General features: G+C 68.0%; 55 protein-coding genes and 1 riboswitch (1 of these 56 cut by a window edge). Of the genes, 22 read left to right on the top strand and 33 right to left on the bottom strand.

The window, feature by feature from the left end:
- Both kynU and A9973_RS20305 read left to right on the top strand, forming a co-directional pair.
- Positions 1-1,023, top strand: the 3' portion of a protein-coding gene (gene kynU / locus A9973_RS20310; RefSeq protein WP_183015484.1) for a kynureninase. 228 nt of this gene lie to the left of the window's left edge; the window shows 1,023 of its 1,251 coding nt (coding positions 229-1,251); its start codon lies beyond the left edge, outside the window; the stop codon is at positions 1,021-1,023.
- Positions 1,024-1,102: 79 nt separating this feature from the next.
- Complete coding sequence (locus A9973_RS20305; RefSeq protein WP_183015483.1) at positions 1,103-2,512, top strand: amino acid permease; 1,410 nt, start codon at positions 1,103-1,105, stop codon at positions 2,510-2,512.
- A gap of 25 nt (positions 2,513-2,537) precedes the next feature.
- On the opposite strand, the gene A9973_RS20300 is transcribed toward A9973_RS20305, so the two are convergent.
- A complete protein-coding gene (locus A9973_RS20300; protein ID WP_183015482.1) occupies positions 2,538-3,449 on the bottom strand; it encodes a LysR family transcriptional regulator in 912 nt (303 codons plus the stop codon).
- A 96-nt stretch (positions 3,450-3,545) separates the two neighbouring features.
- Between A9973_RS20300 and A9973_RS20295 the strand changes: the two genes are divergently transcribed.
- Positions 3,546-4,682 carry a pyridoxal-phosphate dependent enzyme gene (locus A9973_RS20295; protein WP_183015481.1) on the top strand — a complete coding sequence of 379 codons (1,137 nt, stop codon included), beginning with the start codon at positions 3,546-3,548 and terminating at the stop codon, positions 4,680-4,682.
- A 45-nt stretch (positions 4,683-4,727) separates the two neighbouring features.
- On the opposite strand, the gene A9973_RS20290 is transcribed toward A9973_RS20295, so the two are convergent.
- The 4 genes from A9973_RS20290 to A9973_RS20275 form a co-directional block, all read right to left on the bottom strand.
- The gene (locus A9973_RS20290; RefSeq protein WP_183015480.1) at positions 4,728-5,141 is read right to left on the bottom strand and encodes a VOC family protein; all 414 of its coding nucleotides are present in this window, start codon (positions 5,139-5,141) and stop codon (positions 4,728-4,730) included.
- A 69-nt stretch (positions 5,142-5,210) separates the two neighbouring features.
- Entirely contained in the window at positions 5,211-5,900 is a 690-nt protein-coding gene (locus A9973_RS20285) for a YafY family protein (RefSeq protein ID WP_183015479.1), read from the bottom strand.
- A gap of 94 nt (positions 5,901-5,994) precedes the next feature.
- The gene (locus tag A9973_RS20280; protein WP_183015478.1) at positions 5,995-6,948 is read right to left on the bottom strand and encodes a hypothetical protein; all 954 of its coding nucleotides are present in this window, start codon (positions 6,946-6,948) and stop codon (positions 5,995-5,997) included.
- Complete coding sequence (locus A9973_RS20275) at positions 6,948-7,973, bottom strand: tripartite tricarboxylate transporter substrate binding protein (RefSeq protein WP_183015477.1); 1,026 nt, start codon at positions 7,971-7,973, stop codon at positions 6,948-6,950. Before A9973_RS20275 ends, A9973_RS20280 begins: the two co-directional genes overlap by 1 nt.
- Positions 7,974-8,127: 154 nt before the next feature.
- Here A9973_RS20275 and A9973_RS20270 point away from each other — a divergent pair, with 154 nt between their 5' ends.
- On the top strand, positions 8,128-9,084 hold the full coding sequence (locus tag A9973_RS20270) for a LysR family transcriptional regulator (protein WP_183015476.1): 957 nt from the start codon (positions 8,128-8,130) through the stop codon (positions 9,082-9,084).
- Here A9973_RS20270 and A9973_RS20265 read toward each other — a convergent pair.
- Together A9973_RS20265 and A9973_RS20260 are read right to left on the bottom strand one after the other, a co-directional pair.
- Positions 9,081-9,941, bottom strand: a complete 861-nt coding sequence (locus A9973_RS20265) for a hypothetical protein (RefSeq protein WP_183015475.1) — start codon at positions 9,939-9,941, stop codon at positions 9,081-9,083. The two genes, A9973_RS20270 and A9973_RS20265, sit on opposite strands and share 4 nt — an antisense overlap.
- Positions 9,942-10,113: 172 nt before the next feature.
- Positions 10,114-10,581 carry a CopD family protein gene (locus A9973_RS20260; RefSeq protein ID WP_183015474.1) on the bottom strand — a complete coding sequence of 156 codons (468 nt, stop codon included), beginning with the start codon at positions 10,579-10,581 and terminating at the stop codon, positions 10,114-10,116.
- 156 nt (positions 10,582-10,737) lie between these two features.
- Here A9973_RS20260 and A9973_RS20255 point away from each other — a divergent pair, with 156 nt between their 5' ends.
- The 11 genes from A9973_RS20255 to A9973_RS31225 all read left to right on the top strand — a co-directional run bounded on the left by A9973_RS20255 (position 10,738) and on the right by A9973_RS31225 (position 20,608).
- Positions 10,738-11,247, top strand: coding sequence for a sigma-70 family RNA polymerase sigma factor (locus A9973_RS20255; RefSeq protein WP_183015473.1), 510 nt, complete (start codon positions 10,738-10,740; stop codon positions 11,245-11,247).
- A complete protein-coding gene (locus tag A9973_RS20250) occupies positions 11,226-12,227 on the top strand; it encodes a FecR domain-containing protein (RefSeq protein WP_183015472.1) in 1,002 nt (333 codons plus the stop codon). The genes A9973_RS20255 and A9973_RS20250 overlap by 22 nt, the downstream gene beginning before the upstream one ends.
- Positions 12,228-12,339: 112 nt before the next feature.
- Positions 12,340-14,982 carry a TonB-dependent receptor gene (locus A9973_RS20245; protein WP_183015471.1) on the top strand — a complete coding sequence of 881 codons (2,643 nt, stop codon included), beginning with the start codon at positions 12,340-12,342 and terminating at the stop codon, positions 14,980-14,982.
- A gap of 77 nt (positions 14,983-15,059) precedes the next feature.
- Positions 15,060-16,106, top strand: a complete 1,047-nt coding sequence (locus A9973_RS20240) for a hemin-degrading factor (protein ID WP_183015470.1) — start codon at positions 15,060-15,062, stop codon at positions 16,104-16,106.
- Between the two features lie 10 nt (positions 16,107-16,116).
- Entirely contained in the window at positions 16,117-16,950 is an 834-nt protein-coding gene (locus tag A9973_RS20235; RefSeq protein ID WP_183015469.1) for a hemin ABC transporter substrate-binding protein, read from the top strand.
- Between the two features lie 37 nt (positions 16,951-16,987).
- Positions 16,988-17,932, top strand: a complete 945-nt coding sequence (locus tag A9973_RS20230) for a FecCD family ABC transporter permease (protein ID WP_370539519.1) — start codon at positions 16,988-16,990, stop codon at positions 17,930-17,932.
- Entirely contained in the window at positions 17,929-18,717 is a 789-nt protein-coding gene (locus tag A9973_RS20225; RefSeq protein WP_183015467.1) for a heme ABC transporter ATP-binding protein, read from the top strand. The genes A9973_RS20230 and A9973_RS20225 overlap by 4 nt, the downstream gene beginning before the upstream one ends.
- Positions 18,718-18,800: 83 nt before the next feature.
- Positions 18,801-19,283 (top strand): YajQ family cyclic di-GMP-binding protein, encoded by a 483-nt coding sequence (locus tag A9973_RS20220; RefSeq protein ID WP_183015466.1) that lies wholly within the window; start codon positions 18,801-18,803, stop codon positions 19,281-19,283.
- 12 nt (positions 19,284-19,295) lie between these two features.
- Entirely contained in the window at positions 19,296-20,201 is a 906-nt protein-coding gene (locus A9973_RS20215) for a LysR family transcriptional regulator (protein ID WP_183015465.1), read from the top strand.
- A 115-nt stretch (positions 20,202-20,316) separates the two neighbouring features.
- Positions 20,317-20,472, top strand: coding sequence for a hypothetical protein (locus A9973_RS31230; RefSeq protein WP_255469244.1), 156 nt, complete (start codon positions 20,317-20,319; stop codon positions 20,470-20,472).
- Positions 20,462-20,608 carry a hypothetical protein gene (locus tag A9973_RS31225; RefSeq protein WP_255469243.1) on the top strand — a complete coding sequence of 49 codons (147 nt, stop codon included), beginning with the start codon at positions 20,462-20,464 and terminating at the stop codon, positions 20,606-20,608. Before A9973_RS31230 ends, A9973_RS31225 begins: the two co-directional genes overlap by 11 nt.
- Positions 20,609-20,623: 15 nt before the next feature.
- Here the strand turns inward: A9973_RS31225 and mntP are convergent, their stop codons facing one another.
- Entirely contained in the window at positions 20,624-21,199 is a 576-nt protein-coding gene (gene mntP / locus A9973_RS20205; protein ID WP_183015464.1) for a manganese efflux pump MntP, read from the bottom strand.
- 7 nt (positions 21,200-21,206) lie between these two features.
- Positions 21,207-21,382, bottom strand: a riboswitch (yybP-ykoY riboswitch).
- Positions 21,383-21,508: 126 nt separating this feature from the next.
- On the opposite strand from mntP, the gene A9973_RS20200 reads away from it, so the two are divergent.
- On the top strand, positions 21,509-21,922 hold the full coding sequence (locus A9973_RS20200) for a DsrE family protein (protein ID WP_183015463.1): 414 nt from the start codon (positions 21,509-21,511) through the stop codon (positions 21,920-21,922).
- Here the strand turns inward: A9973_RS20200 and soxB are convergent.
- The 11 genes from soxB to A9973_RS20145 all read right to left on the bottom strand — a co-directional run bounded on the left by soxB (position 21,907) and on the right by A9973_RS20145 (position 32,474).
- Positions 21,907-23,616 carry a thiosulfohydrolase SoxB gene (gene soxB, locus A9973_RS20195; RefSeq protein WP_183015587.1) on the bottom strand — a complete coding sequence of 570 codons (1,710 nt, stop codon included), beginning with the start codon at positions 23,614-23,616 and terminating at the stop codon, positions 21,907-21,909. The two genes, A9973_RS20200 and soxB, sit on opposite strands and share 16 nt — an antisense overlap.
- A 34-nt stretch (positions 23,617-23,650) precedes the next feature.
- Positions 23,651-24,157: a TlpA disulfide reductase family protein gene (locus A9973_RS20190; protein WP_183015462.1), complete on the bottom strand. Its 507-nt coding sequence runs from the start codon at positions 24,155-24,157 to the stop codon at positions 23,651-23,653.
- 22 nt (positions 24,158-24,179) lie between these two features.
- Positions 24,180-24,851 carry a sulfur oxidation c-type cytochrome SoxX gene (soxX, locus tag A9973_RS20185; protein WP_183015461.1) on the bottom strand — a complete coding sequence of 224 codons (672 nt, stop codon included), beginning with the start codon at positions 24,849-24,851 and terminating at the stop codon, positions 24,180-24,182.
- Between the two features lie 10 nt (positions 24,852-24,861).
- Positions 24,862-25,686, bottom strand: coding sequence for a sulfur oxidation c-type cytochrome SoxA (soxA, locus tag A9973_RS20180; protein ID WP_220805585.1), 825 nt, complete (start codon positions 25,684-25,686; stop codon positions 24,862-24,864).
- A gap of 87 nt (positions 25,687-25,773) precedes the next feature.
- Positions 25,774-26,088: a thiosulfate oxidation carrier complex protein SoxZ gene (gene soxZ / locus A9973_RS20175; protein WP_169272038.1), complete on the bottom strand. Its 315-nt coding sequence runs from the start codon at positions 26,086-26,088 to the stop codon at positions 25,774-25,776.
- 37 nt (positions 26,089-26,125) lie between these two features.
- Complete coding sequence (soxY, locus tag A9973_RS20170; RefSeq protein WP_183015585.1) at positions 26,126-26,593, bottom strand: thiosulfate oxidation carrier protein SoxY; 468 nt, start codon at positions 26,591-26,593, stop codon at positions 26,126-26,128.
- A 39-nt stretch (positions 26,594-26,632) separates the two neighbouring features.
- Positions 26,633-27,811 (bottom strand): c-type cytochrome, encoded by a 1,179-nt coding sequence (locus A9973_RS20165; RefSeq protein ID WP_370539513.1) that lies wholly within the window; start codon positions 27,809-27,811, stop codon positions 26,633-26,635.
- Entirely contained in the window at positions 27,795-29,129 is a 1,335-nt protein-coding gene (gene soxC / locus A9973_RS20160) for a sulfite dehydrogenase (protein WP_183015583.1), read from the bottom strand. The genes A9973_RS20165 and soxC overlap by 17 nt, the downstream gene beginning before the upstream one ends.
- A gap of 150 nt (positions 29,130-29,279) precedes the next feature.
- Positions 29,280-30,539 (bottom strand): NAD(P)/FAD-dependent oxidoreductase, encoded by a 1,260-nt coding sequence (locus A9973_RS20155; RefSeq protein ID WP_183015460.1) that lies wholly within the window; start codon positions 30,537-30,539, stop codon positions 29,280-29,282.
- Entirely contained in the window at positions 30,536-30,889 is a 354-nt protein-coding gene (locus A9973_RS20150; RefSeq protein WP_183015459.1) for a cytochrome C, read from the bottom strand. Before A9973_RS20150 ends, A9973_RS20155 begins: the two co-directional genes overlap by 4 nt.
- Before the next feature lie 139 nt (positions 30,890-31,028).
- Entirely contained in the window at positions 31,029-32,474 is a 1,446-nt protein-coding gene (locus tag A9973_RS20145; RefSeq protein WP_183015458.1) for an AlkA N-terminal domain-containing protein, read from the bottom strand.
- 145 nt (positions 32,475-32,619) lie between these two features.
- Between A9973_RS20145 and A9973_RS20140 the strand changes: the two genes are divergently transcribed.
- From A9973_RS20140 to A9973_RS20130, 3 genes are all read left to right on the top strand, one after another.
- Positions 32,620-33,144 carry a methylated-DNA--[protein]-cysteine S-methyltransferase gene (locus A9973_RS20140; RefSeq protein ID WP_183015457.1) on the top strand — a complete coding sequence of 175 codons (525 nt, stop codon included), beginning with the start codon at positions 32,620-32,622 and terminating at the stop codon, positions 33,142-33,144.
- Between the two features lie 111 nt (positions 33,145-33,255).
- Positions 33,256-34,341 carry a tartrate dehydrogenase gene (locus A9973_RS20135; protein ID WP_183015456.1) on the top strand — a complete coding sequence of 362 codons (1,086 nt, stop codon included), beginning with the start codon at positions 33,256-33,258 and terminating at the stop codon, positions 34,339-34,341.
- 132 nt (positions 34,342-34,473) lie between these two features.
- Positions 34,474-35,457 (top strand): tripartite tricarboxylate transporter substrate binding protein, encoded by a 984-nt coding sequence (locus tag A9973_RS20130; protein WP_183015455.1) that lies wholly within the window; start codon positions 34,474-34,476, stop codon positions 35,455-35,457.
- Between the two features lie 15 nt (positions 35,458-35,472).
- Here the strand turns inward: A9973_RS20130 and A9973_RS20125 are convergent, their stop codons facing one another.
- The 10 genes from A9973_RS20125 to urtA all read right to left on the bottom strand — a co-directional run bounded on the left by A9973_RS20125 (position 35,473) and on the right by urtA (position 46,686).
- Positions 35,473-36,078 (bottom strand): phosphatase PAP2 family protein, encoded by a 606-nt coding sequence (locus A9973_RS20125; protein WP_183015454.1) that lies wholly within the window; start codon positions 36,076-36,078, stop codon positions 35,473-35,475.
- 90 nt (positions 36,079-36,168) lie between these two features.
- Positions 36,169-36,597 carry an arsenate reductase (glutaredoxin) gene (gene arsC, locus A9973_RS20120; RefSeq protein WP_183015453.1) on the bottom strand — a complete coding sequence of 143 codons (429 nt, stop codon included), beginning with the start codon at positions 36,595-36,597 and terminating at the stop codon, positions 36,169-36,171.
- Positions 36,598-36,661: 64 nt separating this feature from the next.
- Positions 36,662-38,209: a PepSY-associated TM helix domain-containing protein gene (locus A9973_RS20115; protein ID WP_183015452.1), complete on the bottom strand. Its 1,548-nt coding sequence runs from the start codon at positions 38,207-38,209 to the stop codon at positions 36,662-36,664.
- A 20-nt stretch (positions 38,210-38,229) separates the two neighbouring features.
- On the bottom strand, positions 38,230-40,431 hold the full coding sequence (locus tag A9973_RS20110; RefSeq protein ID WP_183015451.1) for a TonB-dependent siderophore receptor: 2,202 nt from the start codon (positions 40,429-40,431) through the stop codon (positions 38,230-38,232).
- Between the two features lie 199 nt (positions 40,432-40,630).
- The gene (locus A9973_RS20105) at positions 40,631-41,041 is read right to left on the bottom strand and encodes a DUF2946 domain-containing protein (RefSeq protein WP_183015450.1); all 411 of its coding nucleotides are present in this window, start codon (positions 41,039-41,041) and stop codon (positions 40,631-40,633) included.
- Between the two features lie 76 nt (positions 41,042-41,117).
- Positions 41,118-41,816, bottom strand: a complete 699-nt coding sequence (gene urtE / locus A9973_RS20100; protein WP_183015449.1) for an urea ABC transporter ATP-binding subunit UrtE — start codon at positions 41,814-41,816, stop codon at positions 41,118-41,120.
- Position 41,817: 1 nt separating this feature from the next.
- Positions 41,818-42,657 (bottom strand): urea ABC transporter ATP-binding protein UrtD, encoded by an 840-nt coding sequence (gene urtD, locus A9973_RS20095; protein WP_183015448.1) that lies wholly within the window; start codon positions 42,655-42,657, stop codon positions 41,818-41,820.
- Entirely contained in the window at positions 42,654-43,781 is a 1,128-nt protein-coding gene (gene urtC / locus A9973_RS20090) for an urea ABC transporter permease subunit UrtC (protein ID WP_183015447.1), read from the bottom strand. The genes urtD and urtC overlap by 4 nt, the downstream gene beginning before the upstream one ends.
- Positions 43,778-45,418 (bottom strand): urea ABC transporter permease subunit UrtB, encoded by a 1,641-nt coding sequence (gene urtB, locus A9973_RS20085; protein ID WP_183015446.1) that lies wholly within the window; start codon positions 45,416-45,418, stop codon positions 43,778-43,780. The genes urtC and urtB overlap by 4 nt, the downstream gene beginning before the upstream one ends.
- 14 nt (positions 45,419-45,432) lie before the next feature.
- On the bottom strand, positions 45,433-46,686 hold the full coding sequence (gene urtA / locus A9973_RS20080) for an urea ABC transporter substrate-binding protein (protein WP_183015445.1): 1,254 nt from the start codon (positions 46,684-46,686) through the stop codon (positions 45,433-45,435).
- A gap of 371 nt (positions 46,687-47,057) precedes the next feature.
- Between urtA and atzF the strand changes: the two genes are divergently transcribed.
- From atzF to A9973_RS20065, 3 genes are read left to right on the top strand one after another with little or no spacing between them, the layout of a single operon-like run.
- Complete coding sequence (gene atzF, locus A9973_RS20075; protein ID WP_183015444.1) at positions 47,058-48,893, top strand: allophanate hydrolase; 1,836 nt, start codon at positions 47,058-47,060, stop codon at positions 48,891-48,893.
- Between the two features lie 26 nt (positions 48,894-48,919).
- On the top strand, positions 48,920-52,552 hold the full coding sequence (gene uca, locus A9973_RS20070) for an urea carboxylase (protein ID WP_183015443.1): 3,633 nt from the start codon (positions 48,920-48,922) through the stop codon (positions 52,550-52,552).
- Complete coding sequence (locus A9973_RS20065; RefSeq protein WP_183015442.1) at positions 52,549-53,280, top strand: GntR family transcriptional regulator; 732 nt, start codon at positions 52,549-52,551, stop codon at positions 53,278-53,280. Before uca ends, A9973_RS20065 begins: the two co-directional genes overlap by 4 nt.
- A gap of 22 nt (positions 53,281-53,302) precedes the next feature.
- Here A9973_RS20065 and A9973_RS20060 read toward each other — a convergent pair whose 3' ends face one another.
- From A9973_RS20060 to A9973_RS20045, 4 genes are all read right to left on the bottom strand, one after another.
- Positions 53,303-54,118, bottom strand: a complete 816-nt coding sequence (locus A9973_RS20060) for an anti-sigma factor (RefSeq protein WP_183015441.1) — start codon at positions 54,116-54,118, stop codon at positions 53,303-53,305.
- A 1-nt stretch (position 54,119) separates the two neighbouring features.
- Complete coding sequence (locus tag A9973_RS20055) at positions 54,120-54,632, bottom strand: RNA polymerase sigma factor (RefSeq protein WP_183015440.1); 513 nt, start codon at positions 54,630-54,632, stop codon at positions 54,120-54,122.
- Positions 54,633-54,665: 33 nt separating this feature from the next.
- Positions 54,666-55,034 (bottom strand): hypothetical protein, encoded by a 369-nt coding sequence (locus tag A9973_RS20050; RefSeq protein ID WP_183015439.1) that lies wholly within the window; start codon positions 55,032-55,034, stop codon positions 54,666-54,668.
- A gap of 93 nt (positions 55,035-55,127) precedes the next feature.
- Complete coding sequence (locus A9973_RS20045; RefSeq protein ID WP_255469242.1) at positions 55,128-55,574, bottom strand: GNAT family N-acetyltransferase; 447 nt, start codon at positions 55,572-55,574, stop codon at positions 55,128-55,130.
- Positions 55,575-55,576 lie beyond the last annotated feature (2 nt).

Here is a 55,576-nt window from a genome sequence, read left to right as displayed (position 1 = left end):
GGCGACAAGCTGGGCTCCCTGCTGGGCGCCCGCGAGGGCGAACTGGTCGTGACCGACACCACGTCGCTGAACATCTTCAAGGCGTTGGCCGCCGCGCTGCGCATCCAGCAGGACAAGCAGCCGGCGCGCCGCGTCATCCTGTCCGAACGCGACAACTTCCCCACCGATCTCTACATGATCCAGGGCATGATCGACCTGCTGCAGCAGGGCTACGAGATGCGCCTGATCGATGACGAGCTGCCGCTGGACAAGGCGCTGGACGAGTCCGTCGCCGTGATGCTGCTGTCGCACGTGAACTACCGCAGCGGCCAGATGCACGACATGGCCGCCGTGACCGCGCTGGCGCACGAGCGCGGCGCGCTGACCATCTGGGACCTGGCCCATGCCGCCGGGGCGGTGCCGGTGGACCTGAACGGCGCCCGCGCCGACTTTGCTGTCGGCTGCACCTATAAATACCTGAACGGCGGCCCGGGATCGCCCGCTTTCATCTGGGTGGCGCCGCGCCACACCAAGGACTTCTGGCAGCCCTTGTCCGGCTGGTGGGGCCACACGCGCCCGTTCGACATGGCCGTGGCCTACGAGCCGGCCGGCGGCATCCGCCGCTACCTGTGCGGCACGCAGCCCATCGTGTCGCTGTCGCTGGTGGAGTGCGGCCTGGACGTGGCCCATGCCGCCGACATGGCGGAAGTGCGCAACAAGTCGCTGGCCTTGGGCGACCTGTTCATCGCGCTGGTCCAAGAGCGCTGCGCGGGCCATCCGCTGACGCTCGTCACGCCGCGCAAGCACGCCGACCGCGGCAGCCACGTCAGCTTCTGCCATCCCAACGGCTACGAGGTGATGCAGGCCTTGATCGCGCGCGGCCTGATCGGCGACTACCGCGAACCCGAGGTGCTGCGATTCGGCTTGACGCCACTGTACTTCGGCTATGCCGACGTCTGGGACGCGGTGGATATCCTGAAGGACGTGCTGGATAGCCGCGCCTGGGACAAGCCCGAATTCAAGCAGCGGTCCGCCGTGACCTGAACGCCCTGACGCGTTGCCTTATCGCGCGGGCCGGACCGGCCCTACATCCAGGAAGAGAGCGCAGTACAAGGAGGAGACAATGCAAAAACAACAACAGGGCTTCGGCCGGATCGCCGAGCGCGAACAGGGCTTGAAGCGGCGCCTGACGTCGGGCCAGATGAGCATGATCGCCATCGGGGGCGCCATCGGCACCGGCCTGTTCCTGGGCAGCAAGTTCGCCATCGGGTTCGCCGGTCCCAGCGTGATCATCAGCTACGCCATCGGCGGGCTGATCACGCTGCTGCTGATGGGCTGCCTGGCCGAAATGACGGTGGCCCATTCCACCTCCGGTTCGTTCGGCGCCTATGCCGAGCACTACGTGGGCCCGCTGGCGGGCTTCCTGGTGCGCTATGCGTACTGGTCGTGCGTGGTGCTGGCGGTGGGCACCGAAGTGACCGCGGTGGCCGAATACATGAAGTACTGGTTCCCCGGCGTGCCCGGCTGGCAATGGGTGTGCGTGTTTTCGGCGGCACTGATCTTCATCAACGCAATGAGCGTCAAGGCCTTCGGCACCATCGAATACTGGTTCTCGACCATCAAGATCACCGCGATCGTGGCCTTCATCATCCTGGGCGCCTATGTGGTCTGGGGCAATCCGCAGTACGGCACGGCGCTGTACACCTCGCACGGCGGCTTCTTCCCGAACGGCGTGTGGGGCACGTGGATCGCGGTGGTGATCTCGATCTTCAGCTACCTGAGCGTGGAGATGATCGCCGTGGCCGCGGGCGAAGCCGAAGACCCGGAACGCGCCGTCAAGAAGGCGTTTCGCGCCACCATCGTCCGGCTGGTCGTCTTCTATCTGCTGACGCTCGCGCTGATCCTGGCCATCGTGCCGTGGGACGAAGCGGGCAAGGGCGGCAGCCCGTTCGTGAAGGTGATGCAGGCACTGGAGATTCCGGGTGCGGCGGGGGTCATCAACTTCATCGTGCTGGTGGCGGCGTTGTCGGCCATGAACAGCCAGCTCTACATCACCACGCGCATGATGTTCAGCCTGTCGCGCGCGGGCCATGCGCCGTCCGCGTTCGGCCGGTTGACCGGCAGCGGCACGCCGCTGAACGCGCTGCTGCTGTCCACCAGCGGCATCGCCATCGCGGCCGTGCTGAATGCGCTGTACCCCGAGACCTCGTTCACGCTGATGATGGCGATTTCGATGTTCGGCGCGTTGTTCACGTGGATGATGATCTTCGTCACGCACTACTGCTTCCGCCGCCGTTGGGCGCGCGAAGGGGGCGCCGCGCTGTCGTTCCGGATGCCGGGCTTTCCGGCGCTGACGCTGCTGGGCGCCGTCGCGATGCTGGCGATTCTGGTCACAACGGCTTTCACCGGCGTGTTCAAGATGACGCTGGCCTTCGGCGTGCCGTTCCTGCTGGTCCTGGCCGCGCTGTACTTCCTGCTGTTCAAGAAGCGCGGCGAAGCCGTCGTCCTGCAGACACGCGATCAGCGCGTCTGACCCGGCCGGGGCATCAGCGCCCCGATCAACGCCCCGGACCCGCCGCGCATTGCCGGACCGCCGCCAGCAGCGCGCGGGCGCGGGCCGGCAGCGAGCGCGACGCGTACACCGCGTGCAGCTGCGGCGCGGCGCCTTGCGCCGACGTCACGGTAAAGGCCGGGCATACGCGCACCAGGGCGCCCCGTTCGATTTCCGGTTGGGCCGCCCAATCCGCCAGGCGCGCGATCCCCATGCCTTGCAGCACCATCGCCATCAGGCCGCTGCCGCTGCTGACGCGCACGGCGGGTTCGGCGTGCAAGCGCACGATGCGCTTGCCGTCCCGCAGGTGCCAGTCCTTCAGCACGCGGGGCCCGGTGTGCATCACCAGCCGATGCGCCTTCAGGTCTTCGGGTTCGCGGGGCAGGCCCATGCGGCGCACATAGTCCGGGCTGGCGCAGAGCAGCCGGTCGTAAGGCCAGAGACGCGCGCCCAGCAGGTCGCTGGACGCGGGAAAGCCGCCCCGGATCGCGAAGTCCAGGCCTTCGGCGATCGGGTCCACCCATTTGTCGGTATACAGGATGTCCATGCTGACGCCGGGATGCGCGTCGGCGTACTGGCGCAGCACGGCGGGCAGCAGCGCCACGCCCAGCAGGTCAGGCGCCGAAAAGCGCACGCGTCCCTGCACGCCGCCCTGCGCGTCTTGCAAATCGTCGCGCGCCTGGGCCTCCAGCCGCAACAGCTCGCGCGCGGACTGGAAATAGCTTTCGCCCTGCGGCGTCAGCACCACACTGCTTTTGCTGCGCAACAGCAGCTGCGCGCCGACCTGGCGTTCCAGTGCTTGCACGGCCCGGGTGACGGCGCTGGGCGAGGCGCCCAGCGAGCGGGCGGCCAGCACGAAGCTCTGGCGTTCGGCCACGGCGCAGAACACCTGGTATTCCCATAGCGCGCCTCGTTCCATGCGGATTCTCCATTGCGTTTATCGCAACATGATATTGCAACAGATTGCCGGGCGTCGGGCCTAGACTGGCGGCTTTCCGCCTTCATCTTCTCCATCATGCCGCAGCCCTTCTATATGGACCCGCTTTCCGGCGGACGCTATCCCATCACCGATGCCCGCTGGTGCTCCGACGAACACACGCCGTTGATGATCTCGCCGCTGCCGGGCATGTCGCGCGACGACATTGATTCCCGCGACCGGTCCATCTGGCGGTATCGCGCCGCCTTGCCGCAGGACATCGCCGCGCCGGTATCGATGGGCGAGGGCGGCACGCCAATGGTCGAGCGCGCATGGGGCGGCTTGCGGCCGCATTTCAAGCTGGAATGGTTCAACCCCACATGCAGCTTCAAGGATCGCGGCGCGGCGGTCATGCTGTCATGGCTGCGCCAGATCGGCATTGCGGCGGTCGCCGAGGACAGCTCGGGCAACGGCGGCGCGGCCATCGCGGCCTTTGGGGCGGCAGCGGGCATGGGTGTCACCATTTTCGCGCCCGCCTACACATCGATTGCCAAAGTGGCGCAGATCCGCGCGTTCGGCGCCGACGTGCGACTGGTGGAAGGCCCGCGCGAGAATTCGCAGACCGAAGCCATCCGCGCGTCTCAAGACATCTTCTACGCCAGCCACAACTGGCAGCCGTTCTTTCTGCAAGGCACCAAGTCCATCGCCTACGAGATGTGGGAAGACTTCGGTTTCCAGGCGCCCGACAACGTCGTGATCCCGGCTGGCGCGGGCAGCAACGTGCTGGGCTGCGCCATCGGGTTCGCCGAGCTGCTGGCGGCCGGCCAGATCCGCCGGTTGCCGCGGCTGTTCGTGGCGCAACCGTTGAATTGTTCGCCGGTGGACGCCAGCTTCCAGGCGGGCGCGGACGGGCCGGTGCCGCGCGACGTGCAGCCCACGGTAGCGGAAGGCACGGCCATCAAGCTCCCGGTGCGGCTGCGCGAGGTGTTGCAGGCCATACGCGCCAGCGGCGGCCAGACGGTGGCGGTGCCGGAAGCGGACATCGTGGCGGCAGTCAAGCGCCTGGCCCTGTCGGGCCTGTACGCCGAACCGACCAGCGCCACGGCTGCGGCGGCGCTGGAGGTGCTGCAGGCGCGTGGCGCGATCCAGGCGAACGAGCGCACGGTCGTGCTGCTGACCGGCACCGGCATCAAGTCCACGCAGTTCATGACGGACCTGTATTCGACGGCCGCATGAACGGCCCGCGGCCCCGTTGCGGGTGTGGACGGGGCCGCGCCGCGATCAAGTGGCCTGGGCGGCTGCGGTGCGTTCGTTCGGCGCGGCCAGCTCGGGGGCAAGCGAGAACACGCGCAGGCGATGGCCGTCGGGATCCAGCGCGACGAAGGTGCGTCCGAAATCCGCATCGGTGGGGGCTTGCAGGATGGGCAGGCCGCGCAGGCTCCATTCACGATGGCGCTGGTCGACGACGTCGGGGTCCGCCACGGCGAAGGCCAGTTCGGATGCGCCGCCGCGGCCGGCCGCGGCCGGTTCCACCGTGTGGCGCGACCACAGCCCCAGCTTCAGGCCGGAGTCCAGCACGAAGAGGGCGAACGTCGGCGAATTTTCGACGGGCTCGCGTTGCAGCAGCGCACTGTAGAACGCCGCGCTGGCCTGGGGCTTTTCGACGTAGAAGAGGACATAGTTGGTGTCGGACATGAGGCGCTCCTGGTGGTTGATGCGCTCATGATAGGCAGGGGTACTGTCAGTTTTTGGCAGTAGTGTGCGTCAGGTTTTCCTGGATTCCTGATGGATCGCGCGCCACTCTTTCAGCAGGGCGTGACGGCGCCGGGGATAGCGGTCGCCGGCGGTCAACGCGGCGATGCGGTCGGTGCGGAAATGCCGGAAGTCCTGGCGCAGTTCGCACCACGCCATGACCAGCCGCACGCTGTCGAAAAAGCCCAGCGCGAAGGGCCAGATCACGCGGGCGGATTCTTGCCCCTTATCGTCGCGGTACTGGATTTCCAGTTTCCACTCGTTGCGGATCGCCTGGCGGATCAGGGCCACGTCGACCCGGTCGATGACCGCGCTGGCGCTGGGGGCGACCAGCAACGGAATAGCGTCCAGTTCGTCGCGCAGTTCCTGCGGCAGCACGGCGCCGATCTTGGCCAGCGCATTGCGGGCGGCAAGCCCCAGGCGCTCGTCGGAGCGGCCGGCCACCCAGCGCGTGCCCAGCACCAGGGCTTCGATCTCTTCCGTGCTGAACATCAGCGGCGGCAGCATGAAGCCGGGGCGCAGCACATAGCCCACGCCGGGCTCGCCCTCGATCTCGGCGCCCTGGCATTGCAGCGTGGCGATGTCGCGGTATAGCGTGCGCAGGCTGATGCCCATTTCGGCGGCCAGCCGGTGGCCGCTGACGGGCAGGCGGTGGCGGCGCAGGGTCTGGAGCAGCTCCAGCAGGCGTTCGGTGCGGGACATGGCGAAGGGAGGGAAGCAGATGGCCTAATGCTGCCATGAAATGGCAGTAATCGGTGAATCCGCTAACCCGTGAACCTGCCGACCGATAGACCCGTCAGCCGGCCGGCAACCGCATCAGCCAGTCGTGCACCCGCGCGGCCAGGTCCTGGCTGTTGCGGTCCATCATCAGCATGTGCGAATTGCCCGCGATGCCCAGATCGGGAAGGGACAGCACGGTGACGCAAGGGTAGCGCCGCGCGAAGTCCTGCACGCGCGCCCGCATCCGCGGCCAGCGCGGGTCGGTGTCCATGTTGTCGCCCATCACGATCAGCGTCGGGGTGCGGTAGTCGGCGTCGGGCGCAAGCTGGGGAATGCTGGCGGGCTCCAGCGCGACCACCGCGCGTACCTGGCCGGGGCGCGCGTGCGCCGCGCGGATGCCGAAGACGCCCGCTTGGGAATGGCAAACGACGATCATCCGCCCGACCCGGTCCAGCAGCGCCAGATAGCCTTGCAGGATGGCCGCGTCGGTATGGACCCAGCGCGGCACCATCTGGGCGGCCAGGCGGTCGAAAGCCGCTACCGGGAACTGGGTGTTCGGATAGGCGCTGTCGGGTCCCGGGCGCGTGCCCGGCTGGCCGATGCGGAACCGGGTGTAGCAGTCTTCCCGCGTTTGCACGATGGGCGCTTCGGGCCAGATCTCGGGCACCAGCGCATAGCCCGCGCGGCCCCGTTCCACCGCGTCGCACAGGTAGGCGTCCCAGCCGCGCCGCAGAAAGGCGTTCAGCCAGCCCTCACGGCCGTCCGGCGTGGTTTCCCAGGCCGCGCCCGTCATGCCGCCGCCATGCCAGAACGCCAGTGGCGGGCGGCCGCTGGCGGGTTCGGACAGGAAATATTGCGCGTACATCTGTTCGACGCGATACGTGCCGTTCGGATCCAGCGAGACGGGCTGGCCGCCTTCGGCCATGACGACCTGGCGGCACGGCAGGCCGGACAGCCGCGCGTCGTGGCCGCCGACGTGGAAAGACCCCATGTCGCGCAGACGGATCGGGGCCGCCTGGTCCGCCGCCATCACTCGGCCTTGATGTGGTTCGCCTGGATCACATCCTTCCAGCGTGCGGTTTCGGCGGCGACGAATTCGCCCAGCGCCTGGCGCGGCCCGGCGGCCGTCTCTACGCCCAGCTCGCGCATCTTTGCGGCGACTTCGGGTGCGGCCAGCGCATCGGTGAACGCGTCATGCAGCGTGGCCAGCGTGGCGTCCGGCGTGCGGGCCGGCGCCATGACGCCGAACCAGGGCGTGATCAGGAAGTCGGGCACGCCGCTTTCCGCAAAGGTCGGCACGTCCGGGATGGCGGGCGCCCGTTGGCGGCTGGCCACGGCCAGCGCGCGCAGCTTGCCCGCGCGGATGTTGGCCAGCGAGGCCGGCAGATTGTCGAAGTACATGTCGACCTGTCCACCCAGCAGGTCGGCGGCGACCTGGCCCGCGCCCTTGTAGGGGATATGCGCCAGATCGATGCCGGCGCGCTGCTTGAGCAGCTCGGTGGCCAGATGGGCCGAGCCCCCCACGCCGGACGAGGCCGAATTCAGCTTGCCGGGGTTGGCGCGCGCATAGGCCAGCAGCTCGGGCAGCGTCTTGGCCGGCACGTTGGGATTGACGACCAGCACGCTGGGCACGGTGCCCACCATGGCGACCGGCGCGAAATCCTTGACGATGTCGTACGGGGCGGGTTGATAGAGCGACGGTGCGACGGTGCAGCCGAACGCGCACATCAGCAGCGTGTAGCCGTCTGGCGCGGCGCGCGCCACCGCCTGCGCGCCGATATTGCCGCCCGCGCCCGCGCGGTTTTCCACGATCAGCGGCTGGCCCAGGCGGCGGGCCAGGTTTTCGCTCAGGATGCGTGCCAGGATGTCGGGCGTGCCGCCGGCGGGGAAGGGCACGACGAGCGTGATCGGGCGGGTGGGGAAGTCGGCAGCAATGGCGGGCTGGACGGCGCTAAGCGCCAGCACCGCGCCGGTCAATGCGGCGCCGGCGGCAATCCGCCAGCGGCGGGGGGCGGCCGCGCACCAGGGCGCGGCGATCAGGCGTAGGGGGCCCATTGAGGAAGTCTCCAGGTGTCGGGTGCGAAACGCCCGATCTGCCGGCGACTGTAGCCAAGCCGGGCCGCGCTGCCCAATGCCGGGCGCGCAAGCAGGCTATACCAAAATAGGCATAGGGCTTTCCATTCATATCCATGGCGCATAGCATGCGGGGATGAGCGACACCCAACCCTTGCCCTATCTGCGCCGGCTGGACATGAACCTGCTGCTGACGTTCGACGTGCTGATGCGCACGCGCAGCGCCACCGCCAGCTCGGCCCTGCTGCACAAGACGCAGCCCGCCATCAGCCGCGACCTGGCGCGGTTGCGCCACCGGCTGGAAGACCCGTTGCTGGTGGTGGTGAAAGGGCGCTTCATCCCGACCGAGCGGGCGCTGGAACTGCATGCGGCGGTGCACGACGCGCTGGCGCAGATCGAATCCGCGCTGCGCCCGCCCGAAGCGTTCGACCCTGCGCGCGCCAGCGGCGTGGTCAACATCGGCACCGGCGCGCACAGCGAAATCCTGCTGGCCGCACCCTTGCTGGAAAGGCTGCATCGCCTGGCGCCCGGCATCACGCTGCGCTTCCAGTCCGTGCATGGGGATTTCGTGCCCGACGACCTGGACGCCGAGCGGCTGGACATCGCCATCGGCCTGTTCGGCAAGGTGTCGGCGCGCTTTCACCGCGATACGCTGCTGCGCGACCGGCGCGTCTGCGTGGTGTCCGCGCGGCATCCGTGGGCCGGCCGCAAGGCGCTGACGCTGGCCGACCTGCCCGCCATCAAATGGTTCGCCTTTGCGCAGATGTACGGCCGGGAAACGAACTTCGACCGTGCGCTGAAGCCGGACGCCGCGCGGCTGGAATTTTCAGCCTATCTGTCGGGATTCGGCATTACGCCATATGTGTTGCTGGACACGGACTACGCCACCACCATGCCCGCCAGCGTGGCGCAGGCGCACAGCCGGCACTTTCCGCTGGCGACGCTGGAACTGCCCGCCCGTCTGCGCAAGATTGAGTTCGTGATGGTGTGGGCGCGCCGCCAGCACACGTCGCCGCAGCAGGCGTGGCTGCGCGACCAGATCCGGGAGGTGCTGCAGGAGCGCGCGGGCGCTCCTGCAGCGGGGCAGGCTTAGGAACCGGCCTTCTTGCCCGTTGCCACGTCGATCGCCGAGCCGTCTTCCAGGCTGACGCGGTAGATCTCGCGCACGACGTTGCCGGCGAAGCCGATTTCGACGATGGAGACGTCCTTGAACGTGGTGTTGATGCCGTCGGGCAGCACGGCATTGAACTTGTCGGACTCCTGCTTCATGGCGTCCTGCAGGCGGGTGTCGTAGATCGCCATGCTGTAGACCAGCGTGGTGTGGGGGTTGTGGGCGCGCACTTCTTTGCCGTCCTGCATGGTGTTGACGCCGCTGACGCCCAACGTCTTCACCAGGTCGCGGCCGGCGTCGCTCATCTTGGCGTAAACCGGGCCCGTCACGCGGGGCAGCGGGCCGTCGCGCAAGGGGGCCATCGCGGCGGTCGCCACGGTGTTGTAGCGCATCATGTCTTCGAAGCCCTGGCCGCTTTTGACGACGCCCAGGTCCAGCCACCACGGATGGCCGGCGCCTTTGGCGGCTTCGGTCGGGTAGAAGGTCTTCAGCGTGACCTGCAAGGGGGCGGGCGGCTTGGGCAGCGCGCGCAGCATGCGGGCGGGCGTTTCGGGGTCGGCGCTGTGGATGTGGACCACGGTGACGTGCGGCATGTTGGGCGTGTCGGCCTCGGCTTTCAGGCCCAGCGCCAGCAGGTCCTGCTTGAGCGTGCCGCTGATCTTGGCGTCCAGGACGGCGTTGACCTCCTGCGGCAGGCGGTACACCACGCCGTAGGTGGCCTTGTGGGCGCGGAACTCCGGTTTGTCCAGGGCGCTGTTGTCGATGGGGGCGGCGGCCTGGGCGGCGAACGAGGAGGCGAACAGGCCGAGGGCGGCCAGGTGGATTGCACGTTTGATCATGGGGTATCCCTTGTCGTTGTTGACGTGACCCGCGAGAGTCATCCGCAGTGTGGCCACTGCGGATGTACGGGGTATTGCACCAGTCGAAAGAATCCCGATACCAGTCCCCACTTGGCCGATAGGTGGCGGCGGCGGCCGGTATCCGCCCGGGCCCCGCGTGCCGTCCTGGCGGCTAGACCAGGAAGACGATGGCCACGATGGCGATGCCCAACACCAGGTTCACGCCCACCCAGCGGCGGATGCCCGCCATGGCCTGGCCGCCCTTCGGCCAGTCGGACGCCGCGACGGCGGCGGACAGGCGCTTGTAGAGCGCAAAGCGGATATGGCCGAAGATCGCCATCATCACGATGCCGCCAGCGGCCATCAGCGTCCAGCTCAGCGGCATGAAGAAGGCGCCGCCCGTGCGCACGGCCTGGCTGGCCTCCTGGCCGATCATCGACATGCCCGTCAGCAGGATCAGCACGATCGCCGCCAGCACGGCGTTCAGAAAGGGCCCCAGCACTGACGCCATCAGCTTCAGGCGCACCGGCGGTTCCAACTGCGCGGCCGCCGGCCGCAGGAAACAGTGGGCGAACAGCATGCCGCCGACCCACAGGATCACGGCGATCACATGGATGAACTTCAAGACGCTATAGAACATGGGGGCAGCCTGCAAAGGAAGGGCCGCGGAGTGCGGCCCGGTCTGTCCCCATCATATCGCCGCAAGATAATCTTGCGCGGGCTTGACCAGAATCATAGTTTTGCATTTAGAATGAGATTGATTTCTATTTGTACATAGAGTTTCTGGGAGCCCCCCGTGCCGAACCCTGTGCTCGCTTCTGGCGACGCCGTCCAACTTTTGTACCGCACTCATCATGGATGGCTGCACAACTGGTTGCGCGCGAAATTGGGCAATACCTTCGATGCCGCCGATCTGGCCCAGGACACGTTCGTGCGGGTGCTGCGCCACCGCCACGAATTGGACGCCCTGCGCGAACCGCGCGCGTACTTGACCACGATCGCCAAGCGCCTGCTGCTGAATCACCATCGGCGCCGCTCGGTTGAAGACGCGTACCTGGAAGCGCTGGCGCTGATGCCGGAAGCGGTCGCGCCATCGGCGGAGCATCGCCTGATCATCCTGGAAACGCTGCAAGAGATCGACGAAATGCTGTCCGGCTTGACCCTGCCCGCGCGCCAGGCGTTCCTGATGGCGCAGCTGGAAGGGCTGAGCCACGGTGAAATCGCCGAACGGCTGAACGTATCGCTGCGGTCCGTGCACCGCTATATCGCCCGCGGGTTCGAACAATGCATCATGGCGGTGGCGTGAGCGCGCCGGTAGGCGAACTGCCCGCCGTCGAGCGCAATGTGGCGCGCGAGGCGGCGCGCTGGTTGCTGCGGCTGAGCTCGGGCCGCGCGACCGACGCCGACGTGCACGCCTGTGACCAATGGCGCGCCAGCAAGGCCGAACATGAACACGCCTGGCAGCGCGCGCAGCGCGTGAACCAGCGCTTTGGCCTGATCCCCGCGGCACTCGGCATGGCGACCCTGAACCGGCCCCCACTGCGGCAGCGCCGGGCGGCGCTGAAGGCGATGGTGGCGCTGATGGTGGCCGGACCCGTCGGCTGGGCGGCATGGCGCGCCGATCCCCTGGACTGGACCGCGGACTATCGAAGCGGGGCCGGCGAGCGGCGCACCGTGACGCTGGCCGACGGCTCGTCCCTGCAACTGAATACCGCCAGCGCGGTGGACGTGGCATTCAACGCGACGACGCGCCTTGTGCGCCTGCGCTCGGGCGAGATTGCCGTGCATGCGCTGGCGGACACCTCGCCCCTCCCCCGGCCGTTCGTGGTCCGCACAAGCCTGGGCGATATCGAGGCGATGCCGTCGCGTTTCTGCGTGCGCCAGGAAGGCGGGCAATGCCAGGTCAGCGTGCAGGAAGGGCAGGTCCGTGTCAGCAGTGGCGCGCATCCCGGCCGGATGCTTCGCCTTGCGGCCGGCGAGCAAGGCCAGTTGACGGAGGATGGCGTGTCCGCGCCGTCGGCCGCCGACCCGCATGCCGGCGACTGGATGCGCGGCGTGCTGTACGCCAGCGCGTTGCGCCTGGATGCGTTCGCTTCCGAGCTGGGGCGGTACCGCCCGGGCGTGCTGCGTTGCGACCCGGCCATCGCGCATCTGCGCATCTCGGGCGCCTTCCAGTTGAACGATACCGATGCGGTACTGGCCGCCCTGCCGGCCACGCTGCCGGTACAGGTCCGCTACCGCACCGCGTACTGGGTGACGATCGGGCCGAGGGACGCGGCGGCTTGATTTTTCGTTGTTACAAAGTACCGGCGCCCAAGCTGTCCGATTCGCGATTCACGAGGGTCATGGTCTGTATAGGCAAACGAATGCCGATACCCGTTGGATCGAAAGGACGACCATGGCTTATCTCCTCGCCGGCCGCGCAAGCGGCTCCCGAACTGCTCCGGACGCGCAGGTCCGGCTGACCCGCCTGACCTGCGCCGTCCACGCTGCCTTGGCGTTCGCCGCCGTCGCGGGCGCCGCCTTGCCGATGGCCGCTGCCCAGGCGCAGGCCACGGCGCAAGCCACGGCGCAAGCCTCGGGGCAAACCGCCGCGCACAACTATCGCATTCCGGCGGGCTCCCTGGCCGACGCGCTGCCGCGTTTTGCCGACAGCGCCGGCGTGACCGTGCTGTTCGACGGCGCCCTGGTAGGCCAGCGCCGCACGGGCGGGCTGGACGGCGCGTATTCCGTGCATGAAGGCTTTGCCCGTCTGCTGGCCGGCAGCGGCCTGGCCGCGCTGGAGCGCAGCGGCGGGGTGTTCGTGCTGATCGCCGCGCCGCAGCCCGGCGTGACGCTGCTGACCCCGGTCAAGGTGGAAGGCGAGGGCGCCGCCGTGACGCCCGCTTGGGAAACCAGCACCGACCGCAAGAAGCTGGACGATCTTCAGATCAAGAACTGGAGCGACCTGGGCAAGCGCGCCGAAGCGGGCGTGACCTTCAACCGCACGACCAACAGCATCAACATCCGTGGCCTGGACCAGGACCGCGTGCTGACGCGCGTGGACGGCATCCGCCTGCCATGGCTGGACGATGGCGCGCGCGGCGTGAAGGGCGGCCTGGAGTCCGTGGACTTCAACAGCCTCTCGCGGTTGGACATCGTGCGCGGCGCGGATGCGAGCGCCGGCGGCTCCGGCGCCATTTCCGCGATCGCGGACCTGCATACCCTGGATCCGTCCGATTTGCTGACGGACGGCAAGACCTTCGGCGCGCTGGCCAAGACGGACTACGATTCCGCCGACGCCAGCTGGGGCGCCAACGCCGCGCTGGCGGGTCAGATCCACAGCAACACGTTCTGGCTGGTGCAAGCGGGCGTGCGCAACGGCCACGACATGGACAACCGCGGCGACGTCGGCGGCTACGGTCCCAAGCGCAGCCAGCCCAGCCCCGAAGACTACGACCAGCAAAGCTTCCTGATGAAGCTGCAGCAGCGCGTCGAAGGCGGGCACCGGTTCGGCCTGACGGGCGAATACTTCAAGCGCAAGTCCGACATCGACAACATGTACGAGCAGGGCGCGGGCACCAGCTACCTGTATGGCAAAAACAGCACGAAGAAGGAAACCGAGCGCGAGCGCGTGTCGTTCGACTACTCCTACAAGGCGCCGGGCGAAGGCAGCCTGATCGACACCGCCACCGCCATCGTCTATTGGCAGCGGGTGCGGCTGGACAACGCGCTGGACGGCGTGCGCAGCGTGGATGCCCGCGCGGGCATCATCCCCGGCGACCCTTTCCGCTATGGCTTTCCCAGCGGTCCCTATGGACGCAGCAACTCCATCCAGCAGACGTTGTTTGGTGTGAACGGCGAACTGACCAAGCGGCTGGGCGGCGAGTCCGTGTCGCAGTTGTGGACGGTGGGCGGCGAGTGGTACGGCAACAAGACCGAGCAGAACTCCAGCGGCTACGACAATTGCCCCGTGGTGCGCCCGGGCACGCCCGCGCCGTTCGGCCCGCGTGCGTGCGACATGCTGCACACGAACCAGGCCGACGTGCCGCAATCCAAGGGCAACCAGTGGGCCTTGTGGGTGCAGGACGAATTCAGTTTCGCCGACGGCCGCTACACCGTCATGCCGGCGCTGCGCTACGACCACTACGAGCAAAAGCCGCAATCCACCGCCCGCTACGACAGCAATCCCAACGCGGGCGCCTTGCCGCCGTCCAACAGCGGCAGCCGCTTCTCGCCCAAACTGCTGGGCACGTGGAAGGCGATGGAGCAACTGAGCGTCTACGCCCAGTACGCCTACGGCTTCAAGGCGCCCAGCGCCAGCCAGCTCTACACCAACTACGGCGGCCCGGGAACCTATCTGCGCGTGGGCAATCCCTATCTGAAGCCCGAAACCAGCAAGGGATGGGAATTGGGCGCCAAGATGGGCAGCGACGACCTGGGCGGTGCGGTATCGTTGTTTGATAATCGTTATCAGAACTTTATTGATGCCAATCAGCCGTTGGACCCGAATTCGCCGCAGTGGCAGCCGGGTTGGACCGGGCAGTATCCGTTGGGCATCACGGGCAACGTGAACCGCGCCAAGGTCCGCATCTACGGTGCCGAGGCCAGCGCGCATTGGAAGTTTGCGCCGGGCTGGCGCACGTGGGGCTCGGTGGCATGGACCGTGGGCAAGGATGAAGGCACGGGGCAGTACCTGAATTCGGTGGCGCCGCTCAAGGCCATTCTGGGTGTGGGCTACGGCCGCGACGTATGGGGGGTGGACGCCATGCTGACGACCGCGCTCAAGCGCGACAAAGTCGAATACCCCGCCGGCCCGCCGGCGGCGGCCAATGCCGACTTCCAGGCGCCGGGCTACGGCGTGGTGGATCTGATGGGCTATTGGCGCCCGGCGGCGGTGAAGGGGCTGCAAGTGCAGGCTGGCGTGTTCAACCTGTTCGACAAGAAGTACTGGGAGGCCATCAACGTGCCGACTGCGGGCTCCCTGGCGCTGCCGCGCACGGTGGATTGGTATACGGAACCGGGCCGCAGCGTGCGCGTATCGCTGACGTACCAGTATTGATTTCACGCCGCCGCCGCCCGCATGCGGGGGCGGCAGCAGTTTTTCAAGAATGCTTTGCTCCGGCCGGAGGGCCTACGATGACGAATCAAGATTTCAACACCCGCGCTGAAGCGCTGCGCGCCCGCAACGATGCGTTGGCGGCGTCGCAACCCGGGCTGCGCGCCCGTAATCTCGCCCAGGCGCTGGGCGTGTCCGAAGCGGAATGGGTCGCTGCTGGCTGTGGGGGCGTGAAGGCGACCGCGCTGCACGGCACGCCGCAAGCCATCTTCCGCGAATTCGGCACGCTGGGCGAAGTGATGGCGCTGACGCGCAACGACTGGTGCGTGCACGAGCGCCACGGCGCCTACCTGGACATCCAGGCCGACGGCCCGGTGGGCCTGGTGTTGGGGCCGGACATCGACCTGCGCGTGTTCTTCTCGGCCTGGAAGTCCGCCTGGGCAGTCGAGCAGGACGGCCGCCACAGCCTGCAATTCTTCGACGGCGCCGGCGTGGCCGTGCACAAGGTCTATCGCACCGACGCCACGGACGCGGCCGCCTACGACGCGCTGGTCGCCAAGTTCGCGGGCGAATCGCAATGGCCGGAAACCACGGCCTATGCCGCCGCCACCGATGCCGAACAGGTGGAAGACGCCGCCGGCTGGCGCGAGGCCTGGCTGGGCATGAAAGACACGCACGAATTCTTCCCGCTGCTGCGCAAGTTCAAGGTGTCGCGCCTGGCCGCGCTGGCCGCCGCCGGTGAAGACCTGGCCCAGCCCGTGCCCGCGGAATCCGTCGAACGCATGCTGCAATCGGCGGCGGAATCGGGCCTGTCGATCATGTGCTTCGTGGGCAACCGCGGCATGATCCAGATCCATAGCGGCCCGGTGCAGCAACTGCGCCGCACCGGCCCCTGGTACAACGTGCTGGACCCGAAGTTCAACCTGCACCTGGACACCACGGCCATCGCGTCGGCCTGGGTTGTGAACAAGCCCACGTCCGACGGCTGGGTGACGTCGCTGGAGGTCTATGCGGCCAACGGCGACCTGATCGTGCAGTTCTTCGGCGAACGCAAGCCGGGCAAGCCGGAGCTGACCGGCTGGCGCGAATTGATGATCAGCTTGTGCGGCGCGCCTTTGGCCGCCTGAGGATCCGTTGATGAAAAAGTGGCTGGCAATTGCGTTGGGCTGGGTCATGGCGGCAGGGGTTCATGCCGCCGAACCCAGCCGGGTGGTGACCCTGGGGGGCAGCGTGACGGAAATCGTCTACGGCCTGGGGCAGGGCGACCGGCTGGTGGGCGACGACTTGTCCAGCCTGTATCCGGAAGCCGCTACCAAGCTGCCGCGCGTGGGCTACTACCGCGCCGTGCCGGTGGAGGGCGTGCTGTCGCTGAAGCCCGACCTGGTGCTGGCTTCGGAGCAGGCCGGGCCGCCGGACGCGCTCAAGCGTCTGGCGAGCGTGGGCGTGCGGGTAGTGACGGTGTCGGATGCGCCTTCGGTGGATTCGCTGAAATCGCGCATCCGCGGCGTGGCCGACGCGCTGGGCGTGGCGCCGGCCGGCGAACGCATGGTGGAGGACGTCACGCGTGAACTTGCCCGCGCCGAGGCGCTGCCCGCCACGCGGGCCCGGGCGCTGCTGCTCATCAACCGGACCGGATCGCCGCAAGGCGCGGGCCGCGACACCGCCGCCAACGAAGTCATGCATCTGGCCGGCCTGGTCAACGTGCTGCACGACCAGCAAGGCTACAAACCGCTGTCGGCCGAAGCCGTCGGCGCACTGGCGCCCGACCTGATCGTGGTGACGCAGGCGTCGCTGGAGGCGGGCGGCGGCATGGAGGCCTTCCTGCGCCTGCCGGGCATCGCCGCCACGCAGGCGGCGGCCAAGCGCCGGGTGGTCGTGATGGACGACCTGCTGATTCTGGGCATGGGGCCGCGCCTGCCGCTGGCGCTGACCGAACTGAAAAAGGAGGTCGCGGATGTCATGGCGCGTTAGCGCGCCATTGGCATTGGGCCTTTTGACCGCAGCCTTGATGTTGGCGGCGCTGGCTGCCGCCGCCAATGGCGCGGTGGCGATCCCGCTGCGCGAACTGCCTTCGCTGCTGTGGGGGCCGTCCTCGCCGGAAAACGCGCTGTGGCGCAACGTGCTGATCGACATCCGTCTGCCGCGCGTGCTGTTCGCGATGGTGACGGGGGCGGGCCTGGCGATATCGGGCGCCGCCATGCAGGCGCTGTTCCGCAATCCGCTGGCCGAACCGGGCCTGATCGGCATTTCGGCGGGCGGCGCGCTGGGGGCGGTTGCTGCCATCGTGCTGCTGTCGGGCGGGTTCTGGGTGACGGCGCCCGCGGCGTTCATCGGCAGCCTGCTGGCGACGCTGTGCGCCTACGCGGTCGGCCGCCGGGTGCCCGGCGTGGCCGGCCTGCTGCTGGCTGGCGTGGCCATCACCGCGATGGCGTTCAGCCTGATCGGCCTGCTGACGTTCATCGCCACCGATGCGCAACTGCGCGATCTGACCTTCTGGAACATGGGCAGCCTGGGCGGGGCCAGCTGGAAGCTGCTGGCGTTCCTGGGCCCCTGGGTGCTGCTTGTCAGCGCGTGGCTCGTCAGCCAGTGGCGCGTCATGAACGCGTTGCTGCTGGGCGAACGTGAGGCCCAGCACCTGGGCTATGCGCTCAAACGCGTGCGCGCCAAGCTGGTGCTGGCCAGCGCGCTGATCGTCGGCCCGCTGGTGGCCGCCACAGGCACCATCGTTTTCGTCGGGCTGGTCGTGCCGCATCTGGTGCGCATGACGCTCGGCGCCAACCACCGCTGGCTGCTGCCCGCCACCGTCATCGCGGGCGCGTTGGCGCTGGTGCTGGCGGATTGGGCGGCCCGCACGGTCGTCGTGCCGGCGGAATTGCCCATCGGACTGGTGACGGGCCTGGTGGGCGGGCCGTTCTTCCTGTGGCTGCTGGCGCGCGGAAGGAGAATCGGATGACGCTTGCCGCTCACAACCTGACGCTGTCCCGCGGGGGCGCGCGCATCCTGACCGACGTGTCGCTGGAGGTCCGTCCGGGCGAAGTCGTGGGCCTGCTGGGCGCCAACGGCGCCGGCAAGTCGACTTTGCTGGGCGCGTTGGCGGCCGAACTGGCGCCGGATGCCGGCCAGGCGCGTCTGGACGACACCGCGCTTGCCGCCATGCCGCACCGGCAGCAGGCGCGGCGTCGCGCCGTGCTGCCGCAAAAACCCGGATTGACCTTCGATCTGGACGTGCGCGAAGTGGTCGCCATGGGCGCCTACCCGTTTCCGGAGCTGCCGCCTGCCCTGGTGGACGTGCTGGTGACGCAGGCGCTGGACCTGGCCGACGTGGCGCATCTGGGCGGGCGCCGCTACCCCGAACTGTCCGGCGGCGAACAGCAGCGCGTGCAGTTCGCGCGGGTGCTGGTGCAATGCCACGCGGGGCGGGGGCCTGACGAAGCGCGCTACCTGCTGCTGGACGAGCCCACGGCCAGCCTGGACCCCAAGCATCAGGGCGACCTGCTGCGCCGCGCCTGGGAACTGGCGCACGCCGGCAATACAGGCGTACTGGTGATCCTGCACGACATGAACCTGGCCGCCCGCTGGTGCGACCGCCTGCTGCTGCTGAGCGGCGGGTGCGGCATCGCGGTGGGCACGCCCGCGCAGGTACTGACGCCGGCCAACCTGTGTCTGGCTTACGGCATCGATGCGCAGGTGATTCCGCACCCGTTGCAGCCGGAGCGGCTGCTCGTGTTGACGGGGTGAGGGGACAGGGGCCGCCGGGCCGGTAAAATAGGCGATACCTATGGTTTCGCCTATTTCACTCATCACTCAACAGGACCCGTGTCATGCCTACTTTTGACGTCGTCTCCGAAGTCGACAAACACGAACTCACCAACGCCATCGACCAGGCCAACCGCGAATTGTCCACCCGTTTCGACTTCAAAGGCAGCGATGCCAAGTTCGAACTGGAAGGCTTCGTCGTCACCCAGGTCGCGTCCAGCGCGTTCCAGCTCAAGCAGATGCTCGACATCCTGCGCGGCCGCCTGTCGGCCCGCGGCATCGACGTGCGTTGCCTGGACGTGGCCGATCCCTTGGAAAACCTGGGCGGCGCGCGCCAGAAGGTCACCATCAAGCAAGGCATCGAACAGCCGGTGGCCAAGAAGCTGATCGCCGCCATCAAGAACGCCAAGCTCAAGGTGGAATCCCAGATCAACGGCGACAAGCTGCGCATCACCGGCAAGAAGCGCGACGATCTGCAAACCGCCATCGCGCTGCTGAAGAAGACCGACGTCGACCTGCCCCTGCAGTTCGAGAACTTCCGCGATTGACGCCGCCGGCTCATGGGTCATTCCACGGAGCTGCAACTTGTCGTTGAACTCGCGCGGGCCGGCGGCATGTCGGCCGCCGCGCGGGAACTGGATGTCACGCCGGCCGCCGTCAGCAAGCGGCTGGCGCAAATCGAAGCGCGCCTGGGCGTGCGCCTGTTCAACCGCAGCACGCGGCGCCTGAGCCTCACGGCCGAAGGCGAGGTCTACCTGGAAAGCGCCCGCCGCATTCTGGGCGAGATCGAAGACCTGGACGAACTGATCGCCAGCCGCCAGGCCAGCCCCCGCGGCCTGTTGAAGGTCAACGCGCCGCTGGGCTTCGGCCGCAGCTACATCGCGCCGGCCATCGCGGAATTCGCCGCGAAGTATCCCGAGGTATCGCTGCAATTGCAGCTGACGGACAGTCCCGCCGATTTCGTGCAGGACGCGTTCGACGTCGCCGTGCGCTTCGGCGACCTGCCCGATACCCGCCTGATCGCCCGCAAGATCGCACCCAACCGGCGGCTGGTCTGCGCGTCTCCGGCGTATCTGAAAGCGCACGGCACGCCGGCCACGCCGCATGACCTGGCGCGGCATCAATGCATCGTGCTGCGGCAGAACGAGGCGGCCTACGGCTTATGGCGTTTCACCAAGGGCCGCCGCAGCGAAACCGTGAAGGTGCGCGGCAATCTCAGCAGCAACGACGGCGAAGTGACGCTGACCTGGGGCCTGGCGGGGCTGGGCATCCTGCAACGCGCGGAATGGGACCTGGCCCGCTACCTGCGCAGCGGCCGGCTGGTGCGCGTGCTGGAAGACTACGCCTTGCCGCAAGCGGACATCTACGCGGTGTTTCCGGAACGGCATCACCTGTCGGCCAAAGTCCGCGTGTTCGTGGATTTCCTGGTGGGATATTTCCAGAAAGGGTCGGACAGTACCTGGTGACGCGCCAAGGCTAATCGGCAATGTTGAGGGAAGGCGACGGGCTGGAGTAAATTTCGACGCTTGACCTTCAAATTCCAGGAACCGTCATGACGACACGAGAACGGCGCCGGAGCGCATGTCGGCGGGAAAGATCGGCAAGCTCAACCTCAATCTGCTGCCTGCGGCGTTCTGCCAGGACGCACGTATCCTTGAGCAGTTCGAGTCGGCGCGGGCGGCGTTCTACGCCGAGACCGATTGGGCGTTGGACATCAGCGCCGCTCGTGACCCATAGCGTGCAGCGGGGCTTCGACGAGTCAGGCCATCAGACGCTGCTGTTGACCGCGTCGCTGGCCGCGCCCAAAGCGCGGCGCGACGCAGAGAACGGCGCCATCGCCGAGCTTCGGACGCTGGGTTTCCTGGAAGACTGAAACCCGTAAGGCGCGTCAGACGGCTGCCGCCGCCGTCAGGTGCTCGTACAGGATCACGGAGCCGATCCCGATCAGCGCGATCCCGCCCAGCACCTCGGCCCGTTTGCCGGCCACGCTGCCCAACGCGCGGCCCAGCATCACGCCGATCGTCACCATCAACGTCGTGGCAAGACCGATCGCAATGGCCGCCACGGCGATGTTCACGTCGACGAACGCCAGGCCCACGCCCACGGCCATCGCGTCGATGCTGGTGGCGAACCCGGTCGCGGCCAGCAGCCAGAAGGAATGGCGGACGACGGGCGCGGCGTCTTCGTCCTCGTCCTGGAAGGCGTTGCGGATCATCAGCACCCCGAGAATACAGAGCATCGAGAACGCGATCCAATGGTCCCAATCGGCCACGAACTTGGCCGCGACGGAACCAAGCCCCCAGCCGATCACAGGCGTGATCCCTTCGATCACGCCGAAGATGATCCCGGTGCGCAGCGCTTCCGGCAGGCGGGGCTTGTGCAGGGCGGCGCCTTTGCTGATGGCGGCCGCGAACGCGTCCGTCGACATGGCGAACGCGAGGACGATGATGGAGATGGCATTCATGGAGAAGGGGGTCCAACTGGGCGAGAACGGCACAGACCCTCCACACCGCCCAGCGTCGTGTGAAAAGTCCGTGGTCTCGCCAAGCGCAAATGCCGCTTACGCCATGGCCGGCTAGGGCCAAGAATGTTGACGTAAGCCCTTTCAGACCGCGCTGAAAGGAGGCTACTCCCCAAAGAGAAGACGAAGTCTAGCAGAGCTGTCCGATCGGAGTGTGACAACCCAGGGTCTGTGCGGGTTCTCTTCCCAGCATGCGCTGATATCATGGCCTTGCGTCGCGGCCATGCTCGGCGAATCCAAGGAGAGGCACGTATGTTGAAGAAACTGCTGTCACTGGTGTTGGGGTTGGCGTTGCTGGGCGGAACCGGCGCCGCCTTGGCGGCCGACAAGGTCGTCTACCACGTCAACGATTCGGCCTCGCAGGCGCTGTCGGCATTGCGCAACATGCGCAATCAGCTGGATACCGCGCCCGAAACGTCCATCAAGCTGGTGGCGCACGCCGATGGCGTCGACTTCCTGATGACGAACTACAAGGACGCCGCCCAGGTCGGACCGCTGATCTCGGCGCTGGCCGCGCGCGGCGTGGCCTTCGAGGTCTGCGAGATCACGCTGAAGAACCGCAATCTTCCCAAGGACGCGTTCGTGATGGAAGCGGACTTCACGCCGTCAGGCGTGGTCCGCATCACTCGCCTGCAACACGAAGGCTACGCCTACATCAAGCCCTGATTGCCGGCCACGCCCTTGACCACGGGTTGGTTGGGGCGCACTTGCGCGATGGTCTTGCGGTCGCGCAGATAGGTCGCCACCACGTCCCATACCGGTTCGCCCTGCGCGCCTTCCGCCACGGGCGCCCAGCCTGCCACCTTGTACTGCTTGTCTGCCTGGATCGGCGCGTCGCCCAGGCGCATGTCGCTGATCCGCGCGCCGGCGGCACCGGCCGGGTCGATCGAATATTGCAGCCCGCCCACGCGCACCATGTCGCCGCCTTGCTGGTAATACGGGTCGGGGTTGAACAGGTTGTCCGCCACGTCTTCCAGGATGGTCTTCAGCGTGGCGCCGCTCATTTGCGTGACGGTAGTGTGCGGATACGTGATGGCGGTCTGGTCCAGCACATGTTCCATCGTGATGGTCTGCCCCGGCAGCAGGCTGGTGCCCCAGCGGAAGCCGGGCGAGAAGGCGATCTCGGCGCCCTTGACCTGCATCAGCGCGTCCAGGATCACCTGGTCGAAGGTGCCGTTGAAATTGCCGCGCCGATACAGGGTGTCGCTGGTGGTGGCCAGCGGCAGGGCCAACTGCTGCGCGTAGGGCGCGCGGACACGCTCCACCAGGGCCTCCATGGCGGGATCGGCGGGCAGGTAGCGGGCGAACACGGGCATCAGCGTGTAACGGAAGTCAGCCACGCGGCCGTCCTTCACGGAAAAGTCCAGCACGCCCAGGAACTTGCCGTTGCTGCCGGCATTGGTGACCAGCGTCTTGCCGCCCGCGTTCGACACCGCCACGGGCGCGGGCACGCCATCATGCGTATGCCCGCCCAGGATCGCGTCCAGCCCCCGCACGCGCGACGCCAGTTTCAGGTCGACGTCCATGCCGTTGTGCGACAGCAGCACCACCACGCTGGCGCCTTTACCGCGCACCTCGTCGATCGTCTCCTGCAGCCGTTGCTCCTGGATACCGAAGGTCCAGTCCGGCACCATGTAGCGCGGATTGGCGATGGGCGTATAGGGAAAGGCCTGGCCGATCACGGCGACCGATACGCCATTCATGTCGCGCAGCGAGTAGGGCGCGAACACCGCGTCGCCGAAGTCGCTGGTCTCGACGTTCTGCGCCAGGAAATCGACCTTTCCCTTCAGGTCTTTCTCAAGCACTTCCTGTACGCGTTCAGCGCCCAGCGTGAACTCCCAATGCGCCGTCATCATGTCCACGCCCAGCAGCAGGCAGGCGTCCACCATGTCTTGCCCACGGGTCCAGAGCGCTGTGCCGGAGCCCTGCCAGGTGTCGCCGCCGTCCAGCAGCAGGGCGCCCGGCCGCGACGCCTTGATCCGTTTGATCAGCGTGGCCAGGTGGGCAAAGCCGCCGACCTTTCCGTATTGCTGCGCGGCCTGGGCGAAGTCCAGGCAGGTGAAGGCGTAGGCCTGGGCCGAGCCGGGGGCGATGCCATAGGCGTTCAGCAGATGTTCGCCAACCAGGTGCGGCGCGCGGCCCGAGGCCTGGCCGAGCCCCAGGTTGACGCTGGGCTCGCGAAAGTACATCGGCAGAAGCTGCGCGTGGCAATCGGTGAAATGCAGGAAATGCACATTGCCGAAGGCGGGCGCGTCATAGAAGGCCTGCGCGGCCTGGGCGGCGGCGCGCGGGCTGTGCGACAAGCCCATGCCGCCGGCGGAAGCCGCCGCCAGCATCTGAAGGAACTCGCGTCGATTGATCATCGGTCCAACCGTAAAAGGGGAAGGGATGCGCTCAGGAGCGCGGCGGGGCGTGGCGCATCAGTTCAAGCACGTCTTCCTCGAACATCTCGCCGGGGATGTCCTCGACCAGCTTGCCGTTCGCGTCCAGCACGAATATTTCGGGAATGACGCGGCGCTTGCCGAACACGGCGCGCAGAGCCTCGTTGTCCATGACGACGCCGAAGGTGTAGCCATGCTTGGCGATATAGTCGCGCGCGGCTTGCTCGTCGCGGTCGATGCTGACCGTGAGGATGCGCAAGCCCTTGTCGCGCGCCGCCTCGGTCAGCTTCTGCAGGTGCGGGTTCTGGCGCGCGCAATACGGGCACCACGACGCCCAGTACTCGATCACCAGGGGCTTTCCGGCGAAATCGGCCGCCGACAGCCGGGTGCCGTCCAGCAACTGCACGTCCGGCATCACGACCTTGTCGCCCACCTTGGGCGGCGCCTGCGCCTGGGCGGCCGCGGCCGCCAGCACGCCCGCGGCCAGCAGCAAGCGGCCCACTTTGGAAACGGCGTTCATGCATCCTCCCTGCGGGGTTGGTTCAGGGCTTGGCCTGGTCGTCGTTGACGGCGGATTGCGGATCCAGCAGCAACGCCATCACGTCCTTGAGCTGCTGTTCCGTCAGGATGCCGGCCGCGCCGAAGCGCGGCATGTTGGAACACGGCATGGTGGCGTGCGAGTCGTAGATCTTGGCCCAGGTGTAGGCGACCATATCGCGGCTATTGCCGCGCAGCTTGCCGTACTGGTAGAGCGATGGGCCGATGTTGCCGTATGAGATTTCGGACTTGGTCATCTGATGGCAGGCGTAGCAGTTGCCGCCGTTGATGGTCTTGGCCGTGTCCGAAAACTGCAGCCCGCGTCCGTTCTGCGCGACTTTTTCGCCCTGCCGCCAATCGCCGATGTAGTTGCCGTCGGCGGGAGGCTTGACGTTCGCCGCGGCCTCCTGCGTGATCTTCATGGCGGTCTCTGCGGGCATCTCGCCGCCCGCCTCGGCCATGGAACAGGCGCGCTGCATCGGCGACTGGTCGATTCGGTCCAGCTTGGCCATGCCGCGTTCAACGAAAGAGCCCTTCAGCTCCGCCACCAGGGCCTCGTGGTCGGCGGCCGCCTTCGCCGGTTGAACGGGCGGCGCCGGCTGCTGCGCCGAGGCGTTGGCTGCCAGCAGCAGGCCCAAGGCCGCCAGGCCGGGCCAGGTCGTGCGTATCTTGCGCATGATTCCCCCTTTACCGCTTGATGGCCGGGGCCATCATCTGGCCGCCGTTGGCGTTGACACCCAGGAACACCGTCAGGTCCACCGACGCGTCCGAACCGTACTTCAGCAGCGGCATGCGCTGTTGGCGGAAGCAATCCTGCAAGCGCCACTGCATGGACCGCAACGCGCCTTGCGACACGCGATAAGCCGGCCAGCTGGCAAACGCCGCGCGCGCCGGCTCCTGCTTGGTCAGGTTGGGCAGGTCTTGTAGCCGGATCCGCTTGTTGTCGCCGGTATGACAGGACGCACAGGAAAAGTCGTAGGGCCCGCCGCGGTAGTAGAAGATGTCGCGGCCACGCGCGTAGGCCGCCTTTTCCTTGGGATGCGTCTGCGGCACGGAGATCGGCATGCCGCGCGACAGGCCCGCGACGTAGGCCACCAGCGCCTCGATGTCGGTGGAGTACTGCCCGTCGCCCGAGAAGGGTTTTTTCGTGACGTCGGCGGCGTCCATGCCTTGCAGCTGCACCATGCAATAGACCAGGCGGCTCTCCAGGTCCATGACGCGTCCGGCGTCATCGAAGTGGCGCGGCAATTGGGCATAGGCGCCTTTGACCACGCCAGCGCCCAGGCCCAGGTCGCACTTTTCCAGCGACGCCTGCTTGGGGCCGCGGCTTTCTTTCCACAAGTCTTCGCCGGTCATCTCGATGAGCTCGGCCGGATTCCCGTCGGCCAGCATCTCGCGGTATTGGGCGATGCCCTGCGCGGTGTCCTGCTCGGTCGCGGCGCCTGCCGGCTGCGCCCCGGCCAGCGCGAAGCCGGCCAGCGCGCATGCGGCAACCATGCGTTTCCTATCCATGTATGTCTCCTCACGCGGTTGCCCTGCCGGCCGTCGTGGCCGGCGGGCGTTTATTGTTCGTCCGCCTTCACCCACACATCGGGAACGCTAGGTCACCGTGGTCACGTCCGTCCGGGTCGCGCCCTCGCTGTCCGTCCACGTGACGCTGACCTTGTCCCCCTTGGCGCCGCCCTTGAACTTGAAGGACAGGAACGGGTCGCGCGACACCGCCGGCCCCCATTGCGCTTGAAGCACCACCTTGTCGCCGTTCTTCACCGTGACGTCCTGGATGAAGTGCGCCGGCACCACCTTGCCCTCGGCGTCCTTGCGTTGCCCGGTTTCCATGATGTGGCTCATCAGGACCTTCACTTCGATCGCGCCGTCCTTCTCGGCGGCGCGGATCCGCATTGGCCTTGCTTCCATGTGCTGTCTCCTTGATGGTTCGTCGCCCGTGCGCCGTTCAGCCGCCGCAGCCGCCCAGGGTCACTTTGATTTCCTTATGCGCCGTGTAGTACTTGCCGTCGGCCTTGACCAGGGCATAGACGTCCGAGGTTTGGCCCATCTTCACGCGCGTCGCCACTTCGGGTTCGGTGCCCGCGGGCAGTGTGAAACTGGCGGCCAGCGCGTTCGGGTTCTTGGTGACCAGGATCGAAATCTGCTCGGTGTTGGGCAGCTTGCTGACGGCGCCCACCGGCACGACCGCGCCGTTCTCGGCGATGTCGGGGGCCAGCAGCGTGATCTGGTCGCTGGGCACTGCCTCGCCGCCGCCCAAGGCCTTGATCACGTCCTGCATGCTCTTGGCGTCGAAGGCTTGCTTGTTCCAGTCCGCCTGCACCGCCCAGGCCTGGCTGGGCCGCAGCAGGCCTGCTGCGACAGCCAGGCTGAGCACGGTGCCCAGGCCGACCACCCGCCGCCGCTGCCGATCGATGTGTTGTGTCATAACAGTCTCCTCTCTCTCCCTAGGGTTTCAACCCGGCGCGGGCGCGCCGGCAAGAATCCAGTCCACGATGCGTTTCAGGTCGTCGTCGCTGACGGCGGGGTTGGGGGGCATCGGCATGGCGCCCCAGGTCCCGCCGCCGCCCTTGCGGATCTTTTGAACCAGCAACGCATGGGCATCGGCATTGCCGCGGTACTTGGCCGCCACGTCCTGGTAGCTCGGCCCGATCATCTTGCGATCGGCCGCGTGGCAGGCGACGCACGTGCCGGATGACGCCAGGCGCGCGCCGGCCAGGTCCCCGCCGGGCGCCAACTTGGCGGGTTCGGACGCGGAAGCGGCGGTGGGCGCAGGCGTGGACCCCGCGGGCGCTTTCCCGGCCGGCGCCGCGGCGGCAAGGGTCTGCAGCGCATGGGTGCGCACGGCGTCGGCGTTGCTGCCGGCCGCGCCCGTCAACGGAGGCGCCAGCGTGTTGGCGCCCCGCACCGGCCCGATCAACCGGTTCTGCGCCGCGATGTCGCCGTGGGCGTCGCGGGCGTGGGGCGGCAGCTCCGACGACACCTTGACCGTCTCGGCGCATTGGCTCATACAGGCCGTGTTCTGCGTGTCCGGCTTGCCCGACACCTGCCACATGCCGTGCTCGAGCGTCATGCCGTTGCGGTTGGGCATGCGCGCCTGCACGTCGGCGATGTTCTTGTCCGAGAGTTCGAAATCCTCGGGCACGATCTCGCCCAGGTTCAACAGGTAGGCCGTCACCGCGTAGACCTCGTCCGGCGACAGCGTCTTGGGGTTGTCCCACGGCATGGCGCGATGGATGTAGTCCCACAGCGTAGAGACGGTGCTGACCTTCATCAGCGTGGTGCGCTGCGGTTGGGAGTTGCCGGCCAGCGCGGCCACGCGGCCCGTGCGGATGTCGTCGGCGGTGGTGCCGCCCACGATGGGCGTGAAGACCTCGTTGCTTTCGCCGAAGCTGCCGTGGCAAGACGCGCACTTGCCCTCCCAGATGTCGCCGCCGCGCAGCACGGTGCCGCTACCGGGCGGCAGGCCCTTGAAATCGGGCCGCACGTCGATGTCCCAGGCGGCCACTTCGGCGGGCGTGGCGTCGCGGCCCACGCCGGGGAATTTGTCTGCCGCGTCGGCGCGCGGGGCCAGCAAGGCCAGCCCCAGGCCCATACAGGCCCATGCGGCGCGCAGGCTATTCAACGTGGACATTGCTCACCTCTCCGCTTTCGGCTACCCGCCACGATTGAATGCCGTTGTTGTGATAGATGGAGCGCGTGCCGCGCACGTCGCGCAATTGCCCCGCGCGCGGCTGCACATAGCCCGTCTCGTCCTGCGCGCGGCTTTGCAGGATCACGGGCGAACCGTCCCACACCCAATCGATGTTGAAGCGCGTCAGGCTCTTGGTCAGCACCGGGGTTTCCAGGCGCGCGGTGCGCCAGTTGCGCCCGCCGTCGGTGGACACGTCCACCTGCTTGACCTTGCCGCGCCCCGACCAGGCCAGCCCGGAGATATTGCAGAAGCCCTTGTCCAGCAGCACTTGGCCGCCGGAAGGCGTGGTGATGACCGACTTGCACTCCTGGATCGACGTGTACTGGCGGTGCAGGCCGCCGGGCATCAGGTCGACGTAGTGGATGGTCTCGTCCTTGGCGTTCCAGGGCTGATCGCCCACTTCGATGCGGCGCAGCCACTTGACCCACGACACGCCTTGCACGCCCGGCACTACCAGGCGCAACGGATAGCCATTTTCGGGACGCAGCATTTCGCCGTTCATGCCCCATGCGACGATCACGTCGTCCAGCGCCGCTTCCATTGAAATCGTGCGGGTCATGCTGGAGCCGTCGGCGCCTTCGGCCAGCACGTACTTGCCGCGCTTCAAGTCGGCGCCGCAGTCATCCAGCAGCACGGAAAGCGGTACGCCGGTGAATTCGCAACAGGACAGCATGCCGTGGGTGTACTGCACCGTCGGCACGGCCGCATTGCCCCATTCCGGTCCGGTGTTCGCCCCGCACTCGATGAAGTGGATGCGCGACACGGACGGCAGGCGCATCAGGTCGTCCATGGTGTAGACCTTGGGCTGCGCCACCAGGCCGTTGATCATGAAGCGATGCTGCGACGGGTCGATATCGACCCAGCCCTGGTGGTGGCGTTCGAAGTGCAGGCCGTTGGGCGTGATGATGCCGAACAGGCCTTGCAGGGGCGCGAAGGCGACCGAGGCGGCCGGCACCCGCGTCAGGCCCGGGGACTCGCGCCGTTGCAGATTGGCTTCGTAGCGGGAGGGGACGCCATAGGGGCGCGCGGCGACGGGCTGTCCCAGCGACAGGGACCAGGGCCGCGGCGTCAGGATCATCTCGTCGCCGCTGCCGGCGGCCAGCGCGTTGCCGGCCAGCCCGGTCGCCAGCGCGGCGCCGGCGGTCTGGAAGCTGCGCAGCAAAAAGCCGCGCCGCGCATCGTTCAGGCCGTTCTTGCCGATGTCCTGCGCCAAATCGGCGGAAACAAAATTCTCGGGCGCCTTGCGCAGGCGCCCCATCTTTGCCTCTCGATCCACCTTCTCCTCCGTGGGCGGTGCCCGGCTTCTTTATTTTCTTTAGTTATATGCAAATGATATTTACACATAAAGAAGTCGGAAGGCACGCTGCGCCGCAACAGCCGGCGGCGTCAGGAGGGTCAAGCGGCAGGGTCAACCCAGCATGTCGCCCCAGATTGCCTGGGCCCACGCCCGGGCATAAGGAGTTTCCCTAGCGTTGGGTTCCGCAGACAATCCGCCGGCGCCCGCGACCGGCATCATGGTCTTCGCCGCAGCGTCGTAGCGGTGCACGCTGGCCACGTGCATCACCTCGCGGTCGGAGGTATAGCTGTAGCAGGTGTTGGCGTATAGAGGCAGCGGATTGACCGCGCCGCCGGTAAGCAGGGCGACCACGGCCGCCGCGCAGGTCTTGCCGTGCTGGTTGGCCATGTGGCCGGACTTGGGCATCGCGGGGGCCACCTGGATCGCATCGCCCAGCACATGGATGCCGGGTACGGCCACGGACTCGAACGTCAGGAAATCCACCTCGCACCAGTCGCCGTTGGCGGTGGCCAGCCCGGCGTCCACGGCGATGGCGGCGGCGCGCATCGGCGGTACCAGGTTCAAGACGTCGGCCTGCACGGTTTCGCCCAGCTCGAACTGCACGCTGCGGCTTGCCGCCTGCACCGCGACCGCCTCGAACTGCGGCGTGTATTCGATGATGTCCGCGTAGGACGCCGCCCACGCCTGGCGGAACAGCGCGGCCTTGGACGTGATGTCCGCATTGGCGTCGAAGACCAGGACTTTGGCGCGCGGCTTGTGCCGCTTGAAATACCAGGCCACCTGGCAGGCGCGCTCATACGGCGCCGGCGGGCAGCGGTACGGCGCCAGCGGAATGGTCAGCACGTAGGTGCCGCCGTCAGGTATGGCTTCCAGCTGGCGGCGCAACGCGGCCGTCTGCGCACCCGCCTTCCACGCATGCAGGACAAGGTCGCGTGCGCCCGGGGCATCCATCCCTTCGATGCGCCGCCATTGCATGTCCACGCCAGGGGACAGGATCAGCCGGTCATAGGCCAGCCGCTGGCCGCCGGCCAGCCGGACCTGCCGCGCGCCGGCGTCGATGGCCAGGGCGCGGTCCTGCACGAGGCGCACGCCGCGCCGCGGCAAACCGTCGCGGGGCAAGGTGATGTCGGCCATGGTCTTGCTGCCGCCCAACACCAGGTTGGACAGCGGGCACGAGACGAAGGACGGGTTGTCGTCGACCAGCGTGACGTCGATGGCGCCCGCGCTCAACAGCCGCAGGTAGCGCGCAGCGGTAGCGCCGCCATAGCCGCCGCCGACCACCACTACGTGTGGCCGCGCGGCGCGTGCGGCCGGAGCCGCGGCCAGCGCGGCGCCCGCGCCCAGTGCAAGCAGGACGCTGCGTCGCTTCATGGCGCGTCCGCCTTGGGTTGCCCGGCAAACCAGTCCGCGATACGGACGATCTCGGCATCGGTGTAGCCGCGGGCGATCTGGCCCATGACGCCGGCCTCCGAGGCTGAGCCCGCCAGTGTCCGCATGCGCGTGGCGATCCAATCGGCGGGGCGGCCTTCCAGCGCAGGGACGGCGGATGCCGATCGCGCCGCCGGCGCATGGCAGGAAAGACAGGAAGCAGCCCAGGCCTGGGCTTGCAGGTCGCTGTCCGCAGCCCAGGCGGGCGCGGCGCAGGTCATCGTCAGCAGCGCACAGGCCAGATGGGCGGACAAGGCCGCGCCGGGCGGCGGACAAAACGGCAGGGCAGGCATGTGCGGAACCGCTCCCGATAATGTCCGCGGTGAGCGGAGCGGAGTGGCGGCAGGCAAGGCGACAAGTCGCCCCAGGCCGCGGGCCGCCCAGTATGTCCTTGACGGCGCTGCGTGCGCAAGGGCGCATGCCACGCGACGTTCATGCCGTCCACAAATGCTGCGCTGCGTAAGCGCGCCACGGCCGCCATTGCTCGGATCGGGCCAATAGCTGCGCGGGCGTCACTTCCCGCGATTCCAGTTTCTCCAGTGCGCGGATCAAGCCGATGTCGGCCGAGGGGAACGCGTCCGGTTCGCGCAGCTGGCGCAAGGCGATGTATTGCGCCGTCCATTCCCCCACGCCGCGGATCTGGCGCAGGCGCGCGACGGCTTCCTCCAGCCCGCTGGCGGCGTCGAACAGGTGCTTGTCGGCGACGGCGGCCGCGCCCACGGCCGACAACGTCGCGGCGCGGCTGCGGGGCATGCCCAGCGAGGCCAGTTCGGCCGCGGCGACGACGGCGGGTTCGGGGAACACATGGGTCAACGGGCCTTCCGGCTGCGTCATGGGCGCGCCGTGCGCGGCCACCAGCTTGCCGGCCAGGCGGATGGCGGCGACCACGGTGATCTGCTGGCCCAGGACGGCGCGCATCGCCAGTTCGAAGCCGTCCCAGGCGCCGGGCACGCGCAAGCCCGGCCGGGCCTGAATCAGTGTGGTCATGACCGGGTCGCCGGCGAATTGCGCCGCGATGGCGACGGGGTCGCTGGCCAGGTCGAACACGCGGCGCACCCGCGCGATGATCGCGGGCAGCGCTTGCAGGCGCGGAAAGCGCACGGTGACCTGCAAGGCGTTGCCGGTGCCGGGCCGCACGGTGACGGTGCCTTGATAGCCGTCCAGGCTGACGGTGCGCGCGTAGCTGTCTTCGGTGACGTGCTCGATGCCGGGAATGGCGCGCAGCCGCAGGAAGGCCAGCATGGCGTCCCAATCGTAGGGCGGACGGTAGCGCAGCAGCAGCTTGATCTCGCCGTCCCGGCCGGCGGACACCTCGGGCTTCTCAGAGCGTCGCAATTCGCCGGGGGCGCGGCCGAACAGGTCCAGGAAAATCTCGTTGAAGCGGCGGATGCTGCCGAAGCCCGAGGCGAAGGCGATTTCCGCCATGGGCAAATGGGTTTCGTGGATCAGTTGCTTGGCCAGCAGCACGCGGCGCGTTTGCGCCACCGCCACGGGGGAGGCGCCCAGGTGCTGGCGGAACTGGCGGCGCAGTTGGCGTTCGCCCACGCCCAGGCGCTGGGCCAGCGCATCCACGCCGTCGTCGTCCAGCGCGCCCAGTTCGATCAATTGCAGCGCGCGCGCCACGCTGTCGGGCAGTTCGTGCCCCGGCCCCAATTCCGGCGCTGTTTCCGGCCGGCAGCGCAGGCACGGGTGAAATCCGGCCTCTTGCGCGGCGGCGGCCGTCGAGAAGAATGTGACGTTCTTCGATAGCGGCGTGCGGGCCGGACAGACCGGGCGGCAATAGATTCGCGTCGTCTTGACGGCCGTGAAGAAGCGGCCGTCGTAACGGGCGTCGCGCACTTGGATGGCGCTGTAGCAGGCGTCGTGGTTCAGGTCCATGAACCGATACTAACGTCGCGCCGAGGCGGGATCTAGCGGTTTTCGGACACGGTTGTGAGGCGAACACTGGTGTCCGAAAACCGCCAGCCCCGGGGGCCGTCCGGGATTTATATTGGCCCCATCGAGACTTCACCGGGAGCCGGCCATGCCGATCCACACATTTTCCTTGGAACGCGTCGCCACGCCGCTGGGCCAGATGCTGGTGCTGACGGATGCGCAGCAACGGTTGCGCGCGGTCGATTGGGAAGACTATGAAGCGCGCATGCACACGCTGCTGCGCCGCCAGTATGGGAAAGACGCCGTGCTGGTGCAAGACGCGGGCGAGGCTTCCGCGGCGCGCCGGGCACTTGAGGCGTACTTCGACGGAGACGTGGCCGCCATCAACGGGGTTCCCGTGGCGCTGGGCGGCACGGACTTCCAGCGGCAGGTCTGGCAGGCGCTGCGCGGCATCGCGGGCGGGCAGACCGTCAGCTACGGCGGCCTGGCCGGCCGCATCGAACGGCCGTCGGCCGTGCGCGCGGTGGGGCTGGCCAACGGCGCCAACCCGGTGGGCATCGTGATCCCGTGCCATCGGGTGATCGGCGCCAACGCCTCGCTGACGGGCTACGGCGGCGGGCTGCACCGCAAGCGCTGGCTGCTGGATCACGAGGCCCGGCATTCCGCGCATTGACCGCCACTTTCAACTTCAGGTTGAAGATGTTGTGAATTCCGGCGCCGTCCACGGCGCTGGCGCTCAGTAAAGTGCCGACAGACTCTTTTCTGCAAGGAGGCCTGTCGGCCCATGAAGACTTACCGCATCGCAACCATTCCCGGCGACGGCATCGGCAAGGAAGTCATTCCCGCCGGCCAGCGCATCCTGCAAGCGCTGGCCAGCCAGGACGGCCTGCGCTTCGAGTTCCAGGACTTCGACTGGGGCGGCGACTACTACCGCAAGCATGGCGTGATGATGCCGGCCGATGGGCTGGACGCCTTGCGCAATAAGGACGCGATCCTGTTCGGATCGGCGGGTGACCCCGACATCGCCGACCACATCACCTTGTGGGGCCTGCGCCTGAAGATCTGCCAGGGCTTCGACCAGTACGCCAACGTGCGGCCTACGCGGATCCTGCCCGGCATCGACGCGCCGCTCAAGCGCTGCACGCCCGAACAGCTGAACTGGGTGATCGTGCGCGAAAACTCGGAAGGCGAATATTCGGGCGTGGGTGGCCGCGTGCATCAGGGACACCCCATCGAGGCGGCCACCGACGTGTCGATCATGACGCGCGCCGGCGTCGAGCGCATCCTGCGCTTTGCGTTCAAGCTGGCGCAGTCGCGCCCGCGCAAGCTGCTGACCGTCGTGACCAAATCGAATGCGCAGCGCCATGCGATGGTGATGTGGGACGAGATCGCGCTGCAGGTCAGCCGCGAGTTCCCGGACGTGACATGGGACAAGGAACTGGTGGACGCCGCCACGGCGCGCATGGTCAACCGCCCGGCGTCGCTGGACACCATCGTCGCCACCAACCTGCATGCCGACATCCTCAGCGACCTGGCGGCGGCGCTGGCCGGCAGCCTGGGCATTGCGCCCACGGGCAACATCGACCCGGAACGCCGCTACCCGTCCATGTTCGAACCCATCCACGGGTCGGCCTTCGACATCATGGGCAAGGGCTTGGCGAACCCGGTGGGCACGTTTTGGTCGGTCGTCATGCTGCTTGAGCATCTGGGCGAAAATGCCGCCGCCGCGCGCTTGATGCAGGCGATAGAAAGCGTGACCGCGAATCCCGCGCTGCATACCCGCGACCTGGGCGGGAACGCCACGACGGAGCAGGTGACGGCAGCGGTCTGCGCGCAGCTGGAAGCCGCTGGACGGGCCCGGGCGGCATAGGAAAAAGCAGGCGCTACCCGAAGGCATTACCCGAAAGCAATACCCCGAAACCGGACCCAGGGCGCAAGATCCGGGCCGGTTTCCGGTGGCACAACAAGAAGCGAAGTCCATTCGTATCCCAAGGAGACAAGCATGTCCAAGCAAGCCTTACGCGCGCGCGCCCTGGCGTTCGCGTGCCTGTTGAGCCTGCCCCTGGCGGGCGGCGTCGCGGCGGCGCAGCCGTATCCCGCGCGGTCGGTGAACCTGATCGTGCCGTTCCCGGCAGGGGGCACGACGGACGTGCTGGCGCGCGCGCTGGGGCAGGAACTGGCCAAGCGTCTGGGCCAGCCGGTGGTGGTGGAGAACAAGCCGGGCGCGGGGTCCACCCTGGGCGCGGACTACGTGGCCCGTGCCGCGCCCGACGGCTACACGCTGCTGATGGGCGCGGTGCACCACACCATCGCCACCAGCGTCTACAAGAGCCTGCACTACGACTTCCAGAAGGATTTCGCGCCTGTCACGACGGTGGCGCTGGTGCCCAACGTGCTGGTGGTCAACCCCAAGGTGGACGCGAAGAATGTGCAGAGCCTGCTGACGCTGGCGCGCGCCGCGCCGGGCAAGCTGACCTACGGGTCCAACGGCATGGGCACCGGCCAGCACCTGATCGGCGCGCAGTTCGAACACGAAGGCCATGTGCAACTGCTGCACGTGCCGTACAAGGGCAGCGGCCCGTTGACGACCGACCTGCTGGGCGGCCAGATCGACATGTCGTTCGACACCATCACGCCGGTGCTGGCGCATATCCAGAGCGGCAAGCTGCGCGCGCTGGCGGTGACGACCAATCAACGTTCGGCGGCGCTGCCCGATGTGCCAACGATGGAAGAGGCGGGGCTGAAGCCGTTCAACATGGGAACCTGGTTCGGGGTGTTGGCGCCGGCCGCGGTCCCGAAGGACATCGTGGCGAAACTGAACGCCGAGATGGTGGCCATCATCAAGTCGCCTGATTTCTCGCGCCGCATGGCGGAGATCGGCGCGGTGCCCATCGGCGATACGCCGGAGCAGATGCGGGCCCGGATCGGGACCGACACCGAGAACTACGCGAAGCTGGTCAAAGACGCCAAGGTCGCGATCAACTGATCGCGGCTGGCGCGGCTAGGCGCGGATCCAGCCCCGCGCGATGGGCAGGGCCAGCAGTTTGCGATAGACGCCCTGCACGAGCCGCGTCAGCGGTGCGCCGGCGCGGTTCCAGGCCGCCGCCGCCAGGCCTGCCGCGACGGGCGCCAGGATCAGGCCGCCCGCGATGTCCAGCGGGAAGTGCACGCCCAGATAGACGCGCGACGTGCCGACCACGGCGGCCGCCAGCAGCGTCGCCCAGCCCCATCCTGCCCAGCGCCGGTCGAAGACCAGCACCCATGCGAAGGTGGCGATGATGAGGGTGTGGTTGCTGGGGAACGACGACGTCGCCTTGTGCGGGAAGAAGGCCTGCCCCAGGCCGATCGTGAAGGGGCGCGGGTGCGGCCACAGCGCGCCGCAGACATAGCTGGCGAACAGCGCCACGGCGATGCCCGCCAGCACCTTCAGCGCCAGGCTGCGCTGCGGCTCGCCACCCCACAGCCACAGCGCCGCCAGCGCCACCGGCACCAGCAGGATCAACTGATTGGCCACCAGCATGGCGGCATGGATGCGCCAGGCGGGCGTGGCCGGATCGGCGTTGATCAGCAGAAAAAGGGACTGGTTGAAGCTTTCCATGAAATTCATGACACGTCATCGCAGGGTAATAATCGTTAGCCGCGATGGTAAATAGCTTTCCCGTCAATCCGCTTACAAAGCGCGCCGCCGCGCCCGCTTTTACTTCTGGATGCGTTTGCCGTCGGCGTTGACGACAAGCTCGCCGTCTTCCTTCGTGAACGCGCCTTGCTGGGGCGCCGGCAGAATGTCCAGCACCAGTTCGCTGGGGCGGCACAGGCGGGCGCCCAGCGGCGTGGAGACAAAGGGACGGTTCAGCAGGATCGGGTGTTGTTCGATGGCGTCCAGCAGTGCGTCGTCCGTCAGGGACGCATCGTCCAGGCCCAGTTCCAGGTACGGTGTGCCTTTTTCGCGCAGGGCGTCGCGCACGCTGATCCCGGCCTGCTTGAACAGCGCCTTCAGCGTGGCGCGCGATGGCGGCGTTTCCACGTACAGCACCACCTGGGGTTCGATGCCGGCGTTGCGGATCATGGCCAGCGTATTGCGGGACGTGCCGCATTTGGGGTTGTGATAAATGGTGACGTCGGACATGGTGGCTCCTTGATGCGGTGATTCGTCTGCAAGAGGGTGAGCATAGTGCATCCGCCGCGCGCCCTCAGGCGCGCAGCTTCTTGCCCAGCCGGCGCCAGCCGATGACGACGCCCGTCAGGCTCAGGGCGGCGCCGCCCAGGCTCAGGAAGATCAGCAGCGCATCCCACAGCGGGCGGCGCGACAGCAGGCCGGTCCAGTCCCAGCTGTGCAGGAAGGCGAACAGCCAGCGGCTGACCCGATTGCTGCGGTCCTGGCGGCCCTGGATCAGGCCGGTATGCGGGTCCAGATAGATCCAGGTGGCCTGGGGGTTGTCGTAGACCAGCCGCCAGACGGGCAGGGGCTTTTCGATGTGGCCCAGCATGGCGTGTTCATCGCGCGCATAGTAGTAGAGGTCATAGGCGCGCAGCACTTGCACCTCGCGCAGCGCCGCGCCGGGCAGCAAATGCGCGGCCGCCTGGCGCAAGTCCGAATCGCTGAAGGCATACGGTGTTGCCAGCGTGGCCGACAGCACTTGCGGCGCACCCGCCGGGCTGCGCGCCAGCACCACGTCCTGCCCGGCGGCGCGCGCCCAGATGAGTTCACGCGGCGGCGCGGGCAAGGCGGCGGTCAAGGCTTGCGGCGGCGCCAACGGTGCTGTGGTGGCCGCGCCGGTATACGCCGCCCGGTCCAGCGGGGCGGCCGTGCTGGTGAAGAGCTTCCACGGGTTCATCGACATCAGCCCGCTGAAGATCCACGTGATGGTGACGGCGGCGAACAGCAGGCCGCTCAGGTGATGCCAGCGCATCATGCTTTCGCGGTAGGGCGAACGGCTGCCGCCGGCGTAGGGCCGCGAAAACCGCCAGCGCAGGATCCCCACGACGGTGCCCGTCAGCGCCACCGCGACGCCGGCGACGGACAGCCACACCACGATGTCGTGCCACCACGGGTCCAGCGCGTTGCCCCGGAACGGATACAGCCAGTGGATCCACGCGCCCGCGTAATTCCAGAGGCGTTCGTTGCGGGTGGCGTCCAGCACCACCGCGCCCGTCGCCGACGAGACATAGAGCCGCGTCCGGTCCGGGTCGTCCATGTCCACGCGGTGCAGCGGGCGGTGCGGCTTGAGCGCGCCGGAGTGCGTGTACACGTCTTCGTCCACGGTGCCCTGATAGTGCGCGGCGTATTGGCCGCCGAACCAGGCACGGGCAGTGGCCTGCGCCACGCCGGCATCGGCGGGCGGCAGCTGCGCGCCCGTGGCGGCGTCCACGATCCTGGGCGCGGCCTGCATGCCGCCGGGCACGGCATAGACCGGCGCGCCGCCGCGCGTGGCGGCCAGGGTCAGGCCGGCGGCGTTATCGGCCCCGCGCCCCGCCGCCGCCAACGCCTGTGCGGGCGTGACGGTGACCGTGGCGATGGTGGCGGCGTCCAGCGGCGCCAGGTGCGTCAGGCGTTCCTGCGGCGTCAGCTTGGGATAGCCGACATACATCATCACCATGCCGCTTATGAACCACATGGCGAAGAACAGGCACAGCACGATGCCGGCCCAGCGGTGGATCAGGTACAGCCAGCGCTTGGCGCGGGTGGACAGCGGCGGGCCAGCGGGGCGGCCGGGCGGACGGATCAAAGTGGCGCTCATGGCATCTCCCTTTACGCGGGTCAGAATCGCGCCTGCAGCACCAGTTCCACCGAGCGCGGCGCGCCCAGGTAGAACATCGTCGGCGTCGCGTTGGCGGCGTAGACCTTGTCGGTCAGGTTGCGCACGCGTGCCGTCACGTTCAGGTTGCGGTTGATTCGGTGCGACAGCGCCGCGTCGAACACGGTGTAGGACGGCGCCCAGACCGTGTTGGCGGCGTCCGCGTAGGTGCGGCCCACGTAGCGCGCCGCCAGGCTGGCGTTCCAGTCCGGCACGAAGGCGTAGTCCAGCCACACGTTGGCGAGGCGGCGGGGCGTGTTGGTGGGCACATTGCCATTGCGCGAGACCGCGACGCCGCCCACCGATTGCGAGAAGTCGTCGTACTTCGGGTCTACGAAGGCCACGTTGCCTTGCAGAGATAGCTTGGGGGTCAACCGCAGGCCGCCGGCCAATTCGATGCCGCGCGCCGACTGCGCGCCGACCGGCACGCTGACGCCGGGATTGTCCGGGTCGGACGTGGCCATGTCCTTGCGCTTGATCTCATAGACCGACACGGTGGCGGAACCCCGGCCGTCCCAGAAGTTGAACTTGCCGCCCACTTCGGCCTGTGTGCCCGTGGTGAGCTTGTCGTTGTTCAGCACGTCGGCGAACGACGCGGTGGCCAGCAGCCCCGACGGAGGATCCGCCGCGGTGGCGTACTGCGCATACAGCGAGGCCTCGGGCGTGACCTCCCAGTTCACGCCCAGGCGTCCGGTCAAGGGCGAGTAGCGCCGGGATGCGCTGGCGGGGGACGCCGCCGTGACGGCGCGGCGGTTGGTCAGGTCCAGGTCGATGAAGTCCTTGCGCAAGGCCGATACGATCGCCACGCCGGGCAGCACTTCGGTGCGGTTCTCCAACGTCAGCGCGACCGTGCGGATGCGGTTGTCGCGGTCGGCGGAATGGCCACGCGTCATGCCGGGGATGTCGTAGAAGTCGCCAGGCGAAAAGTCGTACGGGTCTACGGCGTCGACCTGGGCGGGCAGGCTGGTGGGATAGCGCGTGATCTTGTTCTGGCTGATGTCGGCACCGAACGACCAGTCGCTGGGCAGGCCGGCAAGCGTCGACCGGAACACGCCTTCCACGCGGTTGCCCAGCAGGCTTTGCTCGTGGCGCTGCAACAGCGCGCCGGACCGCAGCACCAGGCTGTTGCCGGCGTTGAGCCGGTAGCTCTCCAGGTTGCGGAAATCGCGCTCGGCGCGGTAGTAGTACAGCGTGTTCTTCAGCGTCAGGTTCGGGCCTGCGCGCCATTCGGTCAGCGACCGCGCCCACAGCACGGACTGCTCGTACAAGCCGTCGTTGACGTTGTAGTTCTTGAACCGCGTGCCGTCCAGGATGCGGCCCGCGCCTTGCACCATGCCCCGCGCGTTCGTTTTCAGCGGCGTGCCCCAGTACGGGCGGTCCACCTGTTCGCGCTGGTACTCGAAGGCGAAGGTCTGGGTCACGTCGTCGCCCAGGTCGGACAGCAGCGAGGCCGCGATCTGGCTGGCGCGGGAATGGTTGCCGTCGACCCAGCCATGGCTGGAGCCGGTGTTGGCGTCGATGCGCAGGTAGTGGCCGCGGCCGCCGGGTTCGCCGGCCAGTTGCTGGTTCAAGCCCACGGACAGCTGGCGGCTGTCGAACGAGCCCAGCCGGAACTGGCCGTCGTAGAAGGTGTCGCGCTGGGGCAGCTTGGTCACGTAATTGATGGCGCCGCCCACCGCGCCCGCACCGAACAGGAAGGTGGAGGGGCCGCCGATGGCCTCGACGCGGTCATAGATCCAGCTGTCCACGGGGCGTCCGGCGACCGAGTCGTACTGCACCGAGATGCCGTTGAACAACTGCGTGACCTGGCCGCCGGAGAACCCCCGGTAGCTGACTGCGCCGGCGTTGCCGGGGGGCGATGCGTTGTCCACGCCGGGGATGCCGCGCGCGATGTCCTGCGTGTTCAGCGATCCGCGGGCGTCGATCTGCTCGCGCGAGATCACCGTGATGCTGGCCGGGGTTTCGCGCAGGGTCAGCCCCAGGCGGCTGCCGGTGCTGTCGCGGGCGTCCAGGTTGATGGGGCCGTTGGGCGCGGGGTTGTCCTGCCCAGCGCCGTAGACGGTGGTGGGCGCCAGGGTTTCCACGGCGGGTTCGGTGGTCAGCGCCTGGGCGGAGCCGCTGGCAAGCGCGCCAAGCAGCAGGGTGTAGCGGGTGGTTTTCTTCATGTCTGGAACCGGGGGGCTCGCCGGTGCGCCCGGTGCGCCGCCTGGAGACAGGCGGGGCACGACGGATCACAAGGCGGGTCGCAAGGGTCTGGGTGACGGCGCGCGACCGGGCGCGCAAAGCGCGCGGGGGCGACGTGCCGGCGGCGAAGGCGGGCAGGCGCGGACAGATTCCGCCGTCAGGCGGCAGTGCGGCGCCGGGTCAGTTCGCGGGCGGTGCGCGCGGCTGGACCGCGCTCCAGGCATGAAGGGGATTGGCCGCCAGGAAGAACAGCGGCGGGTAGGTGATGCCGCGGCCGACGGGGGCGGGCACCACGGGCACGGGCGCGGGCAGGATGCCCACGTCGGCCTGAGGGTTGCGGCAAAGCGGGCAATGATGGCCGTCGCCATGGGCGTCGGCTTGCGTGTCGTCGCCGCCGTCGTGCTGCACTTCCAGCGTCAGGGTGGACGGCGCTTCCCCTTCGCTGGCGCAGTAGTCGACGCTGATGCGGTGGGTGTGGTGGCCCGGAGACAGGCTCAGGGCATGCGCAAGCGACGGCGCCAACGACGCCCACAGGATCGCGGCAAGCGCGATCCACAAGGTGGGGCGGGTCAGGAAGGAAGCGAAGCACATGGAGCCGGATTATATCGGAGCAGATCGGCGGTCCGCACGCGATATCCCGGCCCGCCTGCGGCATTTCGCCGCAGGCTCAGACCGACAGGTGGCGGCGCACGTCCTCGCCGTCGATGGCGCTGCGGTCGCCGCTGGCCACTACCTCGCCGCGCGACAGCACGACGAACTTGTCCGCCAGCTCGCGGGCGAAATCGAAATATTGCTCGCACAGCAGGATGGCGATGTCGCCCCGTTGCCGCAGCATGTGGATCACCCGCGCGATGTCCTTGATGATGGACGGCTGGATGCCTTCGGTCGGCTCGTCCAGGATGATGAGCTTGGGTTCGGCCACCAGCGCCCGCGCGATGGCCAGCTGTTGCTGCTGGCCGCCGGACAGGTCGCCGCCGCGCCGGGACAACATGCTTTTCAGCACGGGAAACAGTTCGAAGACCTCTTCCTTGATGCGGCGCGCGCGCGACGCGGGCTGGGTCGCCATGCCCATCAGGATGTTCTCTTCCACCGTCAGCCGCGCGAAGATGTCGCGGCCTTGCGGCACATAGGCGATGCCGCGCGCGGCGCGCTGGTGCGGCGCCAGGCGGGTGATGTCGGCGCCGTCGAACGCGATGTTGCCGCTGGCGACAGGCAGCACGCCCATCACGCATTTCAGCAGGGTGGTCTTGCCCACGCCGTTGCGGCCCAGCAGCGCCAGGCATTCGCCCTGGGCGACCGACAGCGACACGCCGCGCAGCGTGTGGCTGCCGCCGTAGTATTGGTTGATCGTGCTCACGTCCAGCATCTCAGCGCCCCAGATAGACTTCGATCACGCGCGGGTCGGCCTGCACCTTGCTCATCGGCCCTTCGGCCAGGACCGAGCCTTCATGCAGCACCGTCACCTTGCCGTCGCCCGCGATCTGGTTGACGAAATCCATGTCGTGCTCCACCACCATCAGCGAGTGCCGTCCGCGCAGTTCGTTCAGCAGTTCGCCTGTGCGTTCGGTCTCGGCGTCGGTCATGCCGGCGACGGGTTCGTCCAGCAGCAGCAGTTGCGGTTCCTGCATCAGCAGCATGCCGATCTCCAGCCATTGCTTCTGGCCGTGAGACAGCAGGCCCGCCGGCCGCCACACTTCGGGCCGCAGCCGGATCAGGTCCAGCGTTTCGCCAATCTTGTCGGCCTGCTCGCCCGTCAGCCGCGAGAACAGAGTGGGCCGCACCCGCTTGTCCGTCTTCATCGCCAGTTCCAGGTTTTCGAAGACCGTGTGCTGCTCGAACACGGTCGGGCGCTGGAATTTGCGGCCGATGCCGGCGTGCGCGATCTGCGCCTCGCTCAAGGTCGACAAGTCGATGCTCTGGCCGAAGAAGGCGGTGCCCGCCGTGGGCCGGGTCTTGCCGGTGATCACGTCCATCATCGTGGTCTTGCCTGCGCCGTTGGGGCCGATGATGCAGCGCAGCTCGCCCACGCCGATATCCAGCGTCAGGTCGTTCAGCGCCTTGAAGCCGTCGAAGCTGACGGTGATGCCTTCCAGGTACAGGATGGCGCCGTGGCTGGTGTCCACGCCCTTGGGGCTGACGCGGCCGTAGCCGGCGTCGCCGCTGGGGCCGCCGTCCAGCGCGGCGGATTCGATGTGCGTGCTGGTCATGCCTTGTTCTCCTGGAAGCGGGCCGCCACGCGGCGGGCCAGGCCGACGATGCCGGTGGGCAGGAACAGTGTCACCAGCACGAAGATCAGGCCCAGCGCATACAGCCAGTATTCCGGCAGCACGCTGGTGAACCAGGTCTTCAGGCCATTGACCGCGCCGGCGCCGATGATGGGGCCGATCAAGGTGCCGCGTCCGCCCGTCGCCACCCAGATCACCATTTCGATCGAGGTCTCGGTGGACATCTCGCTGGGGTTGATGATGCCCACCTGCGGCACGTACAAGGCGCCCGCGATGCCGCACAGCACGGCCGACAAGGTCCAGACGAAGAGCTTGAAGCCCAGCGGGTCGTAGCCGATGAAGCGCAGCCGGCTTTCGGCGTCGCGCACGGCGGTCAGCACGCGGCCCAGCTTCGATTGCGTAACCAGGCGCGCCAGCACCAGTGCGCCGGCAAGGGCCCCCAGCGTGATCCAGTACAGCGTGGCGCGGGTGCCTGGCGCCGTGATGTCAAAGCCCAGGATGCGCTTGAAGTCGGTGAAGCCGTTGTTGCCGCCGAAGCCGGTGTCGTTGCGGAAGAACAGCAGCATCGCGGCGAAGGTCAGCGCCTGCGTGATGATCGAGAAGTACACGCCCTTGATGCGCGAGCGGAAGGCGAAGTAGCCGAAGACGAAGGCCAGCACGCCCGGCACCAGCACCACCAGCAGCATGGCGTACCAGAAGTGTTCGGTGAAGGACCAGTACCAGGGGTAGGTCTTCCAGTCCAGGAACACCATGAAGTCGGGCAGGTTGCTCTGGTAGACGCCGTCGTGGCCGATGGCGCGCATCAGGTACATGCCGTGCGCGTAGCCGCCCAGCGCGAAGAACAGACCGTGGCCCAGCGACAGGATGCCGGCGTAACCCCACACCAGGTCCAGCGCCAGCGCGGCCATCGCGTAGCACATGAACTTTCCCAGCAGCGCGACGGCGTAGGACGACACGTGCAGCGCATGGCCGGGCGGGAACGCGAGGTTCAAGAGCGGCAGCAGCGCAAGCAGGGCGACGGCCACGGCCAGCGCCGTCCACACCCGCCCCGAAAACAGCGGGCGGCGGGTCAGCAGGTTCAGATCGGTCAGCGCGGTCTGTTTCATTCAACGCTCCGGCCGCGGGGGGCGAACAGGCCTTGCGGCCGTTTTTGGACAAACAGCACGATGAGCACCAGGATGGTGATCTTCGCCATGACGGCGCCCGCGTAGGGCTCCAGGAATTTGTTGACGCCGCCCAGCCCCATCGCGGCGATGACGGTGCCGGCCAACTGGCCCACGCCGCCCAGCACCACGACCATGAAGGAATCGACGATGTAGCCGCGGCCCAGGTCGGGGCCCACGTTGCCCAGCTGCGACAGCGCCACGCCGGCCAGTCCCGCAATGCCGGAACCCAGGCCGAAGGCCAGCATGTCTACGCGTCCGGTAGGCACGCCCACGCAGTCGGCCATGCGCCGGTTCTGCGTGATGGCCCGCACGAACAGGCCCAGCCGCGTGTGGTTCAGCAGCACCCACACCAGGAACACCACGAAGAAGGCGAAGCCGATGATCACCAGCCGGTTGTAGGTCAGCACCAGGCCACCCAGCACCGTGAAGCCGCCGGACATCCAGCTGGGATTGCCCACTTCCACGTTCTGCGCGCCGAACAGCGTGCGCACGCCCTGCATCAGCATCAGGCTGATGCCCCAGGTGGCCAGCAGCGTCTCCAGCGGACGGCCGTAGAGCCAGCGGATGACGGTGCGTTCCAGCGCCATGCCGACCAGCGCCGTCACGGCGAAGGCCAGCGGCAGCGCGGCCACCACATACCAGTCCAGCCAGCCCGGCAGCCACGCGCGGAACAGCGTCTGCACCACATACGTCACGTAGGCGCCGATCATCAGCAGTTCGCCGTGCGCCATGTTGATGACGCCCATCAGGCCGAACGTGATGGCCAGGCCCAGCGCGGCAAGCAGCAGCACGCTGCCCAGGCTGATGCCGTAGAAGAGGTTGCCCGCCCATTCGATCGTGGCCAGGTGGCGGTCGATTTGCTTCAACGCGTTCACGGCGGCGTCGCGCACGCCGGCATCGGGCTCGGCGTACACGCCGCCCTGTTCCTGCGTCAGCGCGGCAAGCGTCGGGCGGAAAGCGGCATTGCGCGTCGCGCCCAGCAATTCCACGGCATGGCGCCGCTTGGCCGGGTCGGCGCTTTTCAATTCCAGGTTGGCCTGCGCGATCAGCAGCGCGTCGCGCACGGCCTCGTTCTTTTCGGACGCCAGCGCCTTTTCAAGCATCGGCAAGCGCGCGGGGTCGCCGGTCTGCTGCAGCCGGCGCGCGGCGGCCAGGCGTTCGTCGGGGTTGTCCGAGAACAGACGCGAGCCCGCCAGCGCGGCCTCGATGGCGCGGCGCAGGCGGTTGTTGATGGTGACGGTGCCGCTGCCCGCGGGCAGTTCGGCGGACGCGCCGGTCACGGGATCGGTGGCTTGTTTGCCACCCGTGGCGCCCGCGCCGATCAGCACGCGCCCGTCGGCCGTCGCGTAGAGCTGGTCGTTGCCCAGCGCCTGCAAGACCGCGGCGGCGGCGGGTTCAGGCAGTTGGCCCAGCGCGGCAATCGCTTGCAGCTTGGCGTCGGTGTCGTCGCCGGCCAGCGGCGCCAGCAAGGCCGGGTCCACGCCGGCCGCCGCCGCCGGCCCGGCCAGCAGCGGCACGGCAAGCAGCCATGCAAGAAGGAAACGACGCAAGAAGCGTGTGATTGCCGCGATGAGCATGGCTGCTGTTTCCCTTAGAGGCCTTGCTTGCTTTCGTTGCCCGGGATGTACGGGCTCCAGGGTTGGGCGCGGATCGGGCCCTTGCTCTTCCACACCACGTTGAACTGGCCGTCCGCCTTGATTTCACCGATGTAGACCGGCTTGTGCAGGTGGTGGTTGGTCTTGTCCATTTCGATGGTGTAGCCGTCAGGCGCGTTGAACTTCTGGCCGCCCATGGCCGCAATCACCTTGTCCACATCGGTGGTCTTGGCCTGTTCCACGGCCTGCTTCCACATGTGGATGCCGACGTAGGTGGCTTCCATCGGATCGTTGGTCACGACCGTGCTGGAATTGGGCAGGTTCTTGGCCTTGGCATAGGCCTTCCACTTCTTGATGAATTCCTCGTTGACCGGGTTCTTGATCGACTCGAAGTAGTTCCAGGCGGCCAGGTGGCCGACCAGCGGCTTGGTGTCCACGCCGCGCAGTTCTTCTTCGCCCACCGAGAACGCCACGACCGGCACGTCGGTGGCCTTCAGGCCGGCGTTGCCCAGTTCCTTGTAGAAGGGCACGTTCGAATCGCCGTTGATGGTGGAGATGACGGCCGTCTTGCCGCCCGTGGCGAACTTCTTGATGTTGGCCACGATGGTCTGGTAGTCGGAATGGCCGAACGGGGTGTAGACCTCGTCGATGTCGCTGTCTTTCACGCCCTTGGAATGCAGGAAGGCGCGCAGGATCTTGTTGGTGGTGCGCGGGTAGACGTAGTCGGTGCCCAGCAGCACGAAGCGCTTGGCGCCGCCGCCGTCTTCGCTCATCAGGTATTCCACGGCGGGGATGGCTTGCTGGTTGGGCGCGGCGCCCGTGTAGAACACGTTCTTCTCCAGCTCTTCGCCTTCGTATTGCACGGGGTAGAAGAGCAGGCCGTTCAGTTCCTTGAACACCGGCAGCACCGACTTGCGCGACACCGAGGTCCAGCAACCGAACACCACCGCCACCTTGTCCTGCGACAGCAGCTGGCGCGACTTCTCGGCGAACAGCGGCCAGTTCGAGGCGGGATCCACGACCACGGCTTCCAGCTTCTTGCCCATCACGCCGCCCGCGGCGTTGATTTCGTCGATGGTCATCAGCGCAACGTCCTTCAGCGACGTTTCCGAGATGGCCATGGTGCCGGACAGGGAATGCAGGATGCCGATTTTGATGGTGTCTTCGGCGGCGAAGACCTGCGGCATCCACCCGGACATGGCCAACAGGCTCACGGCGGTCAGTTGCTTCAAGACTAGTCTGCGTTTCATGGTGACTCCTGGATGGAATGTGCCGGCTTGGCCGGCAGGAACGATCTGAACAACACCCGACAACCAGGACTTCAAAGCAAAAGGCGTGCCAAGTGCGCGGGCGATGGGCTGCCGCTGTATGAAGAGGGGTGTAAACGCAGACCAGCGGGGCTGGCGCGTGGCGGGCGCGCTGGAATCAAAACAGTGCCGCATGCACAAAACAGGTGCGCCGCCTGCCCGTTTGCGGTGCGGGCGCAAAGGTGCCGGTCCGGCCGGAAAGCTGCGGCTAGACCGTTGGGGAGGGCGCTGCCAGAGGAGAAACGGAAAAGCCGGCCAACATGGCACGGCGATTGCTTGGGAATCCGTACTTGTATACAAGAAAGGATTCCAGCATGAATGCCGCAGCAACGCAGAAGCACACCGCCGGTTGGACGATTGCGCAATGGCAGACCGCCTACCGCGAAGGCGGGGCCGAGCCCGAAACGTTGTTGGCCGATTACGCCGCCTCGCCTGCGAATCCGGCGGACAACGCCTGGATACGGCGGGTGGACCGCGCCACGCTCGACGAGCAGCTGGACGGCCTGCGCTTGATGCGGGAGGCGGCCGGCGGCGACATGGCGCGCCTGCCGCTGTACGGCGTGCCGTTCGCCATCAAGGACAACATCGATGCCGCGGGCTGGCCCACCACCGCGGCCTGCCCGGAATTCGCCTACACGCCCGCCGAGGACGCGACGGTCGTGCAGCGCTTGCGCGCCGCCGGCGCCATCCTGGTGGGCAAGACCAACTTGGACCAGTTCGCGACCGGGCTGGTCGGCACGCGCTCGCCGCATGGCGCCGTGGCCAACACGTTCAATCCCGATTACGTCAGCGGCGGTTCGAGCTCCGGCTCGGCGTCGGTCGTGGCGCGTGGCTTGGCCGCATTCTCGCTGGGCACGGACACCGCCGGGTCCGGCCGCGTGCCGGCCGGGTTCAACAACATCGTCGGCTTGAAGCCCACCAAAGGCTGGCTCAGCACGGCGGGCGTGGTGCCCGCTTGCCGCACCCTGGACTGCGTGTCGATCTTTGCGCTGACCGTGGCCGACGCCGCGCTGGTGGCGGAGGTGGCTGGCGGCTTCGACGAGCGCGATCCGTATTCGCGCGCCATGCCGGCCGGGGCATCGCTGCCGTGGCCCATGGCGCCCCGGATCGCCGTCCCGGCCACGCCGGAATTCTTCGGCGACACGCAAGCCGCCGCCGCGTTCGACGACGCCGTGCGCGCTTTGCAGGCGACAGGCGCCGAAGTGGCCGCCATCGATTTCGCGCCGTTCAACGAATTGGCCGCGCTGCTGTATCAAGGCCCGTGGGTGGCCGAACGTTTCGCCGCGGTGGAAGCATTGTGGAAGGACACGCCGGACGTCATCAACCCCGTGGTGCGCGGCATCGTGGAACAGGCGGCCAACTACAGCGCGCTGGACGCGTTCAAGGCCGAGTACCGCCGCGCCGAGTTGACGCGCCAGATCCATCAATCGCTGGCGGGGTTCGACGCGCTGGCCGTGCCGACGTCGCCCTCCATCTACACCATCGCCCAGTTGGAGGCCGATCCGGTCACCTTGAATTCACGCCTGGGCGTCTACACCAACTTCGCCAATCTGGCCGACTTGTCGGCGCTGGCCGTGCCGGCTGGCATGCGCGCCGATGGCTTGCCGACGGGCATCACGCTGATCGGGCTGGCTTGGCAGGACCGCGCCCTGGCGCAGTTCGGCAAACGGTGGCAAGCGCAGCAGGGCCTGCCGTTGGGGGCCACCGGCGCGCCGTTGCCCGCCGGCATCGAACTTGACCAGGCGCCCGCCGGCACGATACGCGTGGCCGTGGTGGGCGCGCACCTGACGGGCATGCCGCTGAACCACCAGCTGACCTCGCGCCGCGCGGTGCTGGCCGAGAAGACCCGCACCGCGGCCGACTACCGCCTGTACGCCCTGGCCAACACCACGCCGCCCAAGCCGGGGCTGGTCAAGTCCGCGTCCGGCGCGCCCATCGACGTCGAACTGTGGGATGTGCCGACGGCGGCATTCGGCGCGTTCGTCGCCGAAATTCCCGCGCCGCTGGGCATCGGCACGCTGGAGCTGGAAGACGGCCGCCTGGTCAAGGGATTCATCTGCGAACCGCGTGGCCTGGAAGACGCGCGGGACATCACCGCCTTTGGCGGCTGGCGCGCCTATCTGGCCAGCCTGAACGCCACCCCCCGATAACCGCCAGACCCCAAGGGAGTCGCATCGTGTTCGATACCGTTCTGATTGCCAACCGCGGCGAAATCGCCGTCCGCGCCATCCGCACCCTCAAGCGGCTGGGCATCCGCAGCGTGGCCGTTTATTCCGATCCCGACCGCAATGCCGCGCATGTACGCGACGCGGACGTGGCCGTCGCGCTGGGCGGCGAGAAAGCTGCCGACAGCTATCTGCGCATGGACTTGCTGCTGGCCGCGGCCCGCGAGCACGGTGCGCAAGCCATCTATCCCGGCTACGGGTTCCTGTCCGAAAGCGCGGAATTCGCCGACGCGTGCGAAGCCGCCGGCATCGCCTTCGTCGGCCCCACGCCGTTGCAGATCCGCGAGTTCGGGCTGAAGCACCGGTCGCGCGAACTGGCGGCCGAAGCGGGTGTCCCGATGACGCCCGGCACGGGCCTCTTGGCCAGCCTGGGCGAAGCGCTCTCGCAGGCCGAGCGCATCGGCTACCCGGTGATGCTCAAGAGCACGGCGGGCGGCGGCGGCATCGGCCTGTCGCGGTGCGAGAACGAGGCCGAACTGACGTTGGCGTTCGACAGCGTGCAGCGCATGGGCGAACATTTCTTCCGCGATGGCGGCGCGTTCATCGAACGCTATGTGGACAACGCGCGGCACGTGGAAGTGCAGATCTTCGGCGACGGCGCCGGGCGCGTGCTGGCGCTGGGCGAACGCGACTGCTCGGTGCAGCGGCGCAACCAGAAGGTCATCGAGGAGACGCCGGCGCCGCTGCTGCCCGCCGCCACCCGCGCCGCACTGCTGGCGGCCGCCGTGCAGTTGGGCGAATCGGTGAACTACCGTTCCGCCGGCACGGTGGAATTCATCTACGACCCCGCGCGCGACAGCTTCTATTTCCTGGAGGTCAACACGCGCCTGCAGGTGGAGCACCCGGTGACGGAAGCCGTGACGGGTCTGGACCTGGTGGAATGCATGCTGCGCGTGGCCGCGGGCGAACCGCTGGACATCGCCGCGATGTCGCGCGCGCCGCAGGGCGCGTCGATCGAAGTGCGGTTGTACGCCGAAGACCCGCTGCGCCAGTTCCAGCCGTCGCCCGGCGTGTTGACCGAGGTGTCGTTCCCCGAGGGCGTGCGGGTGGACGGCTGGGTCGCCACCGGCACCGACGTACCGGCCTTTTATGACCCCATGCTGGCCAAGCTGATCGTGCATGCGGACACGCGCTACGCCGCGCTGGACAAGCTGGCGGATGCGCTGGCCCGTACGCGCCTGCACGGCATCGCCACCAACCTGGACTACCTGCGCCAGATCGTCGCCGACGAGCGCTTCCGCGCCGGCAAGCTGTCCACGCGCTTCCTGGAAAGCTTCGCCTACCGCCCCGCCGCCATTGAAGTGCTGGAAGCCGGCACCTATACCAGCGTGCAGGACTATCCCGGCCGTGCCGGCTATTGGGACATCGGCGTGCCGCCGTCCGGCCCGATGGACGACTATGCGTTCCGGGTGGCCAACCGCATCGTCGGCAACGCGCAGGGCGCGGCCGGCATCGAAGCCACGCTGGTCGGCCCCACGCTGCGCTTCCATGGCGACGCCATCGTCGCGTTGACGGGCGCGGAATGCGCGGCCACGCTGGACGGCGAACCAGTGCCGATGTGGCAGCCCATCGCCGTGCGGTCGGGCCAGGTGTTGGCCACCGGCCGCGCGCTGTCGGGTTGCCGCAGCTACCTGGCCGTGCGCAACGGCCTGGACGTGCCGGTCTACCTGGGCAGCCGGTCGACCTTCGCGCTGGGCCAGTTCGGCGGCCACGCCGGCCGCACGCTGCGCGTGGGCGACATGCTGCCCGTGGTGCGGCCGGAACTGGACCGGGCGGATGCGCCCGTGGCGGCGCCGCAAGGCGCGCCGGCCGACATGGTTCCGGTCTACGGCAACACCTGGCAGATCGGCGTGCTGTACGGCCCGCATGGCGCGCCGGACTTCTTCCAGCCGGAAGCCATCGAGGCGTTCTTCGCCGCCGATTGGGAAGTGCACTACAACTCCAACCGGCTGGGCGTGCGCCTGATCGGCCCCAAGCCGACGTGGGCGCGGGAGAACGGCGGCGAGGCCGGCCTGCATCCGTCCAACATCCACGATTGCGAATACGCCGTCGGCAGCATCAATTTCACGGGCGACAGCCCCGTCATCCTGACGCGCGACGGCCCCAGCCTGGGCGGCTTCGTGTGCCCGGTCACCATCGCGCGCGCCGAGCTCTGGAAGGTGGGGCAGGTCAAGCCGGGCGACCGCATCCGCTTCGTGCGCATCGACTATCCGCAGGCGGTCGCGCTGGAGGCCGCGCAGGACAAAAGCGTAGCGGCGCTGTCGGCGGTCACCCCGGCATCCACCGCGCCGTCGCCGGTCCCCGCAACCGCGTCCGAGACCATCGTCGCGGCGCTGCCCGCGGACGGGGCCCGCCCCTCGGTGTCGTACCGCCAGGCGGGCGACGGCTACCTGTTGCTGGAGTACGGCGACAACGTGCTGGACCTGGCGTTGCGCATGCGCATCCACCTGCTGATGGACGCGCTGAACGCCGACCCCATCGCGGGCGTGCAGGAACTGTCGCCCGGCGTGCGGTCGCTGCAGATCCGCTACGACAGCCGGCTGATCCTGCAGGGCGCGCTGATCGCCCGCCTGCTGGAAATCGAAGCGGGCCTGGCCGACGTGGCGACGCTGAAAGTGCCCACGCGCGTCGTCTACCTGCCGATGGCCTTCGAGGATTCGGCGACGTTGGGCGCCGTCCAACGCTACCAGGAGACGGTGCGCGCCAATGCGCCGTGGCTGCCGAACAACGTGGATTTCATCCAGCGCATCAACGGATTGGCCAGCCGCGACGCGGTCCGCGACATCGTGTTCGACGCCAGCTACCTGATCATGGGCCTGGGCGACGTCTATCTGGGCGCGCCTTGCGCCGTGCCGATCGACCCCCGCCATCGCCTGTTGACGTCCAAGTACAACCCGGCCCGCACCTTCACGGCCGAGGGCACGGTGGGGATCGGCGGCGTGTACATGTGCATCTACGGCATGGACTCGCCCGGCGGCTACCAACTGGTCGGCCGCACCTTGCCCATCTGGAACAAGTTCCTGAAGAACCCCGTGTTCCAGGACGGCAAGCCCTGGCTGCTGCGCTTCTTCGATCAAGTGCGCTTCTACCCGGTGACGGAAGCCGAGCTGGACGTGCTGCGCGAGGATTTCCGCGAAGGCCGAGCCACGGTCCGCATCGAGGAAGAGGTGTTCGACTTCGCCGCGCACCAGCGCTTCCTGCAGGAGCAGGCCGATAGCATCGCCGTGTTCCAGGCGCGGCAGAAGAGCGCCTTCGACGCCGAAGTGGCCCTGTGGAAAACCGAAGAAGCGGTGGTCGAGCACGCCATCGCAGAACCCGAGCCGGAGACGGCGCTACGCGAAGGCGAACGGCTGGTCAGCGCCGACATGTGCGGCAACATCTGGAAGATCCCGGTCCAGGTGGGCCAGAGCGTATCCGCCGGCGACACGCTGGTCGTCGTCGAGGCGATGAAGATGGAGCTGTCCGTGATCGCTCCGGCCACAGGCACCGTCACCGCGATCCGCTGCATGCCCGGCAAGCCCGTGAACGCGGGCGATCCGCTGATCGTGCTGGCCGAAGACGCCACCTGCACCGTGGCGGGATGATGCGGCTGGAATCCGTCCAAGTCAGCCCGGCCATCCGGCAAGCGCCCGCGCTGGCCGGGTCGCTGGCCGACCAGGTCTACCAGCGCATCAAGGACGACCTGTTCGACTTCCGCATGCTGCCGGGCGAACGCTTCACCGAGGCCGACCTGGTGGCGCGGCTGGGCGTCAGCCGCACACCGGTTCGGCTGGGGCTGGTCCGGCTGGAGCGCGAAGGCTTCGTGCTGGCGCGGCCACGCAGCGGCTGGCAGGTACGCCCGTTCGACTTCGAGCGCTTCGAGGCGCTGTACGACGTGCGGGTGGTGCTGGAACAGGCCGCTGTGGACAAGCTGTGCGCACGCGAAAACATGGACGAGACCGGCATCCTGGGCGCGTTGACGGACGTGTGGCTGGTGCCGCCGCCGCAGCGCATCCTGGATGGCAGGCTCGTGGCGCAGCTGGACGAGGCCTTCCATTGTTCGCTGGTGGCCGCCGCCGGCAACCCGGAGATGGCGCAGATCCATCGCGACGTGACCGAGAAGATCCGCATCGTGCGGCGGCTGGATTTCACCAAGGATTTCCGCGTGGACGCAACCTATGACGAGCACGCCGCCATCCTGCGCGCCGTGTTGTCGCGCCGCGCGGACGAAGGGGCGCGCATGCTGCGTTCGCATATCGAGATGAGCAAGGCGGAAGTGCGCAAGATCACGCTGCACATGCTGCACGCGGCGCGGGAAAGCGCGGGCGGGTAGGCCGGCCGGCGCGCGCCGGCCGTCATCCCTGCAATTGCTTGTAGACCTCTTGCGACACGCGTTGCAGTTCCTCGCGGCTGACGGCGCCCGATAGCGCGTAGCCGAACTGCCCTTCGACCCAATAGAACACCCGCACCGGGCCTTCCTGCGTGAATTGGAATGCGGTCTGTCCGCCAGCGGCTTCGCGGGTCACATAGAGGGTCAGGCGCTGGCCGTCGGCCCCGCCGTACATGAACTGCGCGACCGGACCCGAGCCGCCGGGCAACAGGCGGCCGCCCACCAGTTCATAACCCGCTTGCGACAGCGACGGCGCGCGCACTGGCGCGCCCATGCGCTTGGTCAGCCAGGTGACCAGGCCCTTCTCGTTGTCGGCGCTGACTTCGACCGGGCGGCCCATGTCGGGCGCATAGACCGCGTGGGCGATGGCCGCGCGCTGGGCGTAGCCGCCGGCGGCGCGCTCCGGGCTGGCGGTGGCCAGCACGGTTTGCAAGTGGCGCGCGTCCATCGCGCCCCGGGTGATCCAGGCCGCGGTGGCACTGACGGCGGCGATCGCCACGCTGGCGGCCAGCGCGCGCCACGGAAAGCGGCGCGCGGGCGCGGTGAGCGGCAGCCGCAGCGGCAGCGGTTCGTCCAGCACGGGGTCCAGCAGCGCATGCAGCGCGCGGCGCTGCGCCTGCCAGTCGTCCACGCGGGTCTGGTCCTGCGGGTGCGTCGCCAGGAAGGCGTCGACCTCGGCGTGGCGAGCAGGCGGCAACTGGCCGTCCGCATAGGCATGCAGATCGGCTTCGGTGATGGGGGTGCCCGTGCCGGGAACCGGATGAAGGTGTTTGTCGTTCATGTCATTTCACGCGATGCAGCCGGCTGACCGTGTCGCGTCCTTGCATCAGCGCGCCCAGTTTTTCACGGGCGCGCGACAGCCGGGACATGACCGTGCCGATGGGCACGTCCAGCACCTGGGCGGTCTCCTGATAGGACAGGTCTTCCACGCAAATCAGCAACAGCACTTCCCGCTGCTCGGCAGGCAGGGCTTGCAGGCAGCGGTCCAGGTCGCGCACCTCCAGGTGGTCGGTCTGCGTGGCGCGCACCGGCGCATCGGGCATGTCGCCCGGAGCGGTCTGGTCCGCCCGCCGGTTGTTGGCGCGCACGCCGTCGATGAAATGGTTATGCATGATGCCGAACATCCAGGCGCGGAGTTCCCCGCGCCGCTGCCATCGCGAATAGCGGCTCCATGCGCGCTCCAGTGTGTCCTGAACCAGGTCGTCGGCCCGGTGGGGGTCGCCCGTCAGCCCGCGGGCGTAACGCCGCAGGCTGGGGATGCAAGCCAGGATCAGGGCTTCGTCTTCGGCGCGCATGGTCGCTGCGGCGGCGGGTCGGGGCAGGCCGGTTCAGGGCTTGGCGACGTGCCAGACTTCCTTGAAGTTGTCGCCCATCTTGTCGCCCGGCTTGGCGTCTTTGGCGTACAGGTAGATGGGCTTGCCCTTATAGGCCCACTGCTTGGAGCCGTCGTCGCGGGTGATGACCGTCAGGTCGCCCATCGGCTTGGCGTCGGCGGCTGCGGTGACCGGGGGCCAGATCTTGGCGCACTGGTCGTTGCAGGCGCTTTTGCCTCCGGCGTCCTTGTCGAAGGTGTAGAGCGTCATGCCCGCGCTGTTGACCAGGATGCCGTCCTGGGTCTTGACGGCCTGGGCGTGGGCGCCGGCCGAGAACAGGGCGGCGGAACCGAGAACCAGGGCGGCGGCGATGTGATTGCGCATGTTGTGCCTCGTAGATAGGAAAGTGGGGGACTGCCCTCTACAGACGCCGGCCGCCGCGGCTTTATTCCGCGCGGCCAAAAGAATTTGCAAAGGTCAGCCGGCCGGCCGGACAGCGCCGGGTTCGTAACGCATTTCAAATTCCAGCGGGGTCTCCTCGACGGGGGTGAAGCCCAGCGATTCATAGAGGCGTTGGGCGGGGTTGCCCTTCAGCACGCTCAGGGTGACGGGCGCGCCTTCCGAATCCGCCTGGTCCAGCACGCCTTCCAGCAGACGGCGGCCCAGCCCCCGGCCCTGGAAGGCCGGGTCGATCTGGATCTGCACGATGCGCCAGCCGGCCGGGTCGCGGTAATGCTTGAACAGGCCGGCGGGCCGGCCGTCCAGCCACACGATCTGCGCGTCGTCGAAGTGGTAGCGGATGCGGGCCAGATGGTGCTCGTCGTCCAGCGGCGCGCCGGCGCGCTGCAGGTGCGCCTGCATGGTGGACTTGCGCAGCGTCAGCAGGTAGGGCAGGTCGTCGTCGGTGGCGGGTTGCAATGCCAGGG

The sequence above is a fragment of the Achromobacter sp. UMC46 genome (assembly GCF_014170335.1).
Lineage (GTDB): Bacteria > Pseudomonadota > Gammaproteobacteria > Burkholderiales > Burkholderiaceae_B > Achromobacter.
Note: the sequence above shows the minus strand (reverse complement) of the source record. Positions and strands in the feature narration are given on the sequence as shown.

Bases quoted from the DNA above. Each gene is read 5' to 3' on its own strand.
- A9973_RS20305 (WP_183015483.1), top strand. From the start codon at position 1,103: ATGCAAAAACAACAACAGGGCTTCGGCCGGATCGCCGAGCGCGAACAG.
- A9973_RS20300 (WP_183015482.1), bottom strand. From the start codon at position 3,449: ATGGAACGAGGCGCGCTATGGGAATACCAGGTGTTCTGCGCCGTGGCC.
- A9973_RS20295 (WP_183015481.1), top strand. From the start codon at position 3,546: ATGCCGCAGCCCTTCTATATGGACCCGCTTTCCGGCGGACGCTATCCC.
- A9973_RS20290 (WP_183015480.1), bottom strand. From the start codon at position 5,141: ATGTCCGACACCAACTATGTCCTCTTCTACGTCGAAAAGCCCCAGGCC.
- A9973_RS20285 (WP_183015479.1), bottom strand. From the start codon at position 5,900: ATGTCCCGCACCGAACGCCTGCTGGAGCTGCTCCAGACCCTGCGCCGC.
- A9973_RS20280 (WP_183015478.1), bottom strand. From the start codon at position 6,948: ATGGCGGCGGACCAGGCGGCCCCGATCCGTCTGCGCGACATGGGGTCT.
- A9973_RS20275 (WP_183015477.1), bottom strand. From the start codon at position 7,973: ATGGGCCCCCTACGCCTGATCGCCGCGCCCTGGTGCGCGGCCGCCCCC.
- A9973_RS20270 (WP_183015476.1), top strand. From the start codon at position 8,128: ATGAGCGACACCCAACCCTTGCCCTATCTGCGCCGGCTGGACATGAAC.
- A9973_RS20265 (WP_183015475.1), bottom strand. From the start codon at position 9,941: ATGATCAAACGTGCAATCCACCTGGCCGCCCTCGGCCTGTTCGCCTCC.
- A9973_RS20260 (WP_183015474.1), bottom strand. From the start codon at position 10,581: ATGTTCTATAGCGTCTTGAAGTTCATCCATGTGATCGCCGTGATCCTG.
- A9973_RS20250 (WP_183015472.1), top strand. From the start codon at position 11,226: ATGCATCATGGCGGTGGCGTGAGCGCGCCGGTAGGCGAACTGCCCGCC.
- A9973_RS20245 (WP_183015471.1), top strand. From the start codon at position 12,340: ATGGCTTATCTCCTCGCCGGCCGCGCAAGCGGCTCCCGAACTGCTCCG.
- A9973_RS20240 (WP_183015470.1), top strand. From the start codon at position 15,060: ATGACGAATCAAGATTTCAACACCCGCGCTGAAGCGCTGCGCGCCCGC.
- A9973_RS20235 (WP_183015469.1), top strand. From the start codon at position 16,117: ATGAAAAAGTGGCTGGCAATTGCGTTGGGCTGGGTCATGGCGGCAGGG.
- A9973_RS20230 (WP_370539519.1), top strand. From the start codon at position 16,988: ATGTTGGCGGCGCTGGCTGCCGCCGCCAATGGCGCGGTGGCGATCCCG.
- A9973_RS20225 (WP_183015467.1), top strand. From the start codon at position 17,929: ATGACGCTTGCCGCTCACAACCTGACGCTGTCCCGCGGGGGCGCGCGC.
- A9973_RS20220 (WP_183015466.1), top strand. From the start codon at position 18,801: ATGCCTACTTTTGACGTCGTCTCCGAAGTCGACAAACACGAACTCACC.
- A9973_RS20215 (WP_183015465.1), top strand. From the start codon at position 19,296: ATGGGTCATTCCACGGAGCTGCAACTTGTCGTTGAACTCGCGCGGGCC.
- A9973_RS31230 (WP_255469244.1), top strand. From the start codon at position 20,317: ATGTCGGCGGGAAAGATCGGCAAGCTCAACCTCAATCTGCTGCCTGCG.
- mntP (WP_183015464.1), bottom strand. From the start codon at position 21,199: ATGAATGCCATCTCCATCATCGTCCTCGCGTTCGCCATGTCGACGGAC.
- A9973_RS20200 (WP_183015463.1), top strand. From the start codon at position 21,509: ATGTTGAAGAAACTGCTGTCACTGGTGTTGGGGTTGGCGTTGCTGGGC.
- A9973_RS20190 (WP_183015462.1), bottom strand. From the start codon at position 24,157: ATGAACGCCGTTTCCAAAGTGGGCCGCTTGCTGCTGGCCGCGGGCGTG.
- soxX (WP_183015461.1), bottom strand. From the start codon at position 24,851: ATGCGCAAGATACGCACGACCTGGCCCGGCCTGGCGGCCTTGGGCCTG.
- soxA (WP_220805585.1), bottom strand. From the start codon at position 25,686: ATGGATAGGAAACGCATGGTTGCCGCATGCGCGCTGGCCGGCTTCGCG.
- soxZ (WP_169272038.1), bottom strand. From the start codon at position 26,088: ATGGAAGCAAGGCCAATGCGGATCCGCGCCGCCGAGAAGGACGGCGCG.
- A9973_RS20165 (WP_370539513.1), bottom strand. From the start codon at position 27,811: ATGTCCACGTTGAATAGCCTGCGCGCCGCATGGGCCTGTATGGGCCTG.
- soxC (WP_183015583.1), bottom strand. From the start codon at position 29,129: ATGGGGCGCCTGCGCAAGGCGCCCGAGAATTTTGTTTCCGCCGATTTG.
- A9973_RS20155 (WP_183015460.1), bottom strand. From the start codon at position 30,539: ATGAAGCGACGCAGCGTCCTGCTTGCACTGGGCGCGGGCGCCGCGCTG.
- A9973_RS20150 (WP_183015459.1), bottom strand. From the start codon at position 30,889: ATGCCTGCCCTGCCGTTTTGTCCGCCGCCCGGCGCGGCCTTGTCCGCC.
- A9973_RS20145 (WP_183015458.1), bottom strand. From the start codon at position 32,474: ATGGACCTGAACCACGACGCCTGCTACAGCGCCATCCAAGTGCGCGAC.
- A9973_RS20140 (WP_183015457.1), top strand. From the start codon at position 32,620: ATGCCGATCCACACATTTTCCTTGGAACGCGTCGCCACGCCGCTGGGC.
- A9973_RS20135 (WP_183015456.1), top strand. From the start codon at position 33,256: ATGAAGACTTACCGCATCGCAACCATTCCCGGCGACGGCATCGGCAAG.
- A9973_RS20130 (WP_183015455.1), top strand. From the start codon at position 34,474: ATGTCCAAGCAAGCCTTACGCGCGCGCGCCCTGGCGTTCGCGTGCCTG.
- A9973_RS20125 (WP_183015454.1), bottom strand. From the start codon at position 36,078: ATGAATTTCATGGAAAGCTTCAACCAGTCCCTTTTTCTGCTGATCAAC.
- arsC (WP_183015453.1), bottom strand. From the start codon at position 36,597: ATGTCCGACGTCACCATTTATCACAACCCCAAATGCGGCACGTCCCGC.
- A9973_RS20115 (WP_183015452.1), bottom strand. From the start codon at position 38,209: ATGAGCGCCACTTTGATCCGTCCGCCCGGCCGCCCCGCTGGCCCGCCG.
- A9973_RS20110 (WP_183015451.1), bottom strand. From the start codon at position 40,431: ATGAAGAAAACCACCCGCTACACCCTGCTGCTTGGCGCGCTTGCCAGC.
- A9973_RS20105 (WP_183015450.1), bottom strand. From the start codon at position 41,041: ATGTGCTTCGCTTCCTTCCTGACCCGCCCCACCTTGTGGATCGCGCTT.
- urtE (WP_183015449.1), bottom strand. From the start codon at position 41,816: ATGCTGGACGTGAGCACGATCAACCAATACTACGGCGGCAGCCACACG.
- urtD (WP_183015448.1), bottom strand. From the start codon at position 42,657: ATGACCAGCACGCACATCGAATCCGCCGCGCTGGACGGCGGCCCCAGC.
- urtC (WP_183015447.1), bottom strand. From the start codon at position 43,781: ATGAAACAGACCGCGCTGACCGATCTGAACCTGCTGACCCGCCGCCCG.
- urtB (WP_183015446.1), bottom strand. From the start codon at position 45,418: ATGCTCATCGCGGCAATCACACGCTTCTTGCGTCGTTTCCTTCTTGCA.
- urtA (WP_183015445.1), bottom strand. From the start codon at position 46,686: ATGAAACGCAGACTAGTCTTGAAGCAACTGACCGCCGTGAGCCTGTTG.
- atzF (WP_183015444.1), top strand. From the start codon at position 47,058: ATGAATGCCGCAGCAACGCAGAAGCACACCGCCGGTTGGACGATTGCG.
- A9973_RS20065 (WP_183015442.1), top strand. From the start codon at position 52,549: ATGATGCGGCTGGAATCCGTCCAAGTCAGCCCGGCCATCCGGCAAGCG.
- A9973_RS20060 (WP_183015441.1), bottom strand. From the start codon at position 54,118: ATGAACGACAAACACCTTCATCCGGTTCCCGGCACGGGCACCCCCATC.
- A9973_RS20055 (WP_183015440.1), bottom strand. From the start codon at position 54,632: ATGCGCGCCGAAGACGAAGCCCTGATCCTGGCTTGCATCCCCAGCCTG.
- A9973_RS20050 (WP_183015439.1), bottom strand. From the start codon at position 55,034: ATGCGCAATCACATCGCCGCCGCCCTGGTTCTCGGTTCCGCCGCCCTG.